The following is a 56,425-nucleotide window of genomic DNA, read 5'->3' on the forward strand; positions in this document are numbered from 1 at the left end:
CAACGCAGCCCGTAATCGGTTCACTTCATGCTTGTCCACACTCCCAACATGCTCTTGATCAGTGAGAACGCAAAGACCTAACGAAGCACTACTAGTCGGCGGGCTGTCCGTCTGCCTGTGCCGCAGCCTGGTCCTGCACCACCTGGAGCAGCTGACGGGCCTCGGCCAGTCGCGCCACCGCCACTTCGTCGTCGGTGGCGCCGTACGCGGCCAGCACCGCACGCGCGCGTGCGGCCGCCCGGTCGGGGCGGCTCAGGTCGGCCTCCAGCCAGCCCGCGGTGAGTTCGGCGCCGGTCCGGCTGTGCAGGGCGTCGGCCCCGAGGGAGGCGAACAGCACGATGGCCTCGGCCACTTGGGCCAGGGAATCCTCCAGCACGGCGCGGATCGAGTCGTCCTCGGCGTCCTCGGCGGCGGAACGGGCCAGCAGATCGCCGAACTGACGCCGAGTGTGGCCGAGTTCCGCGACGAGCCGCTGCCGGGCGTCCTCGTCGGCGACCTCCGGGGCCAGCGCCGCCTCGCACTCCCGGACCGCACTCGCCATCAACTCCCGTGCCTCCTCCGGATCTTCCTCCGGACGCAGCGCGAGCCACGCGCGGGCGCGCAGGGAGCGGACCAGGCCGTGGACATTGCCGAGCGACCGCCACAGGTCGCCCGCGCGGGCGTACGCCCGGTCCGCGTCGGCGTGCAGGCCCGCGTGTCCGAGGGACTCCGCGGCGAGGTGGGCCAGCGTCGCGTGGTCGTGCTGTTCGGGCCAGTGCCGGGCGAGCTCGGCCGCCTGGAGCCGGCGTTCGGCGGCCGCGCGGTGCTCGCCCAGCTCGCTCAGACAGTCGCCGAGCCACCACTGCGTCTGCACGACCGCGCCGTCGCCGTGCGTCTCGGCGTGGAGATCGGGCAGCGCCGACTCCAGCACCTCCGCGGCCTCGGCCCATCGCCCCAGCCGCAACAGGAACCCGCCCAGCTGCTGCCGGGCCCAGGCGCCGAGCGTCCGCCCCTCGCCGGCCACGTCGGCCCAGTGCGCCGCCTCCAGGGCGTGCTCGGCCGCCTCCTCCGCGAGCCCCCTGCCGCCGACGACCTCCGCGAGCTGGAGGTGCAACTGGGCCCGCCCCGTCGCCTCCAGATGCGGACCGCCGTGCTCCAGGGCAGCTCGCAGCGCCCGCTCCGTCTCGGCGACGTCGCCCAGATGGTGCGCGAGCCCGGCCAACCGCGCCTCGTACTCCACCGCGAACCACGGCAGCCCCGCCTCCGCGAACGCCGCCGCGGCCCGCGCGAACAGCTCCGCGGCCGCCTCCACCTTCCCGCCGTGCGCCGCCAGCTCCGCGAGCATCGCCAGCGCCTCGGCGGCCCGCGACGCCAGCCGTACGTCGTCCCCGGTACGCCCCTCGACCAGCGCCAGCACTTCCCGCGCGGCCACTTCGGCCTCGGCCAGCACGGATCCCACGGCGGGGCCGCCGGACGGAGCCGTGGTGCCGGGGTGGCCGTCGGCCGGATCCGGCCCGCTGTGGGGGGCGTCGGCCGGAGGCGCGGTGCTGTGGGGGCCGTCGGTCGGGCCGGGGAGAGTGTCCTGTGAGTGGCGGTCCGTGGGCGCGTCGCCGGGGGAGTGGTCGGTCGGGGCTGTCCCGCGGGCGGGGTCGTCGAACGGAGTCGTGTCGGGGGCGACGGACGGAGTCGTGGTGCCGGGGACGGCGCCCCGGGAGCCGTCGTCCGGCGTCGCGGCGTCCATCGGGACCTCCCCGCCCCGGGAGCCGTCACCCGGCGCCCCAGCCTCCCGGGTCCCACCGGCAGCGTCAGCCTCCCGCACCTCACCGGTCGGGCCCTCGTCGTCGCCCGGGGACTCGACGACCTCCTGCACTCGCCGCATCAGGATGCGTGCCCGCCCCATCAGCACCGACGCCGTCTGCCGTATGCCCGTGCCGCCCTCGGCGTACAGGGCGAGGACTTCGTCGTAGGGATCGGCGACCGCTGTCAGTGCCTCGTCCACGTGGCCCGCGAGGGCGCGTACGTATGCCGCACGCGTGCGTGCGGCCAGGGCCTCTCCGGGGTCGCCCGCCTCGGCGTACAGCTCGGCCGCGTGCTCGAAGAGGCCGACGCCCTCGGGGCCCCGGTCCATCGCCTCGTGGTCGGCGATCTCCGCCCGGTCGCGGGCGGCCAGCTCGACGCCCTGCGCGGCCCGTGCGACGGCCGCCCACGCCTCGACGGCGTTCGGCTGCAGGGTGTCCGACAGCCGCCGCGCCTCGGCGAGCAGCGAGGCGAGATCGGGCGGGCCGGGCTCGTCCGGGGTGACGGCCACCGGGGTCGGCACGGGAGGCGAGGACACGGTCCGCGCCGACCGCACTCCCAGCGGCAGCCGCTCCACCAGAGGCCGCTGCGCCATACGCGCGCGTGCCCGCTCGCTGACGTGCCGCGTGCCGTTGCGCTCGTCGAAACGGGCGGCCAGTGCGAGGGCCTCCCCGCGCGCGTGGGCGGCGAGTTCGCGCGCGTTCCACGCCCGGTCGGCCGGTCCGGGTACCCGCTGGTCGCCGAGCCCGAGTTCGGTCAGGCGGTCCATGAGCAGGGCCACCACGGCCATGAAGTCCAGTTTGCTGCGCGGTTGCCCGTCGTCCGTGAAGTACGCGGACCGCTGTGCGAGCAGTTCCAGGCCCCGTGCCTCGTTGCCGGACAGCGCGCAGAACTCGACGTGGTCCGCGTAGGCGCCGCGCATGCTCTCCATGCCCCGCACGAGCCGGAAGCCCCGCAGATGGTTGGCCCGTGCCTCGTCCACGCGGCCGAGCCGCAGCAGGGGCACCAGGGAGGACGCGAGCACGGTGTGCGGCTCGTGGGCGCAGGTGTACTCGCCCTCCAGAACCGGCGCCCACAGCTCCAGCGCCTCGGCGTCCCGCCCGCGCTCCGCCTGCCACCAGCCCTGCCCGTGCAGCTCGCAGGCGTGGCAGTCGGCCATGGTGTCCCGGTCGGCGGCCAGCCACGCGGCGTAGGCCCGCTCGGCCCGCGCCACGTCCCCGATGTGCGCGGCCACACTGAACTCGGCGCTGCGCACGGCCCGTTCGGTGTGCCCGGCCAGCCGGTAGCGGTGCTCCATCTCGCCGAGCCACTTCTCGACGGAGGCGAGCGGGATGTGCGGCTGGTCGAGCATGCCGGACGACATCCACTTGAAGACCCAGTGCAGCGAGTGCGTCTCGTACTCGTCGAAGTCCTCGGGCCGCTCGTCCCACATGCGCAGCAGCCGCGCGAAGGGGACGAACATCTTGGCCTTCTCGGAGCTGTAGTTGTAGACCTTCAGCTGGTGCCCGAGCGCCTCGATCACCGCGAGCGGGATGTTCAGCTTCTCCGCCTCGGCGAGCAGCCGCTCCGCGCGCGCGTTGCGGGCCGGCCCCTCCGGCTGCTCGGAGTTCTCCGCCATCGCCCGGCGCAGCTCGTCGACGTCCGTGATCTCACTCATCAGTGACCGTCCTCGCCATGGGTGGCCCATTCCAGGAGGCCGATGAACGCCCGGTTCAGCAGCGCCGAGTCCGCGGGCCTGAGCGGCCGCTGTGCCATCAGCAGCGCCTGCCCGTACAGCGACTCCGTGGCGGTGCCGATCAGCTCCGGGTCGCCGAGTGAACTGATCCGCCGGATCAGCGGGTTGAGGAGGTTGAGCACCAGCCGCGCGCGCGGGGCGCTGCCCCGCAGCGAGCCGAGGATGCCCGCCCACAGGTCGTCGGCCTGCTCCGCGGCCTCCGCCCGGGCCTGCTCGTGCCGCGCCGCCCGGTCGTCCAGGTGCAGCGCGGGCACGGACAGGGGGTGGAAGGCGCGCAGGACGACGTCACAGCCCAAGGGGTCCAGTTTCGCCCGCGCGGCCGCCAGGAAGCCCGCCAGGGCCAGCTCCTCGGCCGGATCGACCGCGTCCAGATGCGCGGTCACGGTGTCGGCGTCCAGCTCGGCGACCACCGTCCCCGGCCGCACCGAGGGCAGTGCCTCGATCAGCTCGCTGTCGTAGGTGTAGCCGCCGTTGATCACTCCGACGCCCTGCGCGGACGCGATCGGCGCGACCTGCCGGTACTCCTCGACGGTCCGCGTGAAGTGCACCACCGGATGCCGCTGAGCGAACTCCTCCAGGGACAGCCGTCCGTCGGTCGTCTCGAAGGGCAGCCACGGAAGCATCGTGCGCAGCATCTCGCGGTCGTGCCGCGCCAAGGACTTCACGCCCAGGTGGTGCACGGCCAGGAAGGCCGCCAGCCGCTCCGGATCACCGGCCGCGAGGCCCGTCAGCCAGGACCGAATCCTTTCGCCCAGTGCCTCCCGCACGGCCGCCAGCGTCTCGTCCTCGTACAGCGACTCGCGCGAGGCGGTGGGCCGCAGACTGTCCGTGTCCAGGACACAGCGCACGAAGAACGCCCAGTCCGGCAGCAGCTGTTCGCCCCGCTCGGTCAGCAGCATGCCCTTCAGGTGCACGCGGTGACCCGCCCGCTGGGCCGGACTGACCGCCGACGGCAGGACGTACGCCACCCCCCGGATCCCGGCGACAGGCACGTCCAGCGCGATCGAGTCCAGCGGAGTGAATCCGAACAGGTCGTAGCAGTGCCGCGCCAGGGCCACCCTTCGGGTGGCGGGGCTCGGGTACGTCCGGTCCCAGGGCGCGGGCAGGTCGGTGACCGCCTCGCCGCCCACCCGTACGTCGTACGGCAGCAGCGAGCCGAAGTCCCGCGCCAGCGCGAGGACCCGCTCCTGCGCCAGCCACTCCCGGGCGCCCGCCCGCGCCACCAGGTGCACGGTGGTGCCCGGTTCCGGACGGGCCTCGTCCGGCAGCGTCCGCACGGTGTACGAACCGTCGTCGCTCGCCGTCCACTCCACGGGCGGCGCCTCCGGCGTACGCGCGCTGCGACTGACCACCCGGATCCGCTCGGCGACCACGAAACAGGCGAGCAGCCCGATGCCGAACTGCCCGAGGAAGTCGGAGCGGGCCTCCTGCAGCCCGTCGGCGCGCTTGGAACTGCGCCCGATGGTGGCGAGCAGGGCGTGCACGTCCGCCTCGGTGAGCCCGATCCCGGAGTCCTCGACGCGCAGGGACCCGCCCTCGGCGTACAGCCGCACCTGAGCAGGGGCGTCGGGCTGCTCGGCCCGCCGGGCGGTGATCGCGTCCACCGCGTTCTGCAGCAGCTCGCGCAGGTAGACCTTGGGGCTCGAGTAGAGGTGGTGGGAGAGCAGGTCCACCAGGCCGCGCAGGTCGACCTGGAACGTATGAGGTGACTGGGGTGACGGGGATGCGGGGGAGGGCTGTGAGATCTGGGAGTCCATCGTCGCAGCGCCGGTGGGGGGAGGGCGACGGCGCGGGGTCGGGCGGTCCCGTGTGAGGCGGTGACCGCGGGGATGGCCGGAGGCGCGCCATCCTAAGGCCCCAACCAGCCGTCTGACCAGGGGTTTCCCGAGACGTATACGGCATTGTCAGTGCCGTAGTGTGCAATGGATCTCGTGCCCGCACTGCAAGAACCACTGAAAAAGGTGCTCGGCCCCGCCACCGCGAAGGTGATGGCCGAGCATCTCGGCCTGCACACCGTCGGCGACCTCCTGCACCACTACCCGCGCAGATACGAGGAGCGGGGCCAGCTCACCCACCTCGCCGACCTGCCCATGGACGAGCACGTCACGGTGGTCGCCCAGGTCGCCGACGCCCGCCTGCACACCTTCGCCTCGGCCAAGGCCCCGCGCGGCAAGGGCCAGCGCCTGGAAGTGACCATCACGGACGGCAGCGGCCGCCTCCAACTGGTCTTCTTCGGCCACGGCGTTCACAAGCCCCACAAGGAACTCCTGCCGGGCACCCGCGCGTTGTTCGCGGGCAAGGTCTCCGTCTTCAACCGTCGCCTTCAACTGGCCCACCCGGCCTACGAACTGCTCCGGGGCGACAGCGAGGAAGCCGTGGACACGTGGGCCGGCGCCCTCATCCCGCTCTACCCCGCCACCGCCAAGCTGGAGTCCTGGAAGATCGGCAAGGCGATCCAGACCGTCCTGCCCAGCGCCCAGGAAGCCCTCGACCCGCTCCCGGACTCCCTCCGCGAGGGCCGCGGCCTGGTCTCTCTCCCCGAGGCCCTCCTCAAGATCCACCGCCCACACACCAAGGCGGACATCGAGGACGCCCGCTCCCGCCTCAAGTGGGACGAGGCGTTCGTCCTCCAGGTCGCCCTCGCCCGCCGCCGCCACGCCGACGCCCAACTCCCCGCGGTCCCCCGCAGACCCGCCCCCGACGGCCTGCTGACCGCCTTCGACGCCCGTCTGCCCTTCACCCTCACCGACGGCCAGCAGAAGGTCTCCCGGGAGATCTTCGACGACCTCGCGACGGACCATCCGATGCACCGGCTGCTCCAGGGCGAGGTCGGGTCGGGCAAGGCCCAGCCCCTCGACTCGTTGGTGCTCACCCCTGCCGGGTTCCGTCAGATGGGGGACTTGAATGTGGGAGACGAGGTTGTCGTGCCCGACGGGGAGATCGCGTTGATCGACGGCGTCTTCCCACAGGGAGAGCGAGACGTCTGGCGGCTGGTGCTGTCCGACGGCAGCTCTGTCGAGTGCGATGACGAGCATCTCTGGATCGTCGGTACGAGCTGTGGGTGGCACCGAGGGCAGAAACCCAAGGTCATGACCACTCGAGAGATCCGTCTCGACACGTTCAAGGCGAACGGCTCCTCGAAGTGGTACATCCCGGCTGCAACCCCCGTTGACCTCGGAGGCGATTCGGGGCTGCCGCTGGATCCCTACCTGTTCGGCCTCCTCCTGGGGGACGGCTCGTTCCGCCACAACCTGCGTTTCTCCACGATCGACGAGGAGATTCGCGATGCCGTGGCAGCCGCAGTCGCGCCCGAATGCCGGCTGGTGCCGGTAGTGGGTTCCAGCTGCGACTACACGATCCAGCTGACACGACGTGCTGGTGGTGTCCGCAATCCGGTGATCCAGACGCTGCGCGACCTGAACCTGTGGGGCCTGACGTCACACGGCAAGTTCGTGCCGGACGAGTTCAAGAACACGTCGGTCAAGAACCGCCTGGCCCTGCTGCAGGGCCTATTGGACACGGACGGCACGGTCCAAGCGGACGGCATGAGCATCTCGCTCTGTTCGGCCTCGCGCAGGCTCGCAGACGATGTTGCCTGGCTCGTGCGTTCGCTGGGTGGCCGTGCACGAGTCCTGCCGAAGCGAGCCGCTTTCAACGTCTCCGTGGCTCTGTCCGAGGAACATGCGCCATTCCGGCTGACCCGCAAGGCCGACCGCGTACGGCCCCGGCCGAAATACAACACGTTTCGACGCGGAATCCGGGCTGTCGAGCACGTTGGACGCAAGCCGGTCCAGTGCATCAGCGTCGCCCACCCCAGCCACGCCTACGTCACCGACAACTTCACGGTCACTCACAACACCATGGTTGCCCTCCGCGCCATGCTCGCCGTGGTCGACGCCGGCGGGCAGGCCGCGATGCTCGCGCCCACCGAGGTTCTCGCCCAGCAGCACCACCGGTCGGTCGTCGAGATGATGGGGGAGCTGGCCGAGGGCGGGATGCTCGGCGGGGCCGATCAGGCCACCAAGGTGGTGCTGCTCACCGGGTCCATGGGCGCGGCCGCCCGCCGCCAGGCCCTGCTCGACCTCGTCACCGGCGAGGCCGGGATCGTGATCGGCACGCACGCGCTGATCGAGGACAAGGTGCAGTTCCACGATCTGGGGCTGGTCGTGGTGGACGAGCAGCACCGCTTCGGTGTCGAGCAGCGCGACGCCCTGCGCGGCAAGGGCAAGCAGCCGCCCCACCTGCTCGTCATGACCGCCACACCCATTCCGCGGACGGTCGCCATGACCGTCTTCGGCGACCTGGAGACCTCCGTCCTCGACCAGCTCCCGGCCGGCCGCTCGCCGATCGCCAGCCATGTCGTGCCGGCCGCCGACAAGCCGCACTTCCTGGCGCGGGCCTGGGAGCGGGTGCGCGAGGAGGTGGAGAACGGCCACCAGGCGTACGTCGTCTGCCCCCGCATCGGGGACGAGGAGGACGATCCCAAGAAGGCCGCCAAGAAGAAGTCCCCCGAGGACGAGGCCGAGAAGCGCCCGCCCCTCGCCGTCCTCGACGTCGCCGACCAGCTCGCCAAGGGGCCGCTCAGCGGCCTCAAGGTGGAGGTTCTGCACGGCCGTATGCACCCCGACGACAAGGACGCGGTCATGCGCCGCTTCGCCGCCGGGGAGACCGGCGTCCTGGTCGCCACCACGGTCATCGAGGTCGGCGTCAACGTCCCCAACGCCACCGCCATGGTGATCATGGACGCCGACCGCTTCGGCGTCTCCCAGCTGCACCAGCTGCGCGGCCGCGTCGGCCGTGGCGCGGCGGCCGGACTGTGTCTCCTGGTCAGCGAGATGCCGGAGGCGAGCGCGGCCCGCCAGCGGCTCAACGCCGTGGCCTCCACCCTCGACGGCTTCGAGCTCTCCCGCATCGACCTCGAACAGCGCCGCGAGGGCGACGTCCTCGGACAGGCCCAGTCCGGAGCCCGCACCAGCCTGCGGATGCTCGCGGTCATCGAGGACGAGGAGATCATCGCCGAGGCCCGCCAGGAGGCCGCCGCCCTCGTCGCCGCCGACCCGGACCTCACCCGCCTCCCGGGCCTGCGCACGGCCCTGGACGCCCTGTTGGACGAGGAGAGGGAGCAGTACCTCGACAAGGGGTGACCCGGGCACCCGCCTCCTGAGGCTGAGACACTGGAACCCCACCGAGCTCCACCGACGTACGGACAAGGACCGAGGAAATGACCCGCGTGATCGCCGGCGCAGCCGGCGGACGTCGCCTGACCGTCCCACCGGGAACCGGCACCCGCCCCACCTCCGGCCGCGCACGCGAGGGCCTCTTCTCCACCTGGCAGTCCCTGCTCGGCGGCCCGCTGGACGGCGAGCGGGTCCTCGACCTGTACGCCGGCTCGGGCGCCGTCGGCCTGGAGGCGCTGTCCCGCGGCGCCGGCCACACCCTGCTCGTCGAGGCCGACGCCCGGGCCGCCCGCATCGTCCGGGAGAACGTGAAGAGCCTGGATCTGCCCGGCGCCGAGGTCAGGGCGGGCAAGGCCCGGCAGGTGATCCAGGTGCCGCCCGCGCAGCCCTACGACCTCGTCTTCCTGGACCCGCCGTACGCCGTCACGGACGACGATCTCCGGGAGATTCTGCTCACACTCCGTACGCAGGGCTGGCTCACGGACGATGCCCTCGTCACCGTGGAGCGCAGCACCAGAGGCGGAGAATTCAGGTGGCCGGACGGCTTCGACCCGATCCGGTCCCGTCGTTACGGCGAGGGAACGTTTTGGTACGGTCGCGCCGCCTCTACGTGCGAAGACGCACGATGACCGGACCGGAGAGCGAGGGAACTCAAGTGCGCCGCGCCGTCTGTCCCGGGTCGTTCGACCCGATCACCAACGGACATCTCGACATCATTTCCCGCGCCTCCCGTCTGTACGACGAGGTCTATGTCGCGGTCATGATCAACAAGTCCAAGAAGGGCCTGTTCGAGGTGGACGAGCGGATCGACCTGATCCGCCAGGTCACCGCCGAGTACGAGAACGTCCGGATCGAGGCCTTCCACGGCCTCCTCGTCGACTACTGCAAGCAGCGCGACATCCCCGCCATCGTCAAGGGCCTGCGCGCGGTGAGCGACTTCGACTACGAGCTGCAGATGGCCCAGATGAACATCGGCCTCTCGGGTGTGGAGACGCTGTTCGTGCCGACCAACCCGACCTACAGCTTCCTGTCCTCCTCGCTCGTCAAAGAGGTCGCGACCTGGGGCGGAGACGTCTCCCACCTGGTGCCGCCCACCGTCCTCGAGGCCCTCAACGAGCGCCTGCGCAAGGACTGATGGGGCTACAGTCGTCCCGTCCGTCTCCAACACAGCTGTAGAGAGTGGCGAGCACAGGTGGACGTGCAGAAGAAGCTCGACGAGATCGTGGCCTCGGTCTCCGGTGCCCGGTCGATGCCCATGTCGGCCTCGTGCGTGGTCAACCGCGCCGACCTGCTCTCGATGCTCGAAGAGCTGCGCCAGGCCCTGCCCGGCTCCCTCGCCCAGGCCCAGGAGCTGATCGGCGACCGCGAGCAGATGGTCGAGCAGGCCCGTCAGGAGGCCGAGCGGATCATCGGCCAGGCACACGCCGAGCGCGGCTCGCTGATCTCCGACACGGAGATCGCCCGCCGCTCCCAGGCCGAGGCCGACCGCATCCTCGGCGAGGCCCGCAAGGAGGCCGAGGACGTCCGCGCGGAGGCCGACGACTACGTCGACTCCAAGCTCGCCAACTTCGAGGTCGTCCTCACCAAGACCCTCGGCTCGGTGGGCCGCGGCCGCGAGAAGCTCCTCGGCACCGGACCCGGCATCGACGAGCAGGGCTACGAGGACGAGGACGCCCCCGAGCGCAGCCACGACCCGGAGACCCTGCGCCGCACCGCCGACGAGTACGTCGACGTCAAGCTCGGCGCCTTCGAGGCGGTCCTGGCCAAGACCCTGGAGGCCGTCGGCCGCGGCCGCCAGAAGCTGCACGGCCGGATCGCCTCGGACGACCTCGGCGCCCTCGCCGACGACCTCTCCACCCTCCAGCACTCCAGCGACGCCGACTACCTGGCCGACCTCGTCGCCCACGCGGAGGCGGGCACCCCGGCCGCCCCCGCCGGGCAGCCCGTGCAGCAGCCGTACGACCAGCAGGGCGTGCAGCCGGCCTACGGCTATCAGCAGCAGCCGGCCGCCGATCCGTACGGCGGCTACCAGCAGCAGTACGGCGCCGGCCAGGACGCGTACGGCTACCAGCAGGCCGATCCGTACGCGCCCGCTCTCGACTACGCGCAGGCGGGAGGGACCCCCGTCCAGGGCTACGACGGTCAGCAGGGCACCTACGACCCGCACCAGGCGCAGCAGGGCTACGCCGAGCAGCAGCAGACGCCCGCCCTCGACGAGACCAGCCTCTTCGACACCGGCATGATCAGCGCGGAGCAGCTGCGGGCCTACGAACAGGGGCGTGGAAACGGCTGATCAGCCTCTTCGGGAAGGGGCGGTGGCCGGGAGCGCACACCGGATTGGGCCGTGAGCGAAAGGTCCAGTATCCTGGCTCTTCGGTCGCGTGTACGTCCGCGATCAACGCTGCCCGGGAACACCGAAGGGCAGCGTCCCCCGAGCTCAGAAGATCGAAAGCAGGAATGGCTCTGAACGCCCGCCTCGACCACCGCAACCCTCTCGTGTTCGACACACACGAGCTGGGGCGGCGTCCTGGCGCGCTGCAGCGCCTGACCCGCGAGATCGACGCCCCCAAGGATCTCGGCATCCAGGAGGTCATCGGAGTGCCGGAAGGCGCCCCGATGAAGCTCGATCTCCGCCTTGAGTCGGTCATGGAAGGGGTGCTTGTCACAGGCACCGCCCGTGCACGGGCCAAGGGGGAGTGCGTAAGGTGTCTGGAGCCGCTCGAGCTGCTGCTCGAAGCGGACTTCCAGGAGATGTTCTCGTACCCTGACGCCGACGACCGGGGCCGCGTGAAAGCGGAGCCGGCCGACGACGCCGAGGGAGCGGTACCGGACGAGGACATGCTCTTCATCGAGGACGGCCTGTTCGACCTCGAACCCGTGCTGCGGGACGCGGTGGTGCTCTCACTGCCGATGCAGCCGGTGTGCCAGGAAGACTGTCTGGGCCTGTGTTCCGAGTGCGGAGCACGGCTCACGGACGACCCGGACCACCACCATGACGCCGTCGACATTCGTTGGGCGGCACTGCAGGGACTCGCCGATTCACTCGGAGACGGCGAGAAGGACGACATGAGCGGCGCCGAAGCGGGCGTCGACGAGAAGCAGGAGAAGTAGCCGTGGCTGTTCCGAAGCGGAAGATGTCGCGCAGCAACACGCGCCACCGCCGGTCGCAGTGGAAGGCTGCGGTCCCCACCCTGGTTGCGTGCGAGCGCTGCCACGAGCCCAAGCTGCAGCACATCGCGTGCCCGTCTTGCGGCACTTACAACAAGCGCCAGGTCCTCGAGGTCTGAGCGGCTGGTGAGAGGCACAGTGTCCACGCCAAAGAAGACCGCTCCCCGCGTGAGCGGGAGTAGCCCGGCGGACAACACAGCCTCGTCCCACACGCTGTTGGAAGGGCGGCTCGGGTACACACTCGAGTCCGCCCTTCTGGTGCGTGCACTGACCCACCGTTCGTACGCGTACGAGAACGGCGGTCTGCCGACCAACGAACGCCTGGAGTTCCTCGGGGACTCCGTACTCGGCCTCGTGGTCACGGACACGCTGTATCGCACCCACCCCGACCTGCCCGAAGGCCAACTGGCCAAGTTGCGGGCCGCGGTGGTCAACTCGCGTGCGCTGGCGGAGGTCAGCCGTGGGCTCGACCTGGGCTCTTTCATCCGGCTCGGCCGCGGTGAAGAGGGCACGGGCGGCCGGGACAAGGCGTCCATCCTCGCCGACACCCTGGAAGCGGTGATCGGCGCGGTCTATCTCGACCAGGGCCTGGACTCGGCGGCGGAGCTCGTGCACCGCCTGTTCGACCCACTGATCGAGAAGTCCTCGAATCTCGGAGCCGGCCTGGACTGGAAGACCAGTCTCCAGGAGCTCACCGCGACCGAAGGACTCGGCGTGCCCGAGTACCTGGTCACGGAGACCGGCCCCGACCACGAAAAGGTCTTCACTGCTGCCGCCCGCGTCGGAGGCGTCTCGTACGGCACCGGCACCGGCCGCAGCAAGAAGGAGGCGGAGCAGCAGGCCGCCGAGTCCGCCTGGCGGGCCATTCGGGCCGCCGCGGACGAGCGAGCCAAGGAGGCGGCCGAGCGGGCCGCCGAGGACGGCGAAGGTCCGTCGTCCGTCTCCGCCTGACCGAACAAGCGCGACCGAGCGCCCGTCCCTGGGTCCTGCCCCGGGGCGGGCGCTCGACTCATACACCGGATGTGACGGGGGAGCCCCATGCCCGAGTTGCCCGAGGTCGAGGTCGTACGGCGCGGTCTGGAGCGGTGGGTCGCCCACCGGACGGTCGCCGAGGCCGAGGTGCTGCACCCGCGTGCGGTACGCCGTCACCTCGCCGGCGCCGACGACTTCGCCCACGGTCTCAAGGGCCACCGCATCGGCGTGCCCAGCCGCCGGGGCAAGTACCTGTGGCTGCCGCTGGAGGACACCGACCAGGCGGTCCTGGCGCACCTCGGCATGAGCGGGCAGCTCCTGGTGCAGCCGCACGCGGCGCCCGACGAGAAGCACCTCAGGATCCGGGTCCGGTTCGCGGACGAGGTGGACACGGAACTCCGCTTCGTCGACCAACGGACCTTCGGCGGCCTGTCGTTGCACGACACCACCCCGGACGGCCTGCCCGACGTCATCGCGCACATCGCCCGCGACCCCCTGGACCCGCAGTTCGACGACGAGGCCTTCCACCAGGCCCTGCGCCGCAAGCGCAGCACCATCAAACGGGCCCTGCTCGACCAGTCGTTGATCAGCGGCGTCGGCAACATCTACGCGGACGAGGCCCTCTGGCGCGCCCGCATCCACTACGAGCGCCCGACGACGGGCTTCACGCGGCCGCGCACAGCCGAACTCCTGGGTCACGTCCGGGACGTGATGAACGCGGCCCTCGCGGTCGGCGGCACGAGCTTCGACAGCCTCTACGTCAACGTCAACGGGGAGTCGGGCTACTTCGACCGCTCACTCGACGCGTACGGCCGCGAGGGCCTGCCCTGCAAGCGCTGCGCCACACCGATGCGCCGGCGTCCCTGGATGAACCGGTCCAGCTACTTCTGCCCGAGGTGTCAGCGGGCGCCGCGCGTCGCGTCGTAACGCTCGCGGGCGGTGAGTACGTCGTCCATCCGGCCCTCCACGAACTGGATGAGGCCGGTCAGCCGGGTGGCGATCTCGCGGCCGAGCGGGGTCAGTTCGTAGTCCACGCGCGGCGGGTTGGTGGGCTGGGCCTCGCGGTGGACCAGGCCGTCGCGCTCCAGCGCGTGCAGCGTCTGGGAGAGCATCTTCTCGCTCACGCCGTCCACACGGCGGCGCAGCTCGTTGAAGCGCAGCGAGCCCTCGTGCAGGGCGCCGAGGGTGAGTGCTCCCCAGCGTCCCGTGACGTGCTCCAGGGTGCCGCGCGAGGGGCAGGCCTTGGCGAACACGTCGTACGGGAGGTCCTGCGCCTCCGTGCACTCCTGCGTGGTGTCCATATCTCAAGCGTACTCGAACGCAGCGCTGACCGGCAGGTCGCGCTAACCAGGAGTTAGCGCGACCTGCCGGTTGCCGCCGGTGCTAGTAGCCGAAGTCCTGCGTCCACCAAGGGCCGCCCGACCCGAGGTGCACGCCGACTCCCAGCGTCTTGAAGTCGCAGTTCAGGATGTTGGCCTTGTGGCCGGGGCTGTTCATCCAGGCTTCCATCACCGCGGCCGCGTCGGCCTGGCCCCGGGCTATGTTCTCGCCCCCGAGGTCGGTGATGCCGGCCTTCGCGGCCCGGTCCCAGGGGCTCAGGCCGTCGGGGTCGGTGTGGTCGAAGAAGCCGCGTGCGGCCATGTCCTGGCTGAAGGCCTGGGCGAGGTCGGCCAGTGCGCTGTTCGCGGCGACCGCGCTGCAGCCCACCTTCGCCCGCTCCTCGTTGACGAGCTTCAGCACCTCGGCCGCGGCGGCGGTTTCCGCGGACACCGTCACGGGGGCGCTGGTCTCCTTCGGCGGCGCCTTGGTGGCCGCCTGCGGAGGAGTCGTCCTGGGCTTCTTGCTGGGGGTGGCCTGCGGCTTCTTCGACGGTGTCTTGGTCGGCGCGGCCGACGACGTCGAAGGGGAGGGCGAGGGCGAGGCGGAGCGGTCCGCGTCGCGGCTGGTCGCCCCCTCGTCACGGCTCTCGGCGCTGCCCGAGGTGCCGCCCTGCTCGGCCGGGCTGTTGGTCGGCGAGTCCGCGGCCTGCACGCTGCCGCCGCCGCTGCTGTTGCCGCCGCCGAGCTTGTAGTTCTCCAGGCCGGGCACCGCGCCCGTGGCGACCGCGACCGTGCCGAGGGCGACCGCCGCGGAGACGCCGAGCAGACCGGTCCTCACCGGCGTCACGGTCCTCTTCCTCCGGCGGTGCGAGCCGCGCCGTGGGCCGTCGCCGGGCGTGTAGCCCTCGCCCCGGTAGGTGGCGTAGTCCTCCTCCGTCGCGAACAGGTAGGCGTCACTCCTCGCGTCGGCCTCGGTGTGCGCCTCGGGGTTCAGATAGGGGGCCATGCCTGCCGTGGGGTGATCCCTGTACGAGTCGTGGTGCGCATAACTCCCCGTGTAGGGGTCATACGTCTCTGTCACCCCTGTGGCGCGGCCCGTGGCGGCGCGGCCGGCGGCGGAGCGTCGGTGGCGTCCCATGTCCTTGCCTTCCTCGTCCTGGCGGTCGACGCGTCCCCCCGGTCAACCAAGCTCACGAAACCCACACGATCGAGTGAGTTTCGTATGAGATTCATTGGGTGGGGACGGTACCGCATGGCGCCAGGGGAGGAAGTGCCCCGAGAGACATTGGCCCGTTAGGTTGCACTCATGAGCGAGGATGTGCGACTGGTCGCCTGGGTGCGTGGACGGGTTCAGGGTGTGGGTTTCCGCTGGTTCACGCGGGCCAAGGCCCTGGAGATCGGCGGCCTGAGTGGTTTTGCTCTCAATTTGGGCGACGGCCGGGTCCAGGTGGTCGCAGAAGGGCCCCGCACGGGCTGCCAGGGACTCCTCGACTGGCTCCAGAGTGACGACACGCCCGGCCGTGTGGACGGCGTCACCGAGATCTGGGACACACCTCGCGGGGGTTACGACGGCTTCGCCATCCGCTGACCCGATTCTGTAAAACGGCCCAGGCGGAAGCGGAGGGACATGCCACCGGCAGCTGCCAGAAGCAGAAAGAGCCTGGTGGTTGCCAACAAACGCTTGCCGTGGCAGGCTCCGCACGTAAGGATGATCGTCACTCCCCGAAGGCCCCGAAGGAGCCGCAGCGTCGCCGTTTCCGGCCGCGCGGCACAGGGTTGCCCACCAATACGGGGCGTGATCGTGTTGACCGTCAAACTTTTTGGTGAGACGCTGAAAGCACCCCGCGCACCTTAGCTGTTTGGCATGGAAGAACGGCAGCACGAACTCAAAAGTGTCAAGCACCGCGGGTGCGAATCCCTCACGACCCACACCGCTTCGGTCGGTCACTCAGTGTGGAGGACCATCCATCATGGCAAAGGCGCTTCTCGGTTACGTCGGCGGCTCCGACCCTCGACTCCTCGCCGAGATGCGACGGCTTCAGCAGCGCGTCCAGGACCTGGAGTCCGAACTCGTTCGGATCCAGGAGGAGAACGACGCGCTCGCGGCTGCCGCTTCTCACGACAGGATCATGGAGAGCATCGACGCACACCAGGCGGAGCCTGCGCTCACCTGATCACTGCATCGCTACACGACAGCTCACGCAGTGGTTGGGCAGCCTGTATCAACCGCTAAGTTGTCAGATTTGCAAGGGACGCTTCGGCGTCCCTTCTTTCTTTCCCCTGCCCAGTTCTTTCCCCCGTGCAGCCTTTCACTCTTCAACGTCTGGTGTGCCCTGCACGTTCATGGGTGAAACCGTGGGTTCATGGAGTGAGACACCACCGGAAGGTAGAGTCCGGCGGCGTGCACCTCAAGGCCCTGACCCTCCGTGGGTTCAAGTCGTTCGCCTCGGCGACCACACTCCGGTTCGAACCGGGCATCACGTGTGTCGTCGGACCGAACGGCTCGGGCAAGTCCAACGTCGTGGACGCGCTCAGCTGGGTCATGGGCGAGCAGGGCGCCAAGTCGCTGCGCGGCGGCAAGATGGAGGACGTCATCTTCGCCGGCACCACCGGCCGCCCGCCGCTGGGCCGTGCCGAGGTGTCCCTGACCATCGACAACTCCGACGGGGCGCTGCCCATCGAGTACGCCGAGGTCACCATCACGCGGATCATGTTCCGCAACGGCGGCAGCGAGTACCAGATCAACGGCGACACCTGCCGTCTCCTCGACATCCAGGAACTCCTGTCCGACTCCGGCATCGGCCGCGAGATGCACGTCATCGTCGGCCAGGGCCAGCTCGACTCCGTCCTGCACGCCGACCCCATGGGCCGTCGCGCCTTCATCGAGGAGGCGGCCGGCGTCCTCAAGCACCGCAAGCGCAAGGAGAAGGCGCTGCGGAAGCTGGACGCGATGCAGGCCAACCTCGCGCGCGTGCAGGACCTGACCGACGAGCTGCGCCGGCAGTTGAAGCCGCTGGGGCGTCAGGCCGCGGTCGCCCGGCGGGCCGCCGTGATCCAGGCGGATCTGCGCGATGCCCGGCTCCGGCTGCTCGCCGACGATCTGGTACGGCTGCGGGAGGCGCTGCGGGCCGAAGTCGCCGACGAGGCCGCCCTCAAGGAGCGCAAGGAAGCCGCCGAGCTGGAGCTGAGGAAGGCGCTCCAGCGGGAGGCACTCCTGGAGGACGAGGTACGGCAGCTCAGCCCGCGCCTCCAGCGGGCGCAGCAGACCTGGTACGAGCTCTCCCAGCTCGCCGAGCGGGTGCGCGGCACGGTCTCGCTCGCCGACGCGCGCGTGAAGAGCGCGACCTCCGCACCTCCTGAGGAACGGCACGGCCGCGACCCCGAGGACATGGAACGCGAGGCCGCCCGGATCCGTGAACAGGAGGCCGAGCTCGAAGCGGCCCTGGAGGCGGCCGAGCACGCTCTGGAGGACACGGTCGCGCACCGCGCCGAGCTGGAACGCGGACTGGCCCATGAGGAACGGCGTCTGAAGGACGTGGCCCGTGCGATCGCCGACCGTCGCGAGGGCCTGGCCCGCCTGAACGGTCAGGTCAACGCGGCCCGCTCCCGTGCCGCCTCCGCCCAGGCCGAGATCGACCGCCTCGCCGCCGCGCGGGACCAGGCGCAGGAGCGTGCCGTCCGCGCCCAGGAGGAGTACGAGGTCCTGAAGGCCGAGGTCGACGGCCTCGACGCCGACGACGCGGAACTCGCCGAGCAGCACGGGACGGCGAAGGAGCGGCTCGCCGAGGCGGAGGCCGCGCTCACCGCCGCTCGCGAGGCGGCCACGGCCGCCGAGCGGAGGCGGGCCGCGACCCAGGCCCGCCACGAGACGCTGGCGCTCGGTCTGCGCCGCAAGGACGGCACGGGCGTGCTGCTCGGCGCGAAGGACCGCCTCACCGGCCTGCTCGGCCCGGCGGCCGAGCTGCTGACCGTGACCCAGGGCCACGAGGTCGCCCTGGCCGCCGCCTTCGGCGCCGCCGCGGACGCCATCGCGGTGACCACCCCGTCCTCGGCCGCCGACGCGATCCGACTGCTGCGCAAGCAGGACGCGGGCCGGGCGGCCCTGCTGTTGGCGGGAGCGCCGGAGGACACGGGCGCGACTGCCACGACTGCCGAGAGAGCAGAGAACGGCGCACGGACACGCCCGTTGGCGGCATCTGCGAACGCCGAGGCCGATCGGCTGGGAGCGGAAGCATGGCCCGCGGCCTCGGCGGCGGCGGCCGGGAGTGGTGCGCAGGCGCCCTCGGTGGACGCATCCGTGGACGCCGGCGATGGGCATGCGGGGGGCGAGGCATGGCCGCTGACCTCGGCGGCGGCCGGAGGTGGTGCGCACGCGTCCTCGGTGGACGCATCCGTGGACGCCGGCGATGGGCATGCGGGGGGCGAGGCATGGCCGCTGACCTCGGCGGCGGCGGCCGGAGGTGGTGCGCAGGCGCCCTCGGTGGACGCATCCGCGGACGCCGGCGATGGGCACGCGGCCGGTAGTGGCGTACAGCCGCCCCCGGTGGCCACTCCCACGAACGTCGCCGTCGAGGCATCCCCCACGACGGCTGTCGCCGCCGCGGGAGCGCCCACGGGCACGGACTCCGGCAACGTGGCCGACCGCGCCCGCCTTGGCGCCGCGGCCGGGCGGTCGCGACCAGACGGTCCTCCCTTCGCCGCCGACCTCGTGCGCGGTCCCTCCGACCTGATGCCCGCCGTACGCCGCCTCCTGCGTGGGATCGTCGTCGTCGGCACCCTCGAGGACGCCGAGGATCTGGTCTACGCGCGGCCCGACCTCACCGCCGTCACCGCCGAAGGCGACCTCTTGGGCGCGCACTTCGCTCAGGGCGGGTCCGCCGGGGCGCCCAGTCTGCTCGAGGTGCAGGCGTCCGTGGACGAGGCCGCCGCGGAGCTCGAGGAGCTGGCCGTGCGCTGCGAGCAGCTCACCGAGGCGCAGCACGTGGCGGGGGAGCTGCGCAGGGAATGTGCGGCGAGGGTCGAAGAGCTGGGGGAGCGGCGCCGGGCCGCCGACCGGGAGAAGTCGGCCGTGGCCCAGCAGCTGGGGCGGCTGTCCGGGCAGGCGCGCGGGGCCGCCGGTGAGTCGGAGCGGTCGGTGGCCGCCGCCGCGCGGGCGCAGGAGGCGCTGGACAAGGCCCTCCAGGATGTCGAGGAGCTTGCCGAGCGGCTGGCCGTGGCCGAGGAGATGCCGGTCGAGGAGGAGCCCGACACCTCGGTACGGGACCGGCTCGCCGCCGACGGCGCCAACGCCCGGCAGACCGAGATGGAGGCCCGCCTCCAGGTCCGTACGCACGAGGAGAGAGTCAGGGGCCTCTCGGGGCGGGCCGACTCGCTCGACCGGGCCGCCCGCGCGGAACGCGAGGCACGCGCGCGTGCCGAGCAGCGGCGGGCCCGTCTCAGACACGAGGCGGCCGTCGCGGAGGCCGTCGCCTCCGGCGCCCGGCAGCTGCTCGCGCACGTCGAGGTCTCCCTCGCCCGCGCCGACGCGGAGCGCACCGCGGCAGAGGCCGCCAAGGCCCGCCGTGAGCAGGAGCTGGCCGCCGCCCGGAACGCGGGGCGTGACCTCAAGGCGGAGCTCGACAAGTTGACGGATTCAGTCCACCGGGGTGAGGTACTCGGCGCCGAGAAGCGGCTGCGGATCGAGCAGCTGGAGACCAAGGCGCTGGAGGAACTCGGTGTGGAACCGGCGGGGCTCGTGGCCGAGTACGGCCCGCACCAGCTGGTGCCGCCCTCGCCCCCCGCCGAGGGCGAGGAGCTGCCGGAGGACCCGGAGCACCCGCGCAACCAGCCGAAGCAGTTCCACCGGGCCGAGCAGGAGAGGCGCCTGAAGGCCGCCGAGCGGGCGTACCAGCAGCTCGGCAAGGTGAACCCGCTCGCCCTGGAGGAGTTCTCGGCGCTGGAGGAACGCCACCAGTTCCTCAGCGAGCAGTTGGAGGACCTGAAGAAGACCCGCGCGGACCTGCTGCAGGTCGTCAAGGAGGTCGACGAGCGTGTCGAGCAGGTCTTCACCGAGGCCTACCGGGACACCGCCCGCGAGTTCGAGGGCGTGTTCAGCAGGCTGTTCCCGGGCGGCGACGGGCGGCTGATCCTGACCGACCCCGACAACATGCTCACCACGGGTGTGGACGTCGAGGCCCGGCCGCCGGGCAAGAAGGTCAAGCGGCTGTCCCTGCTGTCGGGCGGTGAGCGGTCGCTGACCGCCGTGGCGCTCCTGGTGTCGATCTTCAAGGCGCGGCCCAGCCCGTTCTACGTCATGGACGAGGTCGAGGCGGCGCTCGACGACACCAACCTCCAGCGGCTGATCCGGATCATGCAGGAGCTGCAGGAGGCTTCCCAGCTCATCGTGATCACGCACCAGAAGCGGACGATGGAGGTCGCCGACGCGTTGTACGGCGTCTCCATGCAGGGCGACGGCGTGTCGAAGGTCATCTCCCAGCGGCTCCGCTGACACCTCCTTCATTTCTTCAAGACTTGAACGCAACACTGTCACGTACAGGGGTATAGCTCACATCTGAGAGGCCTTGACTTCGAAACTTGAAGTAATAGTCTCGGCGATGTTGCTTTTACCTTCAGGTACCACCTACCTCGAAGGGCCGAACCCCCGTCGGCAGCGTTGCCGGTGGCCCGAGGAGTACACGTGACCAGCACAGCGCAGGCACCCAAGTCAGGAGCCGCATCGGCTCATCCCGATCATCTCGGGCACGTCATCTTCATCACGGCGGCGGCCGCGATGGGCGGTTTCCTCTTCGGCTACGACAGTTCCGTGATCAACGGCGCCGTCGAGGCCATCCGGGACCGCTACGACGTCGGATCGGCGGTCCTGGCGCAGGTCATCGCCATCGCCCTGATCGGCTGCGCCATCGGCGCGGCGACCGCCGGCCGCATAGCCGACCGCATCGGCCGCATCCGCTGCATGCAGATCGCCGCAGTCCTCTTCACGGTCAGCGCCATCGGCTCGGCGCTGCCCTTCGCGCTGTACGACCTCGCCTTCTGGCGCGTCGTCGGCGGCTTCGCGATCGGTATGGCCTCCGTGATCGGCCCCGCCTACATCGCCGAGGTCGCCCCGCCCGCCTACCGAGGCCGGCTCGGCTCCTTCCAGCAGGCCGCGATCGTCGTCGGCATCGCGATCTCCCAGCTGGTCAACTGGGGCCTGCTGAACGCCGCCGGCGGCGACCAGCGCGGCGAGATCATGGGACTGGAGGCCTGGCAGGTCATGCTGGGCGTCATGGTGGTCCCGGCCGTCCTCTACGGCCTGCTCTCCTTCGCGATCCCCGAGTCGCCCCGCTTCCTGATCTCGGTCGGCAAGCAGGAGCGCGCCCGCGAGATCCTCGAAGAGGTCGAGGGCAAGGACATCGACCTGGACGCGCGCGTGACCGAGATCGAGCACGCGATGAAGAGCGAGCACAAGTCCACCTTCAAGGACCTGCTCGGCGGCTCCTTCTTCTTCAAGCCGATCGTCTGGATCGGCATCGGCCTGTCGGTCTTCCAGCAGTTCGTCGGCATCAACGTCGCGTTCTACTACTCCTCGACGCTGTGGCAGTCGGTCGGCGTCGACCCGACGGACTCGTTCTTCTACTCCTTCACGACGTCGATCATCAACATCGTCGGCACCGTGATCGCCATGATCTTCGTGGACCGCGTCGGCCGTAGGCCGCTCGCCCTCATCGGCTCCGTCGGCATGGTGATCGGCCTCGCTCTGGAGGCCTGGGCGTTCTCCTTCGACCTGGTCGACGGCAAGCTGCCGGCCACCCAGGGCTGGGTCGCCCTGATCGCCGCCCACGTGTTCGTGCTCTTCTTCGCCCTGTCCTGGGGTGTGGTCGTCTGGGTCTTCCTCGGCGAGATGTTCCCGAACCGGATCCGTGCCGCCGCGCTGGGTGTGGCCGCCGCCGCGCAGTGGATCGCGAACTGGGCCATCACCGCGAGCTTCCCGTCACTGGCCGACTGGAACCTCTCCGCGACCTACGTGATCTACACGGCCTTCGCCGCGCTCTCCATCCCCTTCGTTCTCAAGTACGTCAAGGAGACGAAGGGCAAGGCGCTGGAGGAAATGGGCTGAGCCTCGTCCAGAGGCCCTCGCACTCGAGGAGACGGGCCAAGTCCCCGCCGCCCTTCTCCTCGACACCCGTAGGACGTACTGCCCCGGCTCACCCGGCCTTCACGGCCCGAGCCGGGGCAGTACGTCTTCGCAGAACAGCCGCAGACCGCGCCACCCCTCGTCCACCGGCATCCCGCCCGCCAGCGGATGCAGGACGAGGTTGTCGAAACCCTGGGCCACACACTCGTCGGGTGTGAGGATCCGGTACACGCCCTCCGTGCGCAGCTCGTCCACCGTGGTGGCCGCCGACCTCACCGCCGAGCGGATGTCGCCGGACTGCCAGGAGGCGTAGGTCCGCGCCTCGTGCAGGAAGTGCTCGCCGTACGCGGCCCACGCCCGGTCCGGGTCCTCGGCGAGGTGCAGCAGCGGGGTCTCGGCGGCGGGCATCATGGTCCAGCCCTCGGTGCCGTACTCGACGAGCCGGTCCTTGTAGTACGCCTCCAGCTCCGGCAGATGCGCGCTGGGAAAGAAGGGCAGGCCGAGCCGGGCGGCCCGGCGGGCGGCGGCCTTGGAGGAGCCGCCGACCAGCAGGAGGGGGTGCGGGTCGGAGCAGGGGCGCGGGGTGACCCGTACCGTACGGCCCCGGTAGGCGAAGGGCTCACCCGTCCAGGCCTGCAGCAACGTCTCCAGCAGCTCGTCCTGGAGCCGGCCCCGCCGTTTCCACTCCACGTCGAACTGCGCGTACTCCTCGGGCCGGTATCCGATCCCGGCGACCGTCACCAGCCGCCCGCCGCTCAGCAGATCCAGCACGGCGATGTCCTCGGCCAGCCGCAGCGGGTCGTGGAGCGGGCCGATCACCGCCGAGACCGTGACCGCGATCCGCCGGGTCGCGCCGAAGACCGCTCCGGCGAACGCGAACGGAGACGGCAGCCAGTTGTTCTCGACGCCGTGGTGCTCCTCGGTCTGCACGGTGGTGATCCCGTGGGAGTCGGCGTACGCGGCCATCTCCAGGGCGGACCGGTAGCGGGCGCCGAGCGAGGCGGGGGTGGCGCCGGGCTCGACGAGGTTGAAACGTACGACCGTGACGGGCATGGGAGCCCCCTTCGCCAGGCGGGTGGGGTGCCGGTGCCGGGGGACATTAACTGATGGCCCGTCAGGTAACCAGAGGTAAGGCATGCCCCGTTCGGTGGCGCGGGCGACGGCCCCGCGGGGGAGGGGTCACGCATACTGGACGGGTTATGGAAATTGTCATCCTTGCTGTAGTCATCGCCGTGGTCGTGCTCGGTGCGCTCGGCGGGCTCATCGTCGGCAGCCGGCGCAAGAAGCCGCTGCCCCCGCCGCCGCCCACCGCGCCCGACATCACCGCCCCTCCGGCCGAGCCGCACGTCGGCGACGAGGCCGAGACGCCGCGCGACGAACCGCGCCGGACGATAGAGGAGGTGGACCTCCCGGACGGCTCGGCTCCCGTCGTCGTGGAGGAGCCTCCTGCCGTACAAGTCCCCGAGATCGAGGTCCCCGAGCCGGCCGCCGGGCGGCTCATCCGCCTCCGTGCCCGGCTCTCCCGGTCGCAGAACGCGCTCGGCAAGGGACTGCTCACGCTCCTCGCGCGCGAGCACCTCGACGAGGACACCTGGGAGGAGATCGAGGACACCCTGCTCACCGCCGACGTGGGCGTGCTGCCCACGCAGGAGCTGGTCGAGGGGCTGCGCGAGCGCGTGAAGGTGCTCGGCACCCGCACCCCCCAGGAGCTGCGCACACTGCTGCGCGAGGAGCTGCTCAAGCTGGTCGGCACCGATGTCGACCGCACGGTCAAGACCGAGCCCGAGACCAGCAAGCCCGGCATCGTGATGGTCGTCGGCGTCAACGGCACCGGCAAGACCACCACCACCGGCAAGCTCGCCCGTGTCCTGGTGGCCGACGGCCGCAGTGTCGTGCTCGGCGCCGCCGACACCTTCCGGGCGGCCGCCGCCGACCAGCTGCAGACCTGGGGCGACCGGGTCGGCGCCCACACCGTGCGCGGCCCCGAGGCCGGCGACCCCGCCTCCGTCGCCTTCGACGCGGTCAAGGAGGGCAAGGAGATGGGCGCGGACGTCGTGCTCATCGACACCGCGGGGCGGCTGCACACCAAGACCGGCCTCATGGACGAGCTCGGCAAGGTCAAGCGCGTCGTCGAGAAGCACGCCCCCCTCGACGAGGTACTGCTCGTCCTCGACGCGACGACGGGCCAGAACGGTCTGGTGCAGGCCCGCGTCTTCGCCGAGGTCGTCGCCATCACCGGCATCGTCCTCACCAAGCTGGACGGCACGGCCAAGGGCGGCATCGTGATCGCGGTCCAGCGCGAGCTGGGCGTACCGGTCAAGCTGGTCGGACTCGGCGAGGGCGCGGACGACCTGGCGCCGTTCGAGCCGGAGGCGTTCGTTGACGCCCTTATCGGAGAATGACCGGCAGCAACCGCGAAGAAGCGCCCGCCCCCGAGGTGCAGTCGGGAGCGGGCGCTTCGCTGTGTACGACTACGCGCGCGACCGGTGCGCCACGTAAGCCAGCGTCCCCAGCAGCAACCGCGCCGCCGGCGGCTTCGTGGCGGTGTCCAGTGACGGTGGCCGCAGCCAGCGCGCCGGGCCCAGTCCGCCCCGGTCGGACGGCGGAGCCGTGAGGTGGGTGCCGGGGCCGAGGCCGTGGAGGTCGAGGGAGGTGGGGTCGTCCCAGCCCATGCGGTAGAGGAGCTCGGGAAGTTCGGCGGCCGCGCCGGGGGCGACGAAGAAGTGGGCGCGGCCCTCGGGGGTGGCGGTCACCGGGCCGAGGGGGAGGCCCATGCGCTCCAGGCGGACCAGGGCGCGGCGCCCGGCGGGCTCGGCCACCTCGATCACGTCGAACGCCCGGCCGACCGGCAGCATCACCGAGGCGCCGGGGAACTCGCCCCAGGTCTTGGTGACCTCGTCGAGGGTCGCGCCGGCGGGGACGGGCGGCGCGAAGTCGAGGGGATGGGCGCCCGGGGCGGTGCAGCCGGCGCGCCCGCACGAGCAGACACCCGCCGCGGCGCGCGCCCCCGGGACGACGTCCCAGCCCCAGAGTCCGGTGAATTCGGCGACGGTCGTGCACTCCGACGAGCGGCCGCGCCGACGCGAGCCGGAGCGGATCTCCCGAATGCCGCCGATCGTGAAGCCCATGCCCCCTCCAACGTGTCCGGCGTGCCGGTGGTTACGTGCTGAACGCGAACTGTGACTCTCCGTTGCCGTTTCCACCGTCACGTCCGGGTCATGTCGGCGCCCGGAAGCGCTCCGGGTGGTGTGCCCGGCTTCGCGCGCCCCTGTGCGCATCGACCCGCCACTCCGCGTCGTTCTCTGTCAAGTGAATCGCGTGGAGGCAGTCGTGAGTTCATTCGAAGGGGTGGCGAATGGTGGCGTTTCCGGGATCGCCATGGCTGGACGCGTGATCGTAGGATTACTTTGAGTGCACGAGTCCTGGGGGCACATGCACTTGTGGGTATGCCGGAGGCAACTCGGGTTCCCGTTCGAAGGATGGCAACAGCCGGACGGGCAGCCGTATTTACCGGCATTCTGATAAGGCTTGGCGCACTCAGTGACAAGTGGTCTCAGGGATGGGGGCGTTCCAGTGAGCGGCAACGGCGGTAGCGGGACGAGCGCGACAAACGCAACGAACGCTGACAGGCGCCCGAACGAGCTGCTCGCTTCGTGGTTCGTGCGCAGCGGCTGGTCCAAGGGTGAGCTCGCCCGCCAGGTCAACCGCCGGGCCCGCCAGTTGGGCGCCAACCACATCTCCACCGACACCTCGCGGGTGCGCCGCTGGCTGGACGGCGAGAACCCCCGCGAGCCGATCCCCCGGATCCTCTCCGAGCTGTTCTCCGAGCGGTTCGGCTGTGTCGTCTCCGTCGAGGACCTCGGCCTGCGCGCCGCTCGCCAGGCACCCTCGGCGACCGGCGTGGACCTGCCCTGGACGGGTCCGCAGACGGTGGCCCTGCTCAGCGAGTTCTCGCGCAGCGACCTGATGCTCGCGCGGCGCGGCTTCCTCGGGAGCTCGCTGGCCCTGTCCGCGGGCCCGTCCCTCATCGAGCCCATGCAGCGCTGGCTGGTGCCCGGGGCCCCGTCCCCGCACCGCGAGCCCGAGCCGTCCTCCTCCGCGGCCCGCCGGGGCCGGCTGTCCCGCCCCGAGCTGGACCTTCTCGAGTCGACGACGGTGATGTTCCGCCAGTGGGACGCCCAGTGCGGCGGCGGCCTGCGCCGCAAGGCGGTCGTCGGCCAGCTGCACGAGGTGACCGACCTCCTCCAGGAGCCACAGCCCGAGACCACCACCCGGAGGCTGTTCAAGGTCGCGGCCGAGCTCGCCGAACTGGCCGGCTGGATGTCGTACGACGTGGGGCTGCAGCCCACCGCCCAGAAGTACTTCGTGCTCGCCCTGCACGCGGCCAAGGAGGCGGGCGACAAGCCGCTCGGTTCCTACATCCTGTCGAGCATGAGCCGCCAGATGATCCACCTCGGGCGGCCCGAGGACGCCCTGGAGCTGATCCACCTCGCGCAGTACGGCAGCCGGGACTGCGCGAGCCCGCGCACCCAGTCCATGCTGTATGCGATGGAGGCCCGCGCCTACGCCAACATGGGGCAGCCCGGCAAGTGCAAGAGGGCGGTCCGGATGGCCGAGGACACCTTCGCCGACGCCGACGAGTGGGACGAGCCGGACCCCGACTGGATCAGCTTCTTCTCCGAGGCCGAGCTGTACGGCGAGAACTCCCACTCCTACCGCGACCTCGCCTACGTCGCCGGCCGCAGCCCCACCTACGCCTCCCTTGCCGAGCCCTTGATGCAGCGGGCCGTCGAGCTGTTCACCGACGATTCCGATCACCAGCGTTCGTACGCACTCAACCTGATCGGTCTGGCCACGGTCCACCTGCTCCAGCGAGAGCCCGAGCGCAGTGCGGTGCTGGCCAAGCGGGCCATGCTGGAAGCCAAGAAGGTGCGCTCGGAGCGCGTCAACACTCGTATCCGAAAGACGGTCGACACGGCTGTACGCGATTTCGGTGATCTCGCCGAGGTCGTGGACCTCACCGAGCAGCTGGCCATCGAGCTGCCCGAGACCGCAGAGGCGGTCTGACACCCCAGGGAATCCCCTGAACCCCGGCCGTGGCCGGCCCTCCCGAACTGCCCGACTCGGCTCCCCCGTGCCAGGTCATCGGAAGGCCGGCCGCGGCCGGTTTCCGTCCCTCGCCGAAGGTTGCGCCACGATAACGATCGGCGCGTCCAATATCTGCCAGTTCATCTAGGCGTAACACGCGAGGTGCCTTCGTCACGGCGGCGAAACAACGAGGGGCTTCGACCGAAACGGCGCTGCGTCAATCTCATGGCGCATAACCGGCCCACCCCTCAATCCGCTCAGGCTTCGCCCGCACGGGGCCGTACCAACGACGAGGAGACGCCGATGGCACCAGCAGCCATCACGCTCGCCGCAGAAGCACCCACGCTGTCTGCCGCCAACACGGGCTTCATGCTCATCTGTTCCGCCCTGGTGCTGATCATGACTCCGGGCCTGGCCTTCTTCTACGGAGGCATGGTCCGGGTCAAGAGCACCCTGAACATGCTGATGATGAGCTTCATCAGTATCGGGATCGTCACCATCCTGTGGGTGCTGTACGGCTTCTCGATGGCCTTCGGTACCGACTCCGGCGGCATCGTCGGCTGGAACTCGGACTGGCTCGGCCTCAGCAACATCGGCCTGACGCAGCTGTGGGACGGCTACACCATCCCGATCTTCGTCTTCATGGTCTTCCAGATGATGTTCGCCATCATCACGCCCGCCCTGATCAGCGGTGCCCTCGCGGACCGCGTGAAGTTCACGGCGTGGGCGCTGTTCGTCGCCCTGTGGGCCACGGTCGTCTACTTCCCGGTCGCGCACTGGGTCTGGGGCTCCGGTGGCTGGGCCTTCGAGCTGGGCGTGATCGACTTCGCCGGTGGTACGGCGGTGCACATCAACGCCGGTGCCGCGGCACTCGGCGTGATCCTGGTCATCGGCAAGCGCGTCGGCTTCAAGAAGGACCCGATGCGTCCGCACAGCCTGCCGCTGGTCATGCTCGGCGCCGGTCTGCTGTGGTTCGGCTGGTTCGGCTTCAACGCCGGTTCGTGGCTCGGCAACGACGACGGCGTCGGCGCGCTGATGTTCGTCAACACGCAGATCGCCACCGCCGCCGCCATGCTGGCCTGGCTGATCTACGAGAAGATCCGCCACGGCGCGTTCACCACCCTGGGTGCCGCCTCCGGCGCGGTCGCCGGTCTGGTCGCCATCACCCCCTCGGGTGGTGCGGTCTCCCCGCTCGGCGCGATCGCCGTCGGCGCCATCGCCGGTGTCCTGTGCGCCATGGCCGTCGGCCTGAAGTACAAGTTCGGCTACGACGACTCGCTCGATGTCGTCGGCGTCCACCTGGTCGGCGGTGTCGTCGGCTCCCTGCTGGTCGGCCTCTTCGCCAGCGGTCACGGTCAGTCCACCGTCGAAGGCCTCTTCTACGGCGGCGGCATGACCCAGTTCTGGAAGCAGTGCGCCGGTGTCTTCGCGGTTCTCGCGTACTCGCTCGTCGCCTCCGCGATCCTCGCCTTCCTGATCGACAAGACGATCGGCATGCGGGTTTCCGAGGACGTCGAGGTGGCCGGCATCGACTCGGCCGAGCACGCCGAGACCGCATACGACTTCAGCGGTGCCGGCGGTGGTGCCGCCCGCACGACCGCAGTTCCGGCCCCGGTGGCCGACACCGGGAAGAAGGTGGACGCATGAAGCTCATCACCGCCGTCGTGAAGCCTCACCGGCTCGACGAGATCAAGGAAGCCCTCCAGGCCTTCGGGGTCCACGGCCTGACGGTCACCGAGGCGAGCGGCTACGGTCGTCAGCGGGGCCACACCGAGGTCTACCGCGGTGCCGAGTACACGGTCGACCTGGTCCCGAAGATCCGCATCGAGGTGCTGGCCGAGGACGACGACGCCGAGGGTCTGATCGACGTCATCGTCAAGGCGGCCCGCACCGGCAAGATCGGTGACGGCAAGGTCTGGTCCCTCCCGGTCGAGACCGCCGTACGGGTCCGCACCGGCGAGCGCGGCCCGGACGCGCTCTGACAGAAGAACAGAACAGGAGCCACTGGGTGACGAGTACGGACGTGCGCAAGGATGCAGAGGACTCGGGACCCAGCGGTTACGCGGCGGCCCGGCTGCGCCTCCTCACAGAGGGGGCGCGGTCCGGGCCGCCGCGCCGTGCCGCCCTCGCCGAGCTGACCGACGACTGGCTGTCGGGTCTGTTCAACGCGGCGGGGGAGGTGCGTGGCGTCTCCCTCATCGCCGTCGGCGGATACGGCCGCGGCGAACTGTCCCCACGCAGCGACCTGGATCTGGTGCTGCTGCACGACGGCAGCGACTCCGGCGCGGTCGCCGCCCTGGCCGACCGCATCTGGTACCCCGTCTGGGACCTGGGCCTGGCCCTCGACCATTCCGTGCGTACGCCGGCCGAGGCCCGCAAGACCGCCGGCGAGGACCTCAAGGTGCAGCTGGGCCTGCTGGACGCCCGGCACCTCGCGGGCGACCTCGGCCTCACGGCCGGCCTGCGTACGGCCGTCCTCGCCGACTGGCGCAACCAGGCGCCGAAACGTCTCCCCGAGCTCCAGGAGCTGTGCGCCGAGCGCGCCGAGCGGCAGGGCGAGCTGCAGTACCTCCTGGAACCCGACCTCAAGGAGGCCCGCGGGGGCCTGCGCGACGCCACCGCCCTGCGCGCCGTCGCCGCCTCCTGGCTGGCCGACGCCCCGCGCGAGGGCCTCGACGACGCCCGGCGCCGGCTCCTCGACGTCCGTGACGCCCTGCACCTGACGACCGGGCGCGCGACCGACCGGCTCGCACTCCAGGAGCAGGACCAGGTCGCGGCCGAGCTCGGCCTGCTCGACGCCGACACGCTGCTGCGGCAGGTGTACGAGGCGGCGCGGGTCATCTCGTACGCCAGTGATGTCACCTGGCGCGAGGTGGGGCGCGTGCTCAGGTCGCGCGCCGTGCGGCCGCGTCTGCGCGCCATGCTCGGGGGCGGCAAGCCCGTCGCCGACCGTTCACCGCTGGCCGAGGGGGTCGTGGAGCAGGACGGCGAGGTGGTGCTCGCCCGCGCCGCGCGCCCCGAACGCGACCCCGTGCTTCCGCTGCGGGCCGCGGCCGCCGCGGCGCAGGCCGGCCTTCCGCTCTCCCTGCACGCCGTGCGGCGCATGGCGGCGGGCGCACGCGCCCTGCCCGCGCCCTGGCCCGCAGAGGCGCGCGAACAGCTCGTGACCCTGCTCGGTTCCGGCCCGCCCACCATCGACGTGTGGGAGGCACTGGAGGCGGAGGGCCTGATCACCCGCCTGCTGCCCGACTGGGAGCGGGTGCGCTGCCGCCCGCAGCGCAACGCCGTGCACGTCTGGACGGTGGACCGGCACCTCATCGAGACCGCCGTCCGCGCCTCCGAGTTCACCCGCCGCGTCAGCCGCCCCGACCTCCTCCTGGTCGCCGCGCTGCTGCACGACATCGGCAAGGGCTGGCCCGGCGACCACTCGGTGGCCGGCGAGATCATCGCCAAGGACGTGGCCGCCCGGATCGGCTTCGACCGCGCGGACGTGTCGGTGCTCGCCACCCTCGTACGCCATCACCTGCTGCTCATCGACACCGCCACCCGGCGCGACCTGGAGGACCCGGCCACCGTGCGCTCGGTCGCCGACGCGGTCGGCTCGCAGGGCACGCTGGAACTGCTGCACGCGCTCACCGAGGCGGACGCGCTGGCCACCGGACCGGCGGCCTGGTCGTCCTGGCGGGGCTCGCTCGTCGCCGACCTGGTCAAGCGGGTCCACGCGGTCCTGTCCGGGGAGCTGCCGGACGAGCCCGAGTCCGCCGCGCCCACCGCCGAGCAGGAACGGCTCGCGATCGAGTCGATCGCCACCGGCGGCCCGGTGCTCGCCCTGCGCGCGCAGACCGAGCCGCCGCCGGTCGAGGAGCAGCCGGCCGGCGATCCCGAACCCCTCGGCGTGGAACTGCTCATCGCCGTACCGGACCAGCCGGGCGTGCTGCCCGCCGTGGCCGGAGTCCTCGCCATGCACCGCCTGACCGTCCGCACGGCCGAGCTGCGGGCCCTGGACCTGCCCGACGGCGTCGAGGGCTCCGTCCTGCTGCTGAACTGGCGGGTCGCCGCCGAGTACGGCTCCCTGCCCCAGGCCGCCCGGCTGCGCGCCGATCTCGTACGTGCCCTCGACGGCTCCCTGGACATCACGGGCCGCCTCGCCGAGCGCGACGCCGCCTACCCGCGCCGCCGGGGAGTCGTGGCGCCGCCGCCCCGCGTCACCGTCCACCCGGCCGCGTCCCGACTGGCCACCGTCATCGAGGTCCGCGCCCAGGACATGCCCGGCCTGCTGCACCGCATCGGGCACGCGCTGGAGGAGGCGGGCGTGCGGATGCGCAGCGCGCATGTCAGCACCCTGGGCGCCAACGCCGTGGACGCCTTCTACGTGACCGGCTCCGACGGCTCGCCCCTGCCGAACGACGAGGCCGCCTCCGTGGCGCGGAAACTGGAGGAGACCTTGCGGGGCTGACCGGCAGTGACCCGGTCTTGTGGAGCCGGGATACCCTGGAGGGCGATTCCGAAGCCAGCCACCGACAACCCCGAGGACCGCGAGCGCCGTGTTCGATACTCTCTCCGATCGCCTCTCAGCGACTTTCAAGAACCTGCGCGGCAAGGGACGGCTCTCCGAGGCGGACATCGACGCCACCGCGCGCGAGATCCGCATCGCGCTCCTCGAAGCGGATGTGGCCCTGCCGGTCGTGCGGACGTTCATCAAGAACGTCAAGGAGCGTGCCCTCGGCGTCGAGGTCTCCAAGGCGCTGAACCCGGCCCAGCAGGTCCTGAAGATCGTGAACGAGGAGCTCGTCACGATCCTCGGCGGCGAGACCCGCCGTCTGCGCTTCGCCAAGCAGCCGCCGACCGTGATCATGCTGGCGGGTCTGCAGGGTGCCGGTAAGACCACGCTCGCGGGCAAGCTCGCCCGCTGGCTGAAGGAGCAGGGCCACTCGCCGATCCTGGTCGCCGCCGACCTCCAGCGCCCGAACGCCGTCAACCAGCTCAGCGTCGTCGCCGAGCGGGCCGGCGTCGCCGTCTACGCACCCGAGCCGGGCAACGGCGTGGGCGACCCGGTCAAGGTCGCCAGGGACTCCATCGAGCACGCGAAGACCAAGGTCCACGACATCGTGATCGTGGACACCGCCGGCCGCCTCGGCATCGACGCCGAGATGATGCAGCAGGCAGCCGACATCCGGGACGCGGTCTCGCCGGACGAGATCCTCTTCGTCGTCGACGCCATGATCGGTCAGGACGCGGTCAACACCGCCGAGTCCTTCCGCGACGGCGTCGGCTTCGACGGCGTGGTGCTCTCCAAGCTCGACGGTGACGCCCGTGGTGGTGCGGCCCTGTCGATCGCCTCGGTCACCGGCAAGCCGATCATGTTCGCGTCCAACGGCGAAAAGCTGGAGGACTTCGACGCCTTCCACCCTGACCGGATGGCCTCCCGCATCCTCGACATGGGTGACCTGCTCACCCTGATCGAGCAGGCGGAGAAGACGTTCAGTCAGGAAGAGGCCCAGCAGATGGCCTCCAAGCTGGCGTCCAAGAAGGGCCAGGACTTCACCCTGGACGACTTCCTGGCCCAGATGGAGCAGGTCAGGAAGATGGGCAGCATCTCCAAGCTGCTCGGCATGCTTCCCGGCATGGGCCAGATCAAGGACCAGATCAACAACCTCGACGAGCGGGACGTCGACCGCACGGCCGCCATCATCAAGTCGATGACCCCGGCCGAGCGCCAGGAGCCGACGATCATCAACGGCTCGCGCCGCGCCCGTATCGCCAAGGGTTCCGGCGTCGACGTCAGCGCGGTGAAGGGCCTGGTCGAGCGGTTCTTCGAGGCCCGCAAGATGATGTCGCGCATGGCCCAGGGCGGCGGTATGCCCGGCATGCCGGGCGTTCCGGGGATGGGCGGCGGTCCCGGCCGGTCCAAGAAGCAGCCGAAGAAGGCCAAGGGCAAGCAGCGCTCCGGCAACCCGATGAAGCGCAAGCAGCAGGAGCAGGAGGAGGCCGCGCGCCGCGCCGCGGCGGCCGAGGGCGGCAACGCCTTCGGCGTGCCGGGACAGCAGGCTCCTCAGGACTTCGAACTGCCCGACGAGTTCAAGAAGTTCATGGGCTGACAGCCTCTTGTACGGCGCTGAGGGCGCCCCTCTTCGGAGGGGCGCCCTCAGCGCGTTCCGCGAGTGCCGGTCCATGATCCGCGTCGTCACGTCCCTGTATGCGGATCGTCGACGGGTGTTACGAGGAGGCCTGCCACACACTCCGCGGCCACCGCGGCCGGTTGGACGCGTCGGCCGAGGCGCTGCCGGCGAACGAGACGCCGGAGGAGAGGGCCGCGTACCCGATCGCGTACCGGATCGCGGGAATCACGCGCCTGAGGGATCCCGACGCCTAGGGGACCCGCGCTATCAGGTAGCGGAACACGTTCGGCATCCACACCGTGCCGTCCCGGCGCTGATGCGGATGCAGGGCCTCCGTCAGCTCCTTGTCGACCTGGACCCGGTCCGTCGCGGAGATCGCCGCGTCGAAGAGCCCCGTCGACAGCAGTCCCCGTACGGCGCTGCCGACGTCGGCATACCCGAAGGGGCAGGCGACCCGGCCGGAGCCGTCCGGCTCGAGGCCGGCCCGGTGGGCGACCTCCTCCAGGTCGTCCCTCAGGGTGAGACGCCAACTGCCCGTGCCGCGCAGCGGATCCGCCAGCTTGGTGGCCACCCGCAGCACGGACGACGTGGCACACCGCTCCGGTGGACCCCAGCCGGCCAGCACCACCGACGCCCCGCGCGCGGCGAGCGGCACCGCGGAGGCGAGCAGTTCCGCGAGCCCCTCCGAGTCACCCGCCAGACACCCGATGGGCTCGAAGGCGGTCATCAGGGTGTACGCGGGCGCGTCCGGGTCGGCCGCGTCCCCGGGCGCCCCTTCGACGAGCCGGGTGCCGCCCCCCGCGCGCGTGCCCCACGCCGGCGGCAGCAGCCGCTCCCTGGCGAGGGCCAGCCGCTCGGGGGAGGCGTCGACACCGGTCACCGCGGCACCTCTGGAGGCCGCCATCAGCAGGGCGAGCCCGGAGCCGCAGTCGAGGCCCAACAGCCTTGCTCCCGGGCCCACTTCGAGTCGCTCGTAGACGGCCTCGTAGAGCGGGACCAGCATCCGCTCCTGGATCTCGGACCAGTCACGCGCGCGTGCACCGAAGTCCACACGGGGTGCTCCTCCCGTATGAGACAGGTGCTGCCGCACGAGCGTAGGTGTCATGGATACGCGCCCCAATCCGCCGAGAGTTGTCGCTGTGCCCGATTCCGTAGCCCCCGTGACGTGCGCCGCACTCCCCCCGTATGCCAGATAACTCCGCACTCGACCCCGCGTCCAGGGGTTGTCGGGCCCGGTTTGCGGGTTCGCAGCCCGAGTGGCGAGAATTCACATCCCGGCAATCTGGGCCCGTACCATCGCGCCATGGCAAAGGCACCCGTTCTCACGCCCCGCGCGGACGACTTCCCGCGCTGGTACCAGGATCTGATCAGCAAGGCCGAGCTGGCCGACAACGGCCCGGTGCGCGGCACCATGGTGATCCGACCGTACGGGTACGGGCTGTGGGAGCGGATGCAGGCCGAGATGGACGCCCGCATCAAGGAGACGGGTACCCAGAACGCGTACTTCCCGCTGCTGATCCCGCAGTCGTACCTGGCGCGCGAGGCGGACCACGTCGAGGGATTCGCGCCGGAGCTGGCCGTGGTCACGCACGGCGGCGGCAAGGAGCTGGAGGAGCCGGCGGTCGTCCGCCCCACCTCCGAGATGATCATCAACGACTACTTCTCGAAGTGGGTGCAGAGCTACCGCGACCTGCCCCTGCTGATCAACCAGTGGGCCAACGTGGTCCGTTGGGAACTCAGGCCCCGCCTGTTCCTGCGCACGAGCGAGTTCCTGTGGCAGGAGGGCCACACCGCGCACGCCACCTTCGAGGACGCGCGCGACTTCGCCTCGCACATCCACCGCGAGGTCTACGAGGACTTCATGGTGAACGTCCTCGCCATGGACGTCGTCCCCGGACGCAAGACCGTCAAGGAGCGGTTCGCCGGCGCGATCAACACCCTCACGCTCGAAGGCATGATGGGCGACGGCAAGGCCCTCCAGATGGCCACCAGCCACGAGCTCGGCCAGAACTTCGCCAAGGCCTTCAACACCTCGTACCTGTCGAAGGACGGCACGCAGGAACTGGTCTGGCAGACCTCCTGGGGCTCGACCACGCGCATGATCGGCGCCCTGGTGATGATGCACGGCGACGACAACGGCCTCCGGGTCCCGCCTCGCCTGGCGCAGACCCAGGCCGTCGTCCTCGCCATCAAGGGCGACGAGGCGGTTCTGGCCAAGGTCCGCGAGCTCGGCGACCTGCTGAAGGCGGCGGGCGTACGCGTCCAGGTGGACGACCGGGTGGACACCCCCTTCGGCCGCCGCGCCGTCGACTGGGAGCTGAAGGGAGTGCCCGTACGGATCGAGATCGGGCCCCGTGACCTGGAGAACGGCACCGCGATGCTGGCCCGCCGCATCCCGGGAGGCAAGGAGCCGGTGGCCCTGGACTCCCTCGTCGGCCTCCTCCCCGCGATCCTCGAAGAGGACCAGGCGCTGCTGCTGAAGCAGTCCCGTGAGCGCCGCGAATCCCGTACGTCCGAGGTGTCGAGGATCGAGGAGGCCGTCGAGGCCGCCGTTGCCGGCGGCTGGGCGCGCATCCCCTGGGCGAACCTCGGCGAAGAGGGCGAGGCCAAGCTCGCCGAGCACTCGGTGACCGTACGGTGTCTGGTCGCCGAGGACGGGTCGGTGCCGCAGGACGGCGACGCACCGGGTAACGTCGCGATCGTCGCGCGCGCCTACTGAGTAGCGCCCCTCCGGCGGGAGAGCGACCGAAACGTCTCTTGCGCATCTGCGGAACACACGTACCCCGGCGCGTGGACATCGTCTACGCGCCGGGGCGTACGTCAGGCTACGCACCAGCTTGTGACGAGCTGCGAGGCTTATCCGCAGATCAGCGCACCCGCCCTCGCTAGGACGCATCAGCGGCAACTGACGGGTACGTGCAAATTATTTGGGATGCCCCGGAATCGGAACACAGCGGCACCCTGGCTCGTTGTCATTACGTGAGCACGACACAGACACCACCTGTTCTCGCCGCAGAGCTGGCAGAGGCGTGGGCCGACATTCAGCGGTACCACCCCGAGCTGCCCGATCTTGCCGCGCCAGAGTCCCTGATCGGGGAGTCGTCGTCCGCGTGCGGTCACGAGCTCTCCTTCGAGCGACTGCTTCACGAGGCAGTCCATGGCATCGCCGCCGCGCGCGGCATCCGCGACACGTCCCGCGCCGGCCGCTACCACAACCGCAGATTCCTCGCGATCGCCGAGGAGCTGGGCCTGGACCACCCCGAGGAACCGCACCCCAGCAGCGGCTTCTCCCTGGTCACGCTCACGCCCGAGGCGAAGCGCCGCTACCGCCCGACCATCGAGCGCCTCCAGCGCGCCCTCAAGGCCCACTCGGTGGCGACCGCCGCCGACACGTCCAGCACCTTCCGGGGCCCGGCCGCCCGCCACGGCTCCTCCGGTGGCGGGGTCCGTGTCAAAGCGGTCTGCGACTGCGGGCGCAACGTCCGGGTCGTCCCGTCGGTACTGGCCCAGGCGCCCATCGTGTGCGGAGGATGCGGGAAGCCGTTCCGCATCCCGGAGATCGTGGGCGCGGCGGCGAGCTGACCGCCTCCCCGGCATCTCGTGGGTGCCGGACGTGCGGACGGCAGGGGCGCGGGGCGTCGTTGCAGCCGTAAGGCAGCGGCACCCCGTGGCGCCGGGCGCCCCTCAGGCATGCCTCGGGGCCCCGCGGTCGGAGTCGGCCCGCGGAGTGTGGCAGAATGGCCAGCTGTACTCGACAGCCGCACAGGAACCCTCTCGCCTCCGGCTGACGCGTCCATCGGGCACTCGGGTACCGCAACCCCACGCGGCCATCTGCCGTGCCCAACCACGTCAAAACCAGGAGAACCCACTCCCGTGGCAGTCAAGATCAAGCTGAAGCGTCTGGGCAAGATCCGTTCGCCTCACTACCGCATCGTCGTCGCCGACTCCCGCACCCGTCGTGACGGCCGTGCGATCGAGGAGATCGGCCTGTACCACCCGGTGCAGAACCCCTCGCGCATGGAGGTCGACGCCGACCGCGTCGCCTACTGGCTCTCCGTCGGCGCTCAGCCGACCGAGCCCGTGCTCGCCATCCTGAAGAAGACCGGCGACTGGCAGAAGTTCAAGGGCGAGCCCGCCCCGGCTCCGCTGCTCCAGCCCGCCGAGAAGGCCGCTCGTCCGCTGTTCGAGGCTCTCGGCGGCGAAGACGAGGGCAAGGGTGAGGCCATCACCCAGAAGAAGAAGGCTGAGAAGAAGGACGACGCCCCGGCCGAGTCCGCGTCGACCGAGGCCTGAGCATGCTCGAGGAGGCTCTCGAGCACCTCGTGAAGGGCATCGTCGACAACCCTGACGATGTGCAGGTCGCCTCGCGCGACCTGCGCCGCGGACGGGTGCTCGAGGTCCGGGTCCACCCCGACGACCTCGGCAAGGTGATCGGCCGCAACGGCCGCACCGCACGCGCCCTGCGCACCGTCGTGGGCGCCATCGGCGGCCGCGGTGTCCGCGTCGACCTCGTCGACGTCGACCACGTGCGCTGACGCGCCGAACGCAGCACCGGCTCGGGCCGGGGAGGGCCACTGGGCCGTCCCCGGCCCGATGTCGTATGTCCGACGTCGAACGGCCCGTCGCATGACAGGAGAGCAAGCACAGTGCAGCTGGTAGTCGCACGGATCGGCCGCGCCCACGGCATCAAGGGCGAGGTCACCGTCGAGGTACGTACCGACGAGCCGGAGCTCAGGCTCGCCCCCGGCGCAGTCCTGGCCACCGAGCCGGCCGCCACCGGTCCTCTCACCATCGAGACGGGCCGCGTCCACAGCGGGCGCCTCCTGCTGCGCTTCGAGGGCGTGCGTGACCGCACCGCCGCCGAGGCGCTGCGCAACACCCTCCTGATCGCCGAGGTCGATCCGGAGGAACTGCCGGAGGACGAGGACGAGTACTACGACCACCAGCTCATGGACCTCGACGTCGTCACCAAGGACGGCGTGGAGGTGGGCCGGATCACCGAGATCTCGCACCTGCCGTCCCAGGACCTCTTCATCGTCGAGCGGGCCGACGGGAGCGAGGTGATGATCCCCTTCGTCGAGGAGATCGTCACCGAGATCGACCTCGAGGAGCAGCGGGCGGTCATCGATCCCCCGCCGGGCCTGATCGACGACAACGCGGTGATCGCGTCCTCCAGGGACGACGCCTCCGGGGAAGAGGCGTAATGCGGCTCGACGTCGTCACGATCTTTCCCGAGTACCTGGAACCCCTGAACGTCTCCCTCGTCGGCAAGGCACGCGCGCGTGGACAGCTGAACGTGCGCGTGCACGACCTGCGGTCCTGGACCTACGACCGCCACAACACGGTCGACGACACCCCGTACGGCGGCGGTCCGGGCATGGTCATGAAGACCGAGCCGTGGGGCGACGCACTCGACGAGATCCTCGCGGACGGCTACGAGACGGGCTCCCACGCGCCCGCGCTGATCGTCCCCACGCCCAGCGGCCGCCCCTTCACCCAGGAACTCGCCGTCGAGCTCTCCGAGCGCCCCTGGCTGGTCTTCGCACCCGCCCGCTACGAGGGCATCGACCGCCGCGTCATCGACGAGTACGCGACCCGGATGCCGGTCTACGAGGTCTCCATCGGCGACTACGTCCTCGCCGGCGGCGAGGCGGCCGTACTCGTCGTCACCGAGGCCGTGGCCCGGCTGCTGCCCGGAGTCCTGGGCAACGCCGAGTCGCACCAGGACGACTCCTTCGCGCCCGGGGCCATGGCCAACCTCCTGGAAGGCCCCGTCTACACCAAGCCGCCCCGATGGCGTGAGCGCGGCATCCCGGACGTGCTGCTCAGCGGCCACCACGGCAAGATCGCCCGCTGGCGCCGCGACGAGGCCCTCAAGCGCACGGCGGCCAACCGGCCCGATCTGATCGAGCGTTGCGAGCCCAAGGTCTTCGACAAGAAGGACCGCGAGATGCTCTCCATCCTGGGCTGGGCGCCGGATCCGGCAGGGGAGCCGTACGGACGATTTTGGCGCAGGCCAGAGGGCGTGGAAGAATAGGCCGCTGTTGTGCGTCGTCCGGCGTGCGCCCCTGCCACAGGGGGATACGACGCCCGCCCCGATCCGCGCAACTCCACCCAAAGAACCTAGTTTCCGTTGATGACCTGTGGCATCAGCGAGGAAAGCAGACGAAATGTCTCACCTGCTCGACTCCGTCGACTCCGCGTCGCTGCGCACCGACGTCCCGGCCTTCCGCCCCGGTGACACGGTCAACGTCCACGTCCGCGTCATCGAGGGCAACCGCTCCCGTGTGCAGCAGTTCAAGGGCGTAGTCATCCGCCGCCAGGGCGCCGGTGTCCGCGAGACCTTCTCGGTCCGCAAGGTCTCCTTCTCCGTCGGCGTCGAGCGCACCTTCCCGGTGCACACCCCGATCGTCGAGAAGATCGAGCTCGTCACCCGCGGTGACGTGCGTCGCGCCAAGCTCTACTACCTGCGCGAGCTGCGCGGCAAGGCCGCGAAGATCAAGGAGAAGCGCGACAACTGATCGCGCGCGGAGTCCCACAGCGGGGCCGGATAGCATCTGGCCCCGATGGACACCGAAGCACAGCCGACGGAGCGCGACCGCTCCTCCCGCCCTTCCGACGCCGAGGAGATCTCGGACTCAGGAGGGCCGGAGGACCGGTCGCGTTCCGCGTTGGTGTCGCGGGCAGCCGAATGGCTGCCCGGCGGACGGATCACCCTGACCCTGCTGCTCTGCCTGCTGTTCCTGCTGCTGCTCAGCACCTTCGTGGTGCGGCCCTTCCAGATTCCCAGCGGATCCATGGAAAGCGGATTGAGGATCGGGGACCGCGTTCTCGTAAATAAGTTGGCGTACCGTTTCGGTTCCGAACCGCAGCGCGGCGATGTTGTCGTGTTCGACGGAACGGGGTATTTCGGGGACGGGGACTACGTCAAGCGCGTTGTGGGGGTAGGGGGAGACCACGTGGTCTGCTGTGACAGGGAGGGGAGGATCGAGGTGAACGGCCGGTCGGTCGACGAGTCGACGTTCCTGTACCCCGGCGACAGCCCCTCCACGGTGCCCTTCGACGTCGAGGTGCCCGCCGGCACCCTGTTCGTCCTCGGTGACCACCGCAGCGACTCCAGCGACTCACGGGACCACCTGGGTTCACCGGGCGGCGGCATGATTCCCCTCGGCGGCGTCATCGGACGGGCCGACTGGATCGTCTGGCCCACCGGCCACTTCACCCGCCTGCACCGCCCCGGTGCCTACGCGCGCGTGCCCGGCCCGGAGCCGAGCGAGCCGGACCCGGTGGGCGGCGCCCATGGGTAACCGCGGCAAACCGCGCGGTGCGCCCGCCAGCGCGGCCGAGAACCTGCTGCCCACCGGCTCCCGCCGCTCCTCCGCCCCGACCGGCAGCCGTTCCCGCGCCGAGAGGCGGAAACTCCAGCGGAAGGTCAAGCGGCGCCGCAGGCGCGGCGCGGTCAAGGAGATACCCCTTCTCGTCGGGGTCGCCGTCCTCATCGCCCTCGTCCTGAAGACCTTCCTCGTCCAGGCGTTCGTGATCCCGTCCGGCTCCATGGAGCAGACGATCCAGATCGGCGACCGGGTCCTGGTCGACAAGCTCACCCCGTGGTTCGGCTCCAAGCCCGAGCGCGGGGACGTCGTCGTCTTCAAGGACCCCGGCGGCTGGCTCAACGACGAGCAGACGACCACGAAGAAGGACGACCCCATCGTCGTCAAGCAGGTCAAGGAGGGGCTCACCTTCATCGGCCTGCTGCCGTCCGACGACGAGAAGGACCTCATCAAGCGGGTCGTCGGCGTGGGTGGCGACCGTGTCACGTGCTGTGACACGCAAGGGCGAGTCACCGTCAACGGCGTTCCCCTGGTCGAGGAATACCTGTATCCCGGAAACGCCCCGTCCACGACACAGTTCGACATCACCGTCCCGCAGGGGCGGCTGTGGGTGATGGGTGACCACCGGGCCAACTCCGCGGACTCCCGCGCACACCAGAACACCGACTACGGCGGCACGGTCTCCGAGGACTCGGTGGTGGGACGCGCCAGGGTCATCGCCTGGCCCTTCGGCCACTGGACCACGCTCGAGGAGCCGAAAACCTACGCATCCGTGTCCGACTCGGGGTCCGGGGCGACCGCGGCTCCCGAGCTGTCGCTTAGGGTTGCTCACGACGATCCGAACGCATCTATCCAACTCCCGAGCCCTGCGGAACTCCCGCTCGTTATGGGAGTGGTGGGCCTGCGCCGAACGTGGGGCAGGCAGCGGCACAGAGTGAGGAGTTGGCGTGGGGGATGTGGCGGTTGGCGCACGGTCCGGACACGACGGCGAGGAGCACCGCGGGCGACCCGCGGAATCAGCCGTCCCGGCCGCGGACAGCGCCGTGACCTCCGGGAATGACTCCGGGGCGGCCGAGGACGGCAGGAGGACCGACGAGACCGGAACGGACGATCAGGGACGCGGCGGCTCGTCCTCCAAGGCGAAGAAGCCGCGCTCCTTCTGGAAGGAGCTGCCGATCCTCATCGGCATCGCGCTCGTGCTCGCGCTGCTGATCAAGACGTTCCTGGTGCAGGCGTTCTCGATTCCGTCCGACTCGATGCAGAACACCCTCCAGGAGGGTGACCGCGTCCTGGTCGACAAGCTCACCCCGTGGTTCGGTTCCGAGCCCGAGCGCGGTGAGGTGGTCGTCTTCCACGACCCGGACAACTGGCTGGCGGGCGAGCCGACGACCAACCCGAACGCCGTGCAGACGTTCCTCAGCTGGATCGGCCTGATGCCGTCCCCGTCGGAGAAGGACCTGATCAAGCGGGTCGTCGGCGTCGGCGGCGACACCGTCTCGTGCAACGGCACCGGCCCGCTGAAGGTCAACGGCAAGGCACTGAACGAGTCGGCGTACGTCTACCCGGGCAACACCCCGTGCAGCCAGGACGACCAGGGCGGCCAGTTCACGGTGAAGGTCCCCGAGGGCTCCATCTGGGTCATGGGCGACCACCGGCAGAACTCGCGCGACTCGCGCTACAACCAGAACGACAGGCACCACGGCATGGTCCCGGTGAGCGAGGTCGTCGGCCGCGCCATCGTGAAGGCCTGGCCGATCAACCGCTGGGGCACCCTGCCCGTCCCGGACACCTTCGACCAGTCCGGTCTGAACACCCAGTCGGCGGCGTCCGCGGCCCTGACGGTCGCGCCGAACGCGCTCGCCTTCGTCGGCGTGGTGCCGGTGGCGCTGTGGCGCCGTCGGAAGATCGCGGTGGCCGAGACCCGCTGAGGTCAAGGCTCGACAAAACCCTCGTACAGCTTGTGACCTTGGTCGGGGCCGGAGGGCTGACCGGGTCAGGTAGCGCCGGGTAGGGTGCGGACCCATGGGTGGCGAGAGCACGACGCGTACAGCCCCGCGCAGCGGCGGCACGGACACGGGCCCGGTGGGCAGCCGGACCGGACAGAGACTGTCCGGACTGGCCGTCGCACTGGGCCTCGTGCTGTTCCTCGGGGGCTTCGCCTGGGCAGCGGTGGCCTACCGCCCGTACACCGTGCCCACCAGCTCGATGACGCCGACGATCGACGCCGGCGACCGGGTCCTGGCCCAGCGCATCGACGGCGGTGAGATACGCCGTGGCGACGTCGTCGTCTTCACGGACGAGAGCTGGGTGACCAACGCCCCCGTGGTCAAGCGGGTGGTCGCGGTCGGCGGCGACACCGTGGCCTGCTGCACCGAGGGCAAGCTGACCGTCAACGGCAAGCAGATCGACGAGCCGTATCTGCCCGCTGGCAGCGCGGCCGAGATCACGGGCTTCGCGGCCGTGAAGGTTCCGGAGGGCCGGCTGTTCCTGCTGGGTGACGAGCGAGCGGGCTCCCTGGACTCCACCGCCCACCTCAGCGACGCGGCCCGTGGCACGGTGGCGCGGAGCGCCGTGTCGGCCCGGGTGGACGCCGTCGTCTGGCCCATGAACGGCATGCTGGAGCGGCCGAGCGGCTTCGAGACGCTCGGCGCGCTGTCCTCACCCGGTCCGCTCCGTACGATCGTCGCGCTGATCGTCGGCGGAGGCGTGCTCGTCCTCGGCGGTGGCGCGTACGGCCCGGTCGCCAAGCTGTTCGGCGGCCGCTCCCGGACGCGGACGGAGCCTTCCGGTGCCCGCTGAGGCGCCGGACACGGGCCAGGACTCGTACAAGGGCGGTCTGCGGAAAGTTGCCCGGGTCGTCCTGCTCGACCCCGACGACCGCATCCTTCTCCTGCACGGTCACGAGCCGGACGACCCGGCCGACGACTGGTGGTTCACGCCCGGCGGCGGCATCGAGGGCGACGAGACTCGTGAGGAGGCCGCCCTCAGGGAACTCGCCGAGGAGACCGGCATCACCGAGGTCGAGCTCGGCCCGGTCCTGTGGCGGCGGATGTGCTCCTTCCCGTTCGCGGGTCGCCGCTGGGACCAGGACGAGTGGTACTACCTGGCCCGTACGACCCAGACGGTCACCGAGGCCGGAGGGCTGACCGAACTGGAACGGCGCAGTGTCGCCGGAGCGCGCTGGTGGACGTGTCGGGAACTGAGCCAGGCACATGAGACGGTGTATCCGACCAGACTCGCCGAGCTGCTGAGCAGGCTGCTCGACGAAGGTCCCCCGGCCGGGCCCGTGACCCTGGACACCGAGATCGTCTAGGGGCTCGCGGGACTGGCGCACAATGGTGGGATCGCACGGCTGAAGGGGAACATGCCATGAGCGCCGAGGACCTCGAGAAGTACGAGACCGAGATGGAGCTCAAGCTCTACCGGGAGTACCGCGATGTCGTCGGTCTGTTCAAATACGTGATCGAGACCGAGCGGCGCTTCTATCTGACCAACGACTACGAGATGCAGGTGCACTCGGTCCAGGGTGAGGTGTTCTTCGAGGTGTCCATGGCGGATGCCTGGGTGTGGGACATGTACCGGCCCGCTCGGTTCGTGAAGCAGGTGCGGGTGCTCACGTTCAAGGACGTGAACATCGAGGAGCTGAACAAGAGTGATCTGGAGATGCCGGGCAGCTGAGGACGGCTGAGGCCTGCTCGGGCCGGCCGAGGTCGGTCCGCTGAGATTTCCCCCGCCGGGGTGACGGGGTTTTCCACAACCGCCGAGTAGTCCACCAAGATCCACTTCTTGGGGGCGGTTGCGTGACGGTTGGCGCCGGAGGTGGTGCCGACATGAACACACATCAGGCACGCAGCGCACTCGGCAAGTACGGCGAGACGCTGGCCGCGCGGCGGCTGGCGGAGGCCGGAATGACGCTCCTGGAGCGCAACTGGCGCTGCGGCAGGACCGGTGAGATCGACATCGTGGCGCGGGACGGCGACGTTCTGGTCGTCTGCGAGGTCAAGACGCGGCGGGCCGGGTTCTTCGAGCACCCGATGGCCGCGGTGACCCCCGACAAGGCGCAGCGGCTGCGGGGCCTGGCCGAACGCTGGATCCACGCACACGGAGGGGCACCGCCGGGAGGCGTCCGCATCGACGTGGTGGGAGTCGTCCTGCCCAGCCGCGGCGCACCCGTGGTCGAGCATGTGCGGGGGGTGGCCTGAGATGGGTTTCGCACGTACGTGTTCGGTGGCGCTGGTGGGCGTCGAGGGCGTGGTGGTCGAGGTCCAGGCCGACCTGGAACCGGGGGTCGCGGCGTTCACCCTGGTGGGACTGCCGGACAAGAGCCTGACGGAGAGCCGGGACCGGGTCCGGGCCGCGGTGGTCAACTCGGGCGCCTCGTGGCCCCAGAAGAAGCTGACGGTCGGCCTGAGCCCGGCGTCCGTCCCGAAGAGCGGCAGCGGCTTCGACCTGGCCGTCGCGGCCGCGGTGCTGGGGGCGGCCGAGCGGATCGATCCACGGGTGCTCGCCGACATCGTGATGATCGGAGAAGTGGGACTCGACGGCCGGGTGCGGCCGGTGCGGGGCATCCTCCCGGCGGTACTGGCCGCGGCGGACGCCGGCTACGAGCAGGTGGTGGTGCCGGAGTGTGCCGCCGCCGAGGCCTCCTTGGTGCCCGGTGTGTCCGTGCTGGGAGTGCGCAGTCTGCGGCAGCTGATCGCGGTCCTCGCGGACGAGCCGGTGCCGGAGGAGGAGCCGGACGAGATGGGCCGCCCCGACCCGCTCCTCGCCGGCCTGCGGGTGCCGGGCACCGGCGCGGCCACGGGAATGCACGGCGTGGGTGCCGCACAGCTCGACCACGACCTCGCCGACGTCGTGGGCCAGACGTCGGCACGGACGGCCGTGGAGGTCGCCGCGGCGGGCGGACATCACCTGTTCCTGGAGGGACCGCCGGGGGCGGGCAAGACGATGCTCGCGGAGCGGCTGCCCGCCCTCCTGCCGCCGCTCGACCGCCAGGAGTCGCTGGAGGTCACGGCGGTGCACTCGGTCGCGGGCCTGCTGCCTGCGGGCAAGCCCCTGATCGACGTCGCGCCCTACTGCGCCCCGCACCACTCGGCGACGATGCAGGCGCTGGTCGGCGGGGGTCCCGGCATCGCCCGGCCCGGCGCGGTGTCCCTCTCGCACCGAGGCGTTCTCTTCCTGGACGAAACCCCCGAATTCAGCAGTCGGGCCCTGGACGCCCTCCGGCAGCCGCTGGAGGCGGGCCATGTCGTGATCGCCCGCAGTGCGGGGGTGGTGCGCTTCCCGGCGCGGTTCCTGATGGTGCTGGCGGCCAACCCGTGCCCCTGCGGCCGCTTCTCCCAGACGGACGACCTGTGCGAGTGCCCGCCCTCCTCGATCCGGCGCTACCAGGCCAGGCTGTCCGGCCCTCTCCTCGACCGGGTCGACCTGCGGGTCGAGGTGGACCGGGTCACACGTGCCCAGCTGACCGAGCGGGGCGCCCGGGGTGAGTCCACGGCCACGGTGGCCGACCGGGTCCGGGAGGCCAGGGAGCGAGCGGTGGCCCGTCTCGCCGGTACGCCGTGGCGCACCAACAGCGACATCCCCGGACGCGAGCTGCGCAGCCGCTGGCATGCCGTGGCCGGTGCCATGGACGACGCGGAGCGCAACCTGGAGCGGGGCGTCCTGACCGCTCGCGGGCTCGACCGGGTGCTGCGCGTGGCCTGGACCGTCGCGGACCTCGTCGGCCACGACCGTCCGGACGCGACGGACGTCGCCCTGGCGCTGCAACTGCGTACGGGAGTACCACGAGGCGTCCCCATGGCCATCGGAGCGCTGACATGAACATCGGCGACGATCCGGACGGTGAACTGCTCGGACGGGTCTTCCTCACTCGGGTCGTCGAGCCCGGCGACGAGATCGCCGGGCGGTGGGTGCGGGAGTACGGCGTGGGGGAGGTGGTCCGGCGGTTGCGGAACGGCGAGGTGCCGTTGCCGGGGGTGAGCGACAAGCGGTGGACCGGGCTGGTCGGCCGGGTCGCGGGAGCCGAGCCCGGCCGGGATCTCGCCGTCGCGCGGGAGGCCGGTGTGCGGTTCGTCGGTCCGGGCGATAGCGAGTGGCCGGGACAGCTCGACGACCTGGGGGACGCCCGCCCGCTCGGGCTGTGGGTGCGGGGCAGTCCCAGCCTGCGCATGTGGGCGCTCCGCTCGGTGGCCGTCGTGGGCGCCCGCGCCTGCACCGAATACGGCGCCCACATGGCGGCCACCCTCGCCGCGGACCTCGCCGAACGCGGCTGGGTCGTGGTGTCCGGCGGTGCCTACGGAATCGACGGCGCCGCCCACCGCGGGGTCCTCGGCGCCGGCGGTGCCACCGTCGCCGTACTGGCCTGCGGGGTGGACCGGCCCTATCCGCGCGGACACACCCAGTTGATCACCAGGATCGCGGAACAGGGCCTGGTCATCGGTGAGTTGCCGCCCGGCGACCACCCGACCCCGAGCAGATTCGTGCTGCGGAACCGGGTGATCGCCGCGCTCACCCGAGGCACTGTCGTCATCGAGGCCGCCCATCGCAGCGGTTCGCTGGTCACGGCACGTGCGGCACAGCGTCTGGGCCGCCACACCATGGGCGTGCCCGGACCGGCCACCAGCGGCCTGTCCGCCGGCGTGCACGAGTTGCTGCGGGGAGAGGCGGTACTGGTCACCGACGCCGCGGAAGTCGTCGAGCTGGTCGGTGACATGGGGGAGCTGGCCCCGGACCGGCGCGGGCCCGTGCTACCGCGCGACCTCCTCGACGCGGCGGCACGGCGGGTCCTGGCCGCACTTCCCGGTCGCCGCGCGGCGACGCCGGACGAGATCGCGCGCGGCGCGCTGACGACCCGGGACGACGCGGTCGCGAGACTGTACGAACTCCGAGCACTTGGTTACGTCGAACGACACGGCGACGGCTGGAAGTTGACACGCCAGGCAATGATCTCCGCGGGCGGTGACGGACGCGGGTGCTGACCGAGCGTGTTCGGCCGTCCGGGGGAACCCTGATGCCCTTGGAAATCCCCGCAGTTGACGCGATTCGATGATCACTCAGAGCGACGGATGCGACACGGTGGGGCGGCAGCGGAACGTATCTGCGCACAGTGCGAGGCACGCCGTTCGCGCACTGCGACGCTTCAGTCACGCTACGCTCACGTGGATTCCGCCACAGACAGGCGACTCGACATCAGAACGACATCAGTCCGACAGCTCACCCAGGCACCCCCACATCACGGCAGAACGACACAAGGCGACGAATGCCCCAGCACACCTCCGGGTCCGACCGGGCGGCGATCCCCCCAGCCGCCCGCGAGGGTGGCAGCGTGCGGCCGCCCGCTCCCTCGACGCTCGACGAGTTGTGGCGGTCGTACAAGGCGACGGGGGACGAGCGGCTGCGCGAGCAGCTGATCCTGCACTACTCGCCCCTCGTGAAGTACGTGGCGGGACGGGTGAGCGTCGGCCTGCCGCCCAACGTGGAGCAGGCGGACTTCGTGTCCTCCGGGGTCTTCGGACTCATCGACGCGATCGAGAAGTTCGATGTCGACCGGGAGATCAAGTTCGAGACGTACGCGATCACCCGGATCCGGGGCGCGATGATCGACGAACTGCGGGCACTGGACTGGATCCCGAGGTCCGTGCGGCAGAAGGCGCGCAACGTCGAGCGGGCGTACGCCACGCTGGAGGCGCGGCTGCGGCGGACGCCGAGCGAGGGGGAGGTGGCCGCCGAGATGGGCATCGCGGTCGACGACCTCCACGCGGTCTTCAGCCAGTTGTCGCTGGCCAACGTGGTGGCCCTGGAGGAGCTGCTGCACGTCGGCGGTGAGGGCGGCGACCGGCTGAGCCTCATGGACACGCTGGAGGACACCGCCGCGGACAATCCCGTGGAGGTGGCCGAGGACCGGGAGCTGCGGCGCTTCCTGGCACGGGCGATCAACACGCTGCCCGAGCGGGAGAAGACCGTGGTGACGCTCTACTACTACGAAGGGCTCACGCTCGCCGAGATCGGGAACGTGCTGGGAGTGACCGAGAGCCGGGTGAGTCAGATCCACACCAAGTCGGTGCTCCAGCTGCGGGCGAAGCTGGCGAGTTTCGGTCGCTGAGGCGGCGAGGCGACAGGAGTCGTTCCCGTCGGCGGTGGTCCGTCCGTAGAGTGGTTGAGTGCCAAGGATTCGAGCGGCCTCCGTGGCCGAGCACCGGTCGATGCAGCGAGCCGCCCTGCTGGACGCGGCTCGTTCCCTGTTGTCCGAGGGTGGGACGGAGGCGCTGACCTTCCCGGCCCTCGCCGAGCGGACGGGGCTCGCGCGGTCGTCGGTGTACGAGTATTTCCGGTCGCGGGCCGCCGTGGTCGAGGAGCTGTGCGAGGTCGACTTCCCCGTCTGGGCGGCGGAGGTGTCGTCGGCGATGGAGCGGGCCCAGGCGCCCGAGGGCAAGGTCGAGGCCTATGTGCGGCAGCAGTTGGCGCTTGTCGGGGACCGGCGTCACCGGGCGGTGGTGGCGATCTCCGCGAGTGAGCTGGACGCGGGGGCCCGGGAGAAGATCCGGGCCGCGCACGGCGGGCTCGTGGCGATGATCGTCGAGGCGTTGGCGGAGATCGGGCACGCGCAGCCTCGAATGGCGGCGATGTTGCTGCAAGGGGTTGTGGACGCGGCTGTGCGGCGGATCGAGCTGGGAGCGGCGGAGGAGCCTTCGGTGATCACGGAAGCGGCGGTTTCCATGGCGCTGCGGGGCGTCCAGGGCTGACGTCGGCCGTGGCCGGCGGGGGCGAGTCGCATGGCCCGGCGCGCTGCCGAGGTGCCGCCCGCGCCCACCCGTGCCGCCCCAGCGGCACGACTGCCCGCGGACTGCGCCCGGGTGTCAGTGAGGTGTCGGCCATGCCCGCCCGTGCCGCGGCAGCGGCGGGACGGCCCGCGGACTGCGGCCGAGTGTCGGTGGGGTGTGGGCCGCGCTCACGCGTGCCGTCCGCGTGTGGCCGTTCGCTCGGCGGCAAGACGCCGGCGGACAGCGGCCGGGCGTCGGTCAGGTGTCGGCCGTGCTCACGCGTGCCGTCCGCGTCTGGCTGTTCGCTCGGCGGCACGACTGCTCGCGGACAGCGGCCCGGCGCTGCCGGGGTGCCGCCCGCGCCCACCCGTGCCGCCCTTTGCGGCAGGACGGCCCGCGGACTGCGGTCCGGCGTCGGTGGGGTGTCGGCCGCGTCCATGCGTGCGCGGGGGCCGGGTGACCTCACCCTCGTCGGCGCGAGCAGCGCGCAGCAGCGCCATGCGTGCCGCCCGCGTCTGGTCGTTCGTCTCAGCGGTGTGACTGCTCGCGGACGAACGGCGTCGGCTGTCGGCAGTCACGACGGCTGATCATGGCGGCATCGGTACGCCGATCACGGGCAGAAGTCGCGACGGTCCTCCGGTGAGCAGCCACGGGGGCAGCAAGGAGAGCGGGTCCAGGTAGGTGTCGCCCCTTCTCAGGCCCCAGTGCACGCACGTGCCCGTGCAGTGGGAGCCGGTCGGCTCCACCGTGCCCACCACCTCGCCCGCCGCCACCGCCTCGCCCTTCTTCACCGACGCCCGTACCGGCTCGTACGTCGTTCGCAGCGGTGGGGCGCCCGCCCCCGGCAGCTCCACCGAGACGACCCCCTTGCCCGCCACCCGGCCCGCGAAGGACACCCGGCCCGCCGCCACCGCTCGTACCGGTGTGCCGGGGGCGGCCGCGAGGTCGATGCCCCGGTGGCCGCGGCCGTACGCCGTCGCCGGGGGTTCCCAGCCCCGGAGGACGGGCGGGCGGGTGCCCACGGGCCAGGTGCGGCCGAGGGGCGGGACGGAGGTGTCCGTGGCCGCCGGGCCGAAAGGGGTCGGCCGGCTGCTCGGCTCGGGCGCGCAGATCAGTACCGTCGCCGTGAGAAGCAGCAGCAACCCCGTCCACGTACCCGTGCCTCGCACACATCGCATCGCTCGCATGCGAGAACCGTCCCGCACCCGCCTCGATCGTGGCCGGGGCCTGTGGACCACTCCCCCGGTTGTGGACAGCGGCGTCACCCGGTGCCTCCCGGGTCCCGTACACTTCTTCTGGCGATCCGGGTCACCGGGTCGACTTCGCACGCCCCGACATCAGGCCGTCAAACAGCCGGTGTCAGCGCCTCTCGGTCCCTAGTGGCAAGGCGCATCGCGGGCGTCAGGCGCGAGTGCCATCCCGGCACGCGCGGCACAACCGAGAACACCAAGGAGAACGGCCATGGCCGTCGTCACGATGCGGGAGCTGCTGGAAAGCGGCGTCCACTTCGGTCACCAGACCCGTCGTTGGAACCCGAAGATGAAGCGGTTCATCTTCACGGAGCGCAACGGCATCTACATCATCGACCTGCTCCAGTCGCTGTCGTACATCGACCGCGCCTACGAGTTCGTCAAGGAGACCGTCGCCCACGGCGGCACGGTCATGTTCGTCGGCACGAAGAAGCAGGCGCAGGAGGCCATCGCCGAGCAGGCCACCCGCGTCGGCATGCCCTACGTCAACCAGCGCTGGCTGGGCGGCATGCTCACCAACTTCTCGACCGTCTACAAGCGTCTGCAGCGCCTCAAGGAGCTCGAGCAGATCGACTTCGAGGACGTCGCCGCGTCCGGTCTGACCAAGAAGGAGCTTCTCGTGCTCTCGCGCGAGAAGGCCAAGCTGGAGAAGACCCTCGGTGGTATCCGCGAGATGTCCAAGGTTCCCAGCGCCGTCTGGATCGTGGACACCAAGAAGGAGCACATCGCGGTCGGCGAGGCCCGGAAGCTCAACATCCCGGTCGTCGCCATCCTCGACACCAACTGTGACCCCGACGAGGTCGACTACAAGATCCCCGGCAACGACGACGCGATCCGCTCCGTCACGCTGCTCACCCGTGTGATCGCGGACGCGGTCGCCGAGGGCCTCATCTCCCGCTCCGGTGTCGCCACCGAGGGCAAGGGCGACAAGGCCGCGGGCGAGCCGCTGGCCGCGTGGGAGCGCGACCTGCTCGAGGGCGAGAAGAAGGCCGACGACGCCGAGGCCCCCGCCGCTGCCGAGGCCCCTGCCGCTGAGGCCGAGGCCGCTGCTGAGGCCCCCGCCGAGGCGCCGGCCGAGGCCGCTGCTGAGGCCCCTGCCGAGGCTGCCGCCGAAGCCCCCGCCGCCGAGGCCGCCGAGCAGGCCTGACCCCTCACGACCTTCGGGTTTCCGGACGGCGGGGGCCCACGAAGCCCCCGCCGTCCGGCGCCCGTAGACCTTCAGACTTCGAGAGAGATTCCAGAATCATGGCGAACTACACCGCCGCCGACGTCAAGAAGCTCCGTGAGCTCACCGGCGCCGGCATGATGGACTGCAAGAAGGCACTGGACGAGGCCGAGGGCAACGTCGAGAAGGCCGTCGAGGCGCTCCGTATCAAGGGCCAGAAGGGCGTCGCCAAGCGCGAGGGCCGCTCCGCCGAGAACGGCGCCGTGGTCTCGATCATCGCCGACGACAACTCCTCCGGTGTCCTCGTCGAGCTGAAGTGCGAGACGGACTTCGTCGCCAAGGGTGACAAGTTCCAGGCCGTCGCCACCGCGATCGCCGAGCACGTCGCCAAGAGCGCCCCGGCCGACCTCGAGGCGCTGCTCGCCTCCGAGATCGAGCCCGGCAAGACCGTCCAGGCGTTCGTGGACGAGGCCAACGCCAACCTGGGCGAGAAGATCGTCCTGGACCGCTTCTCGCAGTTCTCCGACGGCTTCGTGACGGCGTACATGCACCGCACGATGCCCGACCTGCCGCCGCAGATCGGTGTCCTCGTCGAGCTCGACAAGCCCAACGCCGAGATCGCCAAGGGCGTCGCCCAGCACATCGCCGCCTTCGCGCCGAAGTACCTCTCCAAGGACGACGTGCCGGCCGAGGTCGTCGAGTCCGAGCGCCGCGTCGCCGAGGAGACCACCCGCGCCGAGGGCAAGCCCGAGGCCGCCCTGCCGAAGATCGTCGAGGGTCGCCTCAACGGCTTCTTCAAGGACGCCACGCTGCTCGGCCAGCCGTACGCGCTGGACAACAAGAAGTCCGTCCAGAAGGTTCTGGACGAGGCGGGTGTCACCCTGAAGCGCTTCTCGCGCATCAAGGTCGGCATCTGAGTCCGTACCGCGATCGACGCGCGACCCCGATAGGGTCGGCAGCAGTCGTCCGCGTACGCCGTCACATGTGTGGCGGACGACAGCAGATCTGACGAGGAGGCCATTGCCGCGCATGGGTTGCGAACGACACCCCACCGGCAATGGCCTCCTCGTATGTGCACCATGAGGAGAACGCCATGACCACCAAGCCCCAGAAGAGCGACGACGGCAAAGTACGCGGGCGGTTTCTGCTGAAGCTGTCCGGAGAGGCGTTCGCCGGTGGCGGGGGCCTGGGCGTCGACCCCGACGTGGTGCACAAGATCGCCCGTGAGATCGCGGCGGTCGTGCGGGACGGCGCGGAGATCGCCGTCGTCATCGGCGGCGGCAACTTCTTCCGTGGCGCGGAACTCCAGCAGCGAGGCATGGACCGCGCCCGGTCCGACTACATGGGCATGCTCGGCACCGTCATGAACTGCCTCGCCCTCCAGGACTTCCTGGAGAAGGAGGGCATCCAGTCCCGGGTGCAGACCGCCATCACCATGGGACAGGTCGCCGAGCCGTACATCCCGCTGCGCGCCATCCGGCACCTGGAGAAGGGCCGCGTGGTCATCTTCGGCGCCGGTATGGGCATGCCGTACTTCTCGACCGACACCACCGCCGCCCAGCGCGCCCTGGAGATCGACGCCGAGGCGCTCCTCATGGGCAAGAACGGCGTGGACGGGGTCTACGACTCCGACCCGAAGACCAACCCCGACGCGGTCAAGTTCGACGCCCTCGGCTACGGCGAGGTCATCACGCGTGACCTCAAGGTCGCCGACGCCACCGCCGTCACGCTGTGCCGCGACAACAAGCTCCCGATCCTGGTGTTCGAGCTTCTCGCCGAGGGCAATATCGCGCGCGCCGTCAAGGGTGAGAAGATCGGCACGCTGGTGGGTGACCAAGTCAGCCAGGGCTGATGACCCCGACCGGAGGGATGGACAATGTCCTGCCGGTCGGGAACCGTGCAGGAAGAAGACGCGACGAAGCCGGCCGCCGCCCTCACCAAGGAACAGCAGCCGGGCCTACTCAAGACACGCAGGAGCAAGTGGTGATCGAAGAGACCCTCCTCGAGGCCGAGGAGAAGATGGAGAAGGCCGTCGTGGTCGCCAAGGAGGACTTCGCCGCGATCCGCACCGGCCGTGCGCACCCGGCGATGTTCAACAAGATCGTGGCCGACTACTACGGCGCGCCGACGCCGATCAACCAGCTGGCTTCGTTCTCCGTGCCGGAGCCGCGCATGGCGGTCGTGACCCCGTTCGACAAGAGCGCGCTGCGCAACATCGAGCAGGCGATCCGCGACTCCGACCTGGGAGTCAACCCGAGCAACGACGGCAACATCATCCGGGTGGTGTTCCCCGAGCTCACCGAGGAGCGCCGCCGCGACTACATCAAGGTCGCCCGGAGCAAGGCCGAGGACAGCAAGGTCTCCATCCGCGCGGTGCGCCGCAAGGCCAAGGACTCCATCGACAAGCTCGTCAAGGACGGCGAGGTCGGCGAGGACGAGGGCCGCCGTGCGGAGAAGGAGCTCGACGACACCACCCACAAGTACGTCGCCCAGGTGGACGAGCTCCTCAAGCACAAGGAAGCGGAGCTGCTCGAGGTCTGATGAACGACTCTTCCTGGGGCTCTCCGCCACACACCGGGCCATCTGCCGGGTACTGGCAGCCCACCGACCAGGGGCCTGTCCAGAGGGCCGACCCGGCGGGTCCCACGTACGATGCGCATGACGCGCAGCAGACTCGCCCCATGCCCATCGTGCCCGACGTACCCGCACATGGCGGAGACCAGGATGACGACCGGGGGGCCGCTCGGCTGAGCGGCCCCTTGTTCCGCGACGAGACGCCGCAGCCGCCGTACGAGGTACGGCAGTCGCGGCCGTACGACCCGCCGCAGGCCCCGTCCTACGGCCCTTACGACATGCCGCAGACGTCGTCCCACCGGACGGCGCCGCAGAATCCGGAGCCCATGCCCGACTCCTCGCAGCCGGCGTCCGCGCCGCAGAAGAAGAGCGCGGGACGTGACCTGAGTGCGGCCATAGGGGTTGGCGTCGGTCTGGGCGTGGTGATCGTCGCGTCGCTGTTCGTCGTCAAGGCTCTCTTCGTCGGTGTGATCGCGGTCGCCGTCGTGGTCGGTGTCTGGGAGCTGACCAAGCGGCTCGAGGAGCGCAAGGGCATCAAGGCGCCCCTCGTCCCGCTCGCGCTCGGCGGTGCGGCCATGGTCGTCTCCGGGTATGTCCGGGGTGCAGAGGGCGCGTGGGTGGCGATGGCGCTCACCGCGCTGGCCGTCCTCGTCTGGCGGATGACGGAACCGCCGGAGGGCTACCTCAGGGACGTCACCGCGGGCGTCTTCGCGGCCTTCTACGTCCCGTTCCTGGCCACGTTCGTCGCCATGATGCTCACCGCGGACGACGGCCCGCGTCGTGTACTGACGTTCCTGCTCCTGACCGTCGTCAGCGACACCGGGGCGTACGCCATCGGCTGGCGCTTCGGCAAGCACAAGCTCGCCCCGCGCATCAGCCCCGGCAAGACCCGCGAGGGCCTGCTCGGCGCGCTGAGCTTCGCCATGGTGGCGGGCGCGCTGTCCATGGAGTTCCTGATCGACGACGGCACCTGGTGGCAGGGCGTGGTGCTGGGCTTCGCGGTCGCGGCCAGCGCCACGCTGGGCGACCTCGGCGAGTCGATGATCAAGCGGGACCTGGGCATCAAGGACATGGGCACCCTGCTCCCCGGACACGGCGGCATCATGGACCGTCTGGACTCGCTCCTGCCGACGGCTCCCGTGGTGTGGCTGCTAATGGTGATCTTCGTCGGCTCCGGCTGATCCTCGTACGCCGTGCTCGTGAGGGCCCTCGCTTCTGCGGGGGCCCCTCGCGTTTCCGGGCGATGGCCTCTCCGGCCGCCGAGTGGGACGATTCCGGTGTAAGCCCGCAAACGGGTTCACTGTGGAAGGAGGGCGCCATGTCCGCCATCCGAGAAGTGATCGACATCGACCGCAGCCCCGACGACGTCTACACGTATGTCACGGACACCTCCCACCTGCCGGACTGGCAGCTGAGCGCGGTCTCCGCACGCCGGCTCGACAAGGGTCCGCTGCACGAGGGCTCCCAGGTCCGGGTCCTCCGGCGGATCGGCAGCCGCGAGATGCCGATGACCGTGGAGTTCGACGAGCACGTCCCGCCACACAGCTGGAGCCTGCACGGTGTCGACGGTCCCGTCAGGCCGCGCGTCCACGGTGAGATCGAACCGCTCGACGAGGGGCGGCGGTCCCGAGTGACGATCGACATCGACTTCGAAGGCCACGGCCTCGGCAAGGTCCTCGTCCCTCTTGTCGCCCGCCCGCAGATGCGCAAGGAGCTCCCGCGCGACAAGCAACTACTCAAGGACCGGCTGGAGCAGCCGATGGCATAGACCGGCTGGTGAGGGCGGACCGTCAAGGGGGCGGGGCGGGGCGGGCTCGGGCGGGTGACGACGCCAGGCACGCCGGCAGGTACGACGGCAGGTATGTGAGGCGACCGG

51 protein-coding genes are annotated in these 56,425 nt (G+C 70.7%); 43 read left to right on the top strand and 8 right to left on the bottom strand.

All coding sequences use genetic code 11. From position 1 onward, the window contains the following. Positions 1 to 91: 91 nt before the first annotated feature. Both ACZ5XS_RS38555 and ACZ5XS_RS38560 read right to left on the bottom strand, forming a co-directional pair. Positions 92 to 3,433: a tetratricopeptide repeat protein gene (locus tag ACZ5XS_RS38555; protein ID WP_468659435.1), complete on the bottom strand. Its 3,342-nt coding sequence runs from the start codon at positions 3,431 to 3,433 to the stop codon at positions 92 to 94. After that, entirely contained in the window at positions 3,433 to 5,268 is a 1,836-nt protein-coding gene (locus ACZ5XS_RS38560; RefSeq protein ID WP_468659437.1) for an HSP90 family protein, read from the bottom strand. Before ACZ5XS_RS38560 ends, ACZ5XS_RS38555 begins: the two co-directional genes overlap by 1 nt. A 165-nt stretch (positions 5,269 to 5,433) precedes the next feature. Here ACZ5XS_RS38560 and ACZ5XS_RS38565 point away from each other — a divergent pair, with 165 nt between their 5' ends. The 8 genes from ACZ5XS_RS38565 to mutM all read left to right on the top strand — a co-directional run bounded on the left by ACZ5XS_RS38565 (position 5,434) and on the right by mutM (position 13,755). Further along, positions 5,434 to 8,655: a helicase-related protein gene (locus tag ACZ5XS_RS38565; RefSeq protein ID WP_468659439.1), complete on the top strand. Its 3,222-nt coding sequence runs from the start codon at positions 5,434 to 5,436 to the stop codon at positions 8,653 to 8,655. A gap of 77 nt (positions 8,656 to 8,732) precedes the next feature. Next, complete coding sequence (rsmD, locus tag ACZ5XS_RS38570) at positions 8,733 to 9,317, top strand: 16S rRNA (guanine(966)-N(2))-methyltransferase RsmD (RefSeq protein ID WP_468659441.1); 585 nt, start codon at positions 8,733 to 8,735, stop codon at positions 9,315 to 9,317. Positions 9,318 to 9,343: 26 nt separating this feature from the next. Beyond that, positions 9,344 to 9,823, top strand: coding sequence for a pantetheine-phosphate adenylyltransferase (gene coaD / locus ACZ5XS_RS38575; protein ID WP_217234818.1), 480 nt, complete (start codon positions 9,344 to 9,346; stop codon positions 9,821 to 9,823). A 57-nt stretch (positions 9,824 to 9,880) separates the two neighbouring features. Then, the gene (locus ACZ5XS_RS38580) at positions 9,881 to 10,981 is read left to right on the top strand and encodes an ATP synthase F0 subunit B (protein WP_468659443.1); all 1,101 of its coding nucleotides are present in this window, start codon (positions 9,881 to 9,883) and stop codon (positions 10,979 to 10,981) included. A gap of 164 nt (positions 10,982 to 11,145) precedes the next feature. Then, complete coding sequence (locus ACZ5XS_RS38585) at positions 11,146 to 11,799, top strand: YceD family protein (RefSeq protein WP_217234684.1); 654 nt, start codon at positions 11,146 to 11,148, stop codon at positions 11,797 to 11,799. 2 nt (positions 11,800 to 11,801) lie between these two features. Next, complete coding sequence (rpmF, locus tag ACZ5XS_RS38590) at positions 11,802 to 11,975, top strand: 50S ribosomal protein L32 (protein ID WP_007493396.1); 174 nt, start codon at positions 11,802 to 11,804, stop codon at positions 11,973 to 11,975. A 19-nt stretch (positions 11,976 to 11,994) separates the two neighbouring features. Further along, positions 11,995 to 12,807 carry a ribonuclease III gene (gene rnc, locus ACZ5XS_RS38595; protein ID WP_217234817.1) on the top strand — a complete coding sequence of 271 codons (813 nt, stop codon included), beginning with the start codon at positions 11,995 to 11,997 and terminating at the stop codon, positions 12,805 to 12,807. Between the two features lie 87 nt (positions 12,808 to 12,894). Next, positions 12,895 to 13,755: a bifunctional DNA-formamidopyrimidine glycosylase/DNA-(apurinic or apyrimidinic site) lyase gene (gene mutM / locus ACZ5XS_RS38600; protein ID WP_217234683.1), complete on the top strand. Its 861-nt coding sequence runs from the start codon at positions 12,895 to 12,897 to the stop codon at positions 13,753 to 13,755. Here mutM and ACZ5XS_RS38605 read toward each other — a convergent pair. After that, on the bottom strand, positions 13,728 to 14,129 hold the full coding sequence (locus ACZ5XS_RS38605; RefSeq protein WP_468659445.1) for a winged helix-turn-helix transcriptional regulator: 402 nt from the start codon (positions 14,127 to 14,129) through the stop codon (positions 13,728 to 13,730). The genes mutM and ACZ5XS_RS38605 overlap by 28 nt on opposite strands. A gap of 82 nt (positions 14,130 to 14,211) precedes the next feature. Beyond that, positions 14,212 to 15,285 (bottom strand): CAP domain-containing protein, encoded by a 1,074-nt coding sequence (locus ACZ5XS_RS38610; RefSeq protein ID WP_468659447.1) that lies wholly within the window; start codon positions 15,283 to 15,285, stop codon positions 14,212 to 14,214. A 168-nt stretch (positions 15,286 to 15,453) separates the two neighbouring features. Between ACZ5XS_RS38610 and ACZ5XS_RS38615 the strand changes: the two genes are divergently transcribed. The 4 genes from ACZ5XS_RS38615 (at position 15,454) to ACZ5XS_RS38630 (ending at position 22,242) form a co-directional block, all read left to right on the top strand. Continuing rightward, a complete protein-coding gene (locus ACZ5XS_RS38615; protein ID WP_217234680.1) occupies positions 15,454 to 15,735 on the top strand; it encodes an acylphosphatase in 282 nt (93 codons plus the stop codon). A 382-nt stretch (positions 15,736 to 16,117) separates the two neighbouring features. Continuing rightward, positions 16,118 to 16,321 (top strand): hypothetical protein, encoded by a 204-nt coding sequence (locus tag ACZ5XS_RS38620; protein ID WP_217234679.1) that lies wholly within the window; start codon positions 16,118 to 16,120, stop codon positions 16,319 to 16,321. 227 nt (positions 16,322 to 16,548) lie between these two features. Then, the gene (locus ACZ5XS_RS38625) at positions 16,549 to 20,634 is read left to right on the top strand and encodes an AAA family ATPase (RefSeq protein ID WP_468659449.1); all 4,086 of its coding nucleotides are present in this window, start codon (positions 16,549 to 16,551) and stop codon (positions 20,632 to 20,634) included. Positions 20,635 to 20,823: 189 nt separating this feature from the next. Continuing rightward, positions 20,824 to 22,242, top strand: a complete 1,419-nt coding sequence (locus tag ACZ5XS_RS38630; RefSeq protein WP_468659451.1) for a sugar porter family MFS transporter — start codon at positions 20,824 to 20,826, stop codon at positions 22,240 to 22,242. Between the two features lie 99 nt (positions 22,243 to 22,341). On the opposite strand, the gene ACZ5XS_RS38635 is transcribed toward ACZ5XS_RS38630, so the two are convergent. Next, positions 22,342 to 23,313 (bottom strand): LLM class flavin-dependent oxidoreductase, encoded by a 972-nt coding sequence (locus ACZ5XS_RS38635; protein WP_468659453.1) that lies wholly within the window; start codon positions 23,311 to 23,313, stop codon positions 22,342 to 22,344. 146 nt (positions 23,314 to 23,459) lie between these two features. Between ACZ5XS_RS38635 and ftsY the strand changes: the two genes are divergently transcribed. Beyond that, positions 23,460 to 24,662, top strand: a complete 1,203-nt coding sequence (gene ftsY / locus ACZ5XS_RS38640) for a signal recognition particle-docking protein FtsY (protein ID WP_468659455.1) — start codon at positions 23,460 to 23,462, stop codon at positions 24,660 to 24,662. 69 nt (positions 24,663 to 24,731) lie between these two features. Here ftsY and ACZ5XS_RS38645 read toward each other — a convergent pair whose 3' ends face one another. Next, positions 24,732 to 25,388, bottom strand: coding sequence for a bifunctional DNA primase/polymerase (locus tag ACZ5XS_RS38645; protein WP_468659457.1), 657 nt, complete (start codon positions 25,386 to 25,388; stop codon positions 24,732 to 24,734). Between the two features lie 445 nt (positions 25,389 to 25,833). Between ACZ5XS_RS38645 and nsdA the strand changes: the two genes are divergently transcribed. From nsdA to ACZ5XS_RS38675, 6 genes are all read left to right on the top strand, one after another. Continuing rightward, positions 25,834 to 27,327, top strand: a complete 1,494-nt coding sequence (gene nsdA / locus ACZ5XS_RS38650) for a transcriptional repressor NsdA (protein ID WP_468659459.1) — start codon at positions 25,834 to 25,836, stop codon at positions 27,325 to 27,327. 324 nt (positions 27,328 to 27,651) lie between these two features. Then, complete coding sequence (locus tag ACZ5XS_RS38655) at positions 27,652 to 28,995, top strand: ammonium transporter (RefSeq protein ID WP_468659461.1); 1,344 nt, start codon at positions 27,652 to 27,654, stop codon at positions 28,993 to 28,995. After that, positions 28,992 to 29,330: a P-II family nitrogen regulator gene (locus ACZ5XS_RS38660; protein ID WP_006379495.1), complete on the top strand. Its 339-nt coding sequence runs from the start codon at positions 28,992 to 28,994 to the stop codon at positions 29,328 to 29,330. Before ACZ5XS_RS38655 ends, ACZ5XS_RS38660 begins: the two co-directional genes overlap by 4 nt. Before the next feature lie 26 nt (positions 29,331 to 29,356). Continuing rightward, the gene (locus ACZ5XS_RS38665; RefSeq protein WP_468659463.1) at positions 29,357 to 31,804 is read left to right on the top strand and encodes a [protein-PII] uridylyltransferase; all 2,448 of its coding nucleotides are present in this window, start codon (positions 29,357 to 29,359) and stop codon (positions 31,802 to 31,804) included. A gap of 88 nt (positions 31,805 to 31,892) precedes the next feature. Then, positions 31,893 to 33,446, top strand: a complete 1,554-nt coding sequence (gene ffh / locus ACZ5XS_RS38670) for a signal recognition particle protein (RefSeq protein ID WP_217234670.1) — start codon at positions 31,893 to 31,895, stop codon at positions 33,444 to 33,446. Between the two features lie 98 nt (positions 33,447 to 33,544). Further along, a complete protein-coding gene (locus tag ACZ5XS_RS38675) occupies positions 33,545 to 33,721 on the top strand; it encodes a hypothetical protein (protein ID WP_468659505.1) in 177 nt (58 codons plus the stop codon). Here the strand turns inward: ACZ5XS_RS38675 and ACZ5XS_RS38680 are convergent. Further along, the gene (locus tag ACZ5XS_RS38680) at positions 33,718 to 34,572 is read right to left on the bottom strand and encodes a class I SAM-dependent methyltransferase (protein WP_468659465.1); all 855 of its coding nucleotides are present in this window, start codon (positions 34,570 to 34,572) and stop codon (positions 33,718 to 33,720) included. The two genes, ACZ5XS_RS38675 and ACZ5XS_RS38680, sit on opposite strands and share 4 nt — an antisense overlap. Before the next feature lie 198 nt (positions 34,573 to 34,770). Here ACZ5XS_RS38680 and proS point away from each other — a divergent pair, with 198 nt between their 5' ends. The 18 genes from proS to ACZ5XS_RS38770 all read left to right on the top strand — a co-directional run bounded on the left by proS (position 34,771) and on the right by ACZ5XS_RS38770 (position 49,542). After that, on the top strand, positions 34,771 to 36,186 hold the full coding sequence (gene proS / locus ACZ5XS_RS38685; RefSeq protein ID WP_468659467.1) for a proline--tRNA ligase: 1,416 nt from the start codon (positions 34,771 to 34,773) through the stop codon (positions 36,184 to 36,186). Between the two features lie 260 nt (positions 36,187 to 36,446). After that, the gene (locus ACZ5XS_RS38690) at positions 36,447 to 37,049 is read left to right on the top strand and encodes a hypothetical protein (RefSeq protein ID WP_468659469.1); all 603 of its coding nucleotides are present in this window, start codon (positions 36,447 to 36,449) and stop codon (positions 37,047 to 37,049) included. A 291-nt stretch (positions 37,050 to 37,340) separates the two neighbouring features. Next, complete coding sequence (rpsP, locus tag ACZ5XS_RS38695) at positions 37,341 to 37,760, top strand: 30S ribosomal protein S16 (protein ID WP_217234666.1); 420 nt, start codon at positions 37,341 to 37,343, stop codon at positions 37,758 to 37,760. 2 nt (positions 37,761 to 37,762) lie between these two features. Beyond that, entirely contained in the window at positions 37,763 to 38,002 is a 240-nt protein-coding gene (locus ACZ5XS_RS38700; RefSeq protein ID WP_005479813.1) for an RNA-binding protein, read from the top strand. 111 nt (positions 38,003 to 38,113) lie between these two features. After that, complete coding sequence (gene rimM / locus ACZ5XS_RS38705) at positions 38,114 to 38,671, top strand: ribosome maturation factor RimM (protein WP_468659471.1); 558 nt, start codon at positions 38,114 to 38,116, stop codon at positions 38,669 to 38,671. Beyond that, a complete protein-coding gene (gene trmD / locus ACZ5XS_RS38710) occupies positions 38,671 to 39,504 on the top strand; it encodes a tRNA (guanosine(37)-N1)-methyltransferase TrmD (protein WP_468659473.1) in 834 nt (277 codons plus the stop codon). The genes rimM and trmD overlap by 1 nt, the downstream gene beginning before the upstream one ends. A gap of 133 nt (positions 39,505 to 39,637) precedes the next feature. Further along, the gene (gene rplS / locus ACZ5XS_RS38715) at positions 39,638 to 39,988 is read left to right on the top strand and encodes a 50S ribosomal protein L19 (protein ID WP_217234663.1); all 351 of its coding nucleotides are present in this window, start codon (positions 39,638 to 39,640) and stop codon (positions 39,986 to 39,988) included. A 45-nt stretch (positions 39,989 to 40,033) separates the two neighbouring features. Continuing rightward, positions 40,034 to 40,774 (top strand): signal peptidase I, encoded by a 741-nt coding sequence (gene lepB / locus ACZ5XS_RS38720; RefSeq protein ID WP_468659475.1) that lies wholly within the window; start codon positions 40,034 to 40,036, stop codon positions 40,772 to 40,774. Further along, a complete protein-coding gene (gene lepB / locus ACZ5XS_RS38725) occupies positions 40,767 to 41,858 on the top strand; it encodes a signal peptidase I (protein ID WP_468659477.1) in 1,092 nt (363 codons plus the stop codon). The genes lepB (ACZ5XS_RS38720) and lepB (ACZ5XS_RS38725) overlap by 8 nt, the downstream gene beginning before the upstream one ends. Then, a complete protein-coding gene (lepB, locus tag ACZ5XS_RS38730; protein WP_468659479.1) occupies positions 41,746 to 42,726 on the top strand; it encodes a signal peptidase I in 981 nt (326 codons plus the stop codon). The genes lepB (ACZ5XS_RS38725) and lepB (ACZ5XS_RS38730) overlap by 113 nt, the downstream gene beginning before the upstream one ends. Positions 42,727 to 42,820: 94 nt before the next feature. Beyond that, entirely contained in the window at positions 42,821 to 43,597 is a 777-nt protein-coding gene (lepB, locus tag ACZ5XS_RS38735) for a signal peptidase I (RefSeq protein WP_468659481.1), read from the top strand. Then, positions 43,587 to 44,111 carry an NUDIX hydrolase gene (locus ACZ5XS_RS38740; RefSeq protein WP_468659483.1) on the top strand — a complete coding sequence of 175 codons (525 nt, stop codon included), beginning with the start codon at positions 43,587 to 43,589 and terminating at the stop codon, positions 44,109 to 44,111. Before lepB (ACZ5XS_RS38735) ends, ACZ5XS_RS38740 begins: the two co-directional genes overlap by 11 nt. Before the next feature lie 56 nt (positions 44,112 to 44,167). Continuing rightward, positions 44,168 to 44,476, top strand: coding sequence for a DUF2469 domain-containing protein (locus ACZ5XS_RS38745; protein WP_217234657.1), 309 nt, complete (start codon positions 44,168 to 44,170; stop codon positions 44,474 to 44,476). Between the two features lie 152 nt (positions 44,477 to 44,628). Beyond that, complete coding sequence (locus ACZ5XS_RS38750; protein WP_468659485.1) at positions 44,629 to 45,000, top strand: YraN family protein; 372 nt, start codon at positions 44,629 to 44,631, stop codon at positions 44,998 to 45,000. A 1-nt stretch (position 45,001) separates the two neighbouring features. Beyond that, positions 45,002 to 46,621: a YifB family Mg chelatase-like AAA ATPase gene (locus ACZ5XS_RS38755; protein WP_468659487.1), complete on the top strand. Its 1,620-nt coding sequence runs from the start codon at positions 45,002 to 45,004 to the stop codon at positions 46,619 to 46,621. Further along, entirely contained in the window at positions 46,618 to 47,778 is a 1,161-nt protein-coding gene (gene dprA / locus ACZ5XS_RS38760; RefSeq protein ID WP_468659489.1) for a DNA-processing protein DprA, read from the top strand. The genes ACZ5XS_RS38755 and dprA overlap by 4 nt, the downstream gene beginning before the upstream one ends. A gap of 281 nt (positions 47,779 to 48,059) precedes the next feature. After that, the gene (whiG, locus tag ACZ5XS_RS38765; RefSeq protein ID WP_217234646.1) at positions 48,060 to 48,902 is read left to right on the top strand and encodes an RNA polymerase sigma factor WhiG; all 843 of its coding nucleotides are present in this window, start codon (positions 48,060 to 48,062) and stop codon (positions 48,900 to 48,902) included. A gap of 82 nt (positions 48,903 to 48,984) precedes the next feature. Further along, positions 48,985 to 49,542, top strand: a complete 558-nt coding sequence (locus ACZ5XS_RS38770; RefSeq protein WP_468659501.1) for a TetR/AcrR family transcriptional regulator — start codon at positions 48,985 to 48,987, stop codon at positions 49,540 to 49,542. A 605-nt stretch (positions 49,543 to 50,147) separates the two neighbouring features. On the opposite strand, the gene ACZ5XS_RS38775 is transcribed toward ACZ5XS_RS38770, so the two are convergent. Continuing rightward, the gene (locus ACZ5XS_RS38775) at positions 50,148 to 50,738 is read right to left on the bottom strand and encodes a murein hydrolase activator EnvC family protein (protein WP_468659503.1); all 591 of its coding nucleotides are present in this window, start codon (positions 50,736 to 50,738) and stop codon (positions 50,148 to 50,150) included. 283 nt (positions 50,739 to 51,021) lie between these two features. Here ACZ5XS_RS38775 and rpsB point away from each other — a divergent pair, with 283 nt between their 5' ends. From rpsB to ACZ5XS_RS38805, 6 genes are all read left to right on the top strand, one after another. Further along, a complete protein-coding gene (rpsB, locus tag ACZ5XS_RS38780) occupies positions 51,022 to 51,957 on the top strand; it encodes a 30S ribosomal protein S2 (protein ID WP_468659491.1) in 936 nt (311 codons plus the stop codon). A gap of 98 nt (positions 51,958 to 52,055) precedes the next feature. Continuing rightward, positions 52,056 to 52,892 (top strand): translation elongation factor Ts, encoded by an 837-nt coding sequence (gene tsf, locus ACZ5XS_RS38785; RefSeq protein WP_217234643.1) that lies wholly within the window; start codon positions 52,056 to 52,058, stop codon positions 52,890 to 52,892. 176 nt (positions 52,893 to 53,068) lie between these two features. Then, on the top strand, positions 53,069 to 53,827 hold the full coding sequence (gene pyrH / locus ACZ5XS_RS38790) for a UMP kinase (RefSeq protein WP_217234642.1): 759 nt from the start codon (positions 53,069 to 53,071) through the stop codon (positions 53,825 to 53,827). Positions 53,828 to 53,958: 131 nt separating this feature from the next. After that, complete coding sequence (frr, locus tag ACZ5XS_RS38795) at positions 53,959 to 54,516, top strand: ribosome recycling factor (protein ID WP_217234641.1); 558 nt, start codon at positions 53,959 to 53,961, stop codon at positions 54,514 to 54,516. Then, positions 54,516 to 55,730, top strand: coding sequence for a phosphatidate cytidylyltransferase (locus ACZ5XS_RS38800; protein ID WP_468659493.1), 1,215 nt, complete (start codon positions 54,516 to 54,518; stop codon positions 55,728 to 55,730). Before frr ends, ACZ5XS_RS38800 begins: the two co-directional genes overlap by 1 nt. A 137-nt stretch (positions 55,731 to 55,867) precedes the next feature. Further along, a complete protein-coding gene (locus ACZ5XS_RS38805; protein ID WP_468659495.1) occupies positions 55,868 to 56,317 on the top strand; it encodes an SRPBCC family protein in 450 nt (149 codons plus the stop codon). The last annotated feature ends 108 nt before the right edge of the window (positions 56,318 to 56,425 follow it).

This window comes from Streptomyces sp. NPDC033131, assembly GCF_055578365.1.

Excerpts from the sequence above, each read along its gene's own strand:
- ACZ5XS_RS38615 (WP_217234680.1), top strand. The coding sequence starts at position 15,454 with ATGAGCGAGGATGTGCGACTGGTCGCCTGGGTGCGTGGACGGGTTCAG.
- rplS (WP_217234663.1), top strand. The coding sequence starts at position 39,638 with ATGTCTCACCTGCTCGACTCCGTCGACTCCGCGTCGCTGCGCACCGAC.
- lepB (WP_468659477.1), top strand. The coding sequence starts at position 40,767 with ATGGGTAACCGCGGCAAACCGCGCGGTGCGCCCGCCAGCGCGGCCGAG.
- rpsB (WP_468659491.1), top strand. The coding sequence starts at position 51,022 with ATGGCCGTCGTCACGATGCGGGAGCTGCTGGAAAGCGGCGTCCACTTC.
- ACZ5XS_RS38750 (WP_468659485.1), top strand. The coding sequence starts at position 44,629 with ATGAACACACATCAGGCACGCAGCGCACTCGGCAAGTACGGCGAGACG.
- pyrH (WP_217234642.1), top strand. The coding sequence starts at position 53,069 with ATGACCACCAAGCCCCAGAAGAGCGACGACGGCAAAGTACGCGGGCGG.
- ACZ5XS_RS38585 (WP_217234684.1), top strand. The coding sequence starts at position 11,146 with ATGGCTCTGAACGCCCGCCTCGACCACCGCAACCCTCTCGTGTTCGAC.
- dprA (WP_468659489.1), top strand. The coding sequence starts at position 46,618 with ATGAACATCGGCGACGATCCGGACGGTGAACTGCTCGGACGGGTCTTC.
- ACZ5XS_RS38645 (WP_468659457.1), bottom strand. The coding sequence starts at position 25,388 with ATGGGCTTCACGATCGGCGGCATTCGGGAGATCCGCTCCGGCTCGCGT.
- lepB (WP_468659481.1), top strand. The coding sequence starts at position 42,821 with ATGGGTGGCGAGAGCACGACGCGTACAGCCCCGCGCAGCGGCGGCACG.
- ftsY (WP_468659455.1), top strand. The coding sequence starts at position 23,460 with ATGGAAATTGTCATCCTTGCTGTAGTCATCGCCGTGGTCGTGCTCGGT.
- ACZ5XS_RS38700 (WP_005479813.1), top strand. The coding sequence starts at position 37,763 with ATGCTCGAGGAGGCTCTCGAGCACCTCGTGAAGGGCATCGTCGACAAC.
- ACZ5XS_RS38565 (WP_468659439.1), top strand. The coding sequence starts at position 5,434 with ATGGATCTCGTGCCCGCACTGCAAGAACCACTGAAAAAGGTGCTCGGC.
- ACZ5XS_RS38800 (WP_468659493.1), top strand. The coding sequence starts at position 54,516 with ATGAACGACTCTTCCTGGGGCTCTCCGCCACACACCGGGCCATCTGCC.
- ACZ5XS_RS38675 (WP_468659505.1), top strand. The coding sequence starts at position 33,545 with ATGCGGATCGTCGACGGGTGTTACGAGGAGGCCTGCCACACACTCCGC.
- ACZ5XS_RS38555 (WP_468659435.1), bottom strand. The coding sequence starts at position 3,433 with ATGAGTGAGATCACGGACGTCGACGAGCTGCGCCGGGCGATGGCGGAG.
- rsmD (WP_468659441.1), top strand. The coding sequence starts at position 8,733 with ATGACCCGCGTGATCGCCGGCGCAGCCGGCGGACGTCGCCTGACCGTC.
- ACZ5XS_RS38680 (WP_468659465.1), bottom strand. The coding sequence starts at position 34,572 with ATGACACCTACGCTCGTGCGGCAGCACCTGTCTCATACGGGAGGAGCA.
- ACZ5XS_RS38655 (WP_468659461.1), top strand. The coding sequence starts at position 27,652 with ATGGCACCAGCAGCCATCACGCTCGCCGCAGAAGCACCCACGCTGTCT.
- mutM (WP_217234683.1), top strand. The coding sequence starts at position 12,895 with ATGCCCGAGTTGCCCGAGGTCGAGGTCGTACGGCGCGGTCTGGAGCGG.
- ACZ5XS_RS38660 (WP_006379495.1), top strand. The coding sequence starts at position 28,992 with ATGAAGCTCATCACCGCCGTCGTGAAGCCTCACCGGCTCGACGAGATC.
- ACZ5XS_RS38610 (WP_468659447.1), bottom strand. The coding sequence starts at position 15,285 with ATGGGACGCCACCGACGCTCCGCCGCCGGCCGCGCCGCCACGGGCCGC.
- ACZ5XS_RS38605 (WP_468659445.1), bottom strand. The coding sequence starts at position 14,129 with ATGGACACCACGCAGGAGTGCACGGAGGCGCAGGACCTCCCGTACGAC.
- whiG (WP_217234646.1), top strand. The coding sequence starts at position 48,060 with ATGCCCCAGCACACCTCCGGGTCCGACCGGGCGGCGATCCCCCCAGCC.
- tsf (WP_217234643.1), top strand. The coding sequence starts at position 52,056 with ATGGCGAACTACACCGCCGCCGACGTCAAGAAGCTCCGTGAGCTCACC.
- ACZ5XS_RS38745 (WP_217234657.1), top strand. The coding sequence starts at position 44,168 with ATGAGCGCCGAGGACCTCGAGAAGTACGAGACCGAGATGGAGCTCAAG.
- ACZ5XS_RS38755 (WP_468659487.1), top strand. The coding sequence starts at position 45,002 with ATGGGTTTCGCACGTACGTGTTCGGTGGCGCTGGTGGGCGTCGAGGGC.
- proS (WP_468659467.1), top strand. The coding sequence starts at position 34,771 with ATGGCAAAGGCACCCGTTCTCACGCCCCGCGCGGACGACTTCCCGCGC.
- ACZ5XS_RS38775 (WP_468659503.1), bottom strand. The coding sequence starts at position 50,738 with ATGCGATGTGTGCGAGGCACGGGTACGTGGACGGGGTTGCTGCTGCTT.
- trmD (WP_468659473.1), top strand. The coding sequence starts at position 38,671 with ATGCGGCTCGACGTCGTCACGATCTTTCCCGAGTACCTGGAACCCCTG.
- lepB (WP_468659475.1), top strand. The coding sequence starts at position 40,034 with ATGGACACCGAAGCACAGCCGACGGAGCGCGACCGCTCCTCCCGCCCT.
- ACZ5XS_RS38620 (WP_217234679.1), top strand. The coding sequence starts at position 16,118 with ATGGCAAAGGCGCTTCTCGGTTACGTCGGCGGCTCCGACCCTCGACTC.
- ACZ5XS_RS38635 (WP_468659453.1), bottom strand. The coding sequence starts at position 23,313 with ATGCCCGTCACGGTCGTACGTTTCAACCTCGTCGAGCCCGGCGCCACC.
- ACZ5XS_RS38805 (WP_468659495.1), top strand. The coding sequence starts at position 55,868 with ATGTCCGCCATCCGAGAAGTGATCGACATCGACCGCAGCCCCGACGAC.
- ACZ5XS_RS38560 (WP_468659437.1), bottom strand. The coding sequence starts at position 5,268 with ATGGACTCCCAGATCTCACAGCCCTCCCCCGCATCCCCGTCACCCCAG.